Source organism: Photobacterium sp. GB-210 (assembly GCF_003026075.1).
Taxonomy (GTDB): Bacteria; Pseudomonadota; Gammaproteobacteria; order Enterobacterales; family Vibrionaceae; genus Photobacterium.
In genome coordinates this window covers 1-57,671 of the sequence record NZ_PYNU01000011.1, presented here as the reverse complement: position 1 = coordinate 57,671, position 57,671 = coordinate 1, and the positions used below count along the sequence as shown (strand labels likewise).

The window sequence follows — 57,671 nt, the reverse complement described above, 5'->3', positions numbered from 1 at the left end:
ATCAACTTAGAACAATACGATGATGGCTTGCTTAATATAATAATTGAAAAATTAACTTAACGGCTTATTACAATGACTACATTTCTGCGGCGGCTTCATAAAAAATGGTGAGCGAGTTGCCTGCCCACAGCTATCACAAAACTTGGTAGAACGAATAGTCAACAATGTTAATGGCACCAATAACACTAGAATCGCAACTAACCATACCGTTGGTGGTTGCATATAAATAATGAACCCGCCAATCACGACGTTACTAAACACGGTATAAATTGGCCATAATTTACGCTTTTTTGCTACATCCTTACCGCGTTGAAATATCATTACACTACCCACAACCAGTGCAACCCAAATAACGATAAAGCCAATTAATAGATTTTCCTGCATTACTTACTATCCCTACGATTAAACACTATAAAATTTCACATTGAACAAACTTCAAACAACAAAAGTAACTTATCCCCCTCATTGAAAGCATAATTAACCTCTCAATAAGTATGGTTTTATGACCCTTCTCACAATGTTGGATTATCGTTAAAAAAAATAAACATTTTTATTACCACTTTTCAAAATAAAGTATTATCTTTAGCGCCAGAACAGGACGTTCAGGAATAAATCACAGACTTAGCTGCCATTTGCTAGTGCGCTGTGCTAAAGGAGTAAAAAATGGTTGTTCACACTGTCGCTCGTACTCATCGTCTACTACCTTCTGCGGTTAGCAATGACACAATTGCTGATGCGATGTTTCAACATTCAAAAAATAGTCATAATTTTAAGCTCATTAATAAAACGAGTGTATTATTCAATTCACCGCATTCTATCAAAGAGCTACAGCAAATTCCTAGCTGGCGTCAGCATAATATTACACAGCCTTATAATCAGTTAGAGAAGTTATACCAGCACGCGTACCCAGCTCAACAAGAGCTAAATATGCTATTAGAATCCGCCGCACTCGCTAGCCATTCTCAGGCTTTTTTACCAGGAATTAAAAACCAAAAACGTGCTGAGAAGAAAATAGCCACAGAGTTACTCGGTAACGTAAATAAGCTAACCGATGTTGTACGAGGAAGTGTTGTCGCAACAAACATTAGCGATTTAGTGAAAGCTTATTACTACCTAGCTCAATATAGCGATATTGTTAGAGTGAAGAACCGTTTTGATTCCCCTGCAGTATCTGGCTATCGCGATATCAAAGTGTTAATTCGGTTAAGCAATAGTGGGCTTATCGCTGAAATTCAACTACACCTTGAAGCCATTGCAGAAATTAAAAATGGTGAAGAGCATGATATCTATGAAGCCATTCAAAACATCGAGCGTATTTCGATAATTAAACGTCGAGCGCTAGATGATATTGAAAAAATGCAAATCAAACGCTTACAGGAAAAATCCCAGGCACTATATGCAAAAGCGTGGCAAGCTTATACTCAGCATTTCAATCTAGCCAGCTAATAAAACAACATACAACAATGTGATCAGAACCGCATTTTTATGCGGTTTTTTTATCGTTTTATGAATATTGACACAGAGTTTACCTCCCATTCAGGCTATATTGCTAACATCAGATCAGAAAGTAAAACCAAGCGCCGACAAACTACACAACACTTTTAAATACTCTTTTTGTGTGTTTGATATTGAAGGACAATATCGTTGGGAGTTGCTTAATGGATGTAAAATCTGTTCTACGTACAAGCTTTATTCTGTTCTGTATGCTTAGCCGTTCTGTGGTTGCAGCACCCGCTGTTGCGCCTGCATACACAATCTCTGACCAACCATCACCAACCCGTTTATCTCAAGCAAGCCGGAAGTCATTTCAACGTGATTTAAGTGGTTTATATAGCATTCAATCTTGGAAAAATAATAACATTGCACAACCGTATGATGACTTTACTACCTTGTACCAAGCATCAACTCAAGCACAAGTTGAATTAGCACATCTTATGCGTAGCATTAGCCTAGTTTCATCAACTGAAGCATTAGTTCCTGCCGTTAAGTCAATGGCACGCGCACAACATAAAATTGAAACAGAGCTAAATGGTCAAACGAATAAAATTACGGATATCGCGCGTGCTTCTCTCGTTGCTAACGATGTTTCATCGTTAGTGCAATCTTTTGAACTACTAAGCAAAGAAGCGACCATTGTAGGTGTTAAAAACCGCTTTAAAAAACCAACAGCTTCTGGTTACCGTGATTTGAATGTATTAGTTGAACTGCCACAAAGTAAAATCATTGCCGAAGTACAACTTCACTTAAAAGATATTTCTGATGTGAAAAATGGTAAAGAGCATGATATTTACGAACAAATTCAGAAAATTGAACGTTTAGCTCTGCATCAAAAACGCCCTCTGACAGAGTTTGAAGAGAAGAAAATTAAAAAACTACGTCAAGAGTCATTACATTTATACCAAACCGCTTGGCAGCAATACTTACAACCAAACAGCGTTGCCGTTTAATTCACTTTCTATTCACTTCAACGCCCTACTCACTAGGGCGTTTTTATATTTGTCACTTGAATCGCAGATTTTTAATCATTCAAAAGCGCTACCTTTAAAAACAAACAGCAACACATAACTCTATGTGTGTAATTTGTCATTGGTTAACCGATAACAATAAGTAAAGCCCGTAGTGAGTGATCGTTACGGGATTTTTGTATGTTTATTAGAAATAAAGCATTAAGAATTTGAATTTATAACATTTTTAAGCAATACCTATAAAAACCTATTGTTTCAACGCAGGTAGACTTATGACTATCAAAAAGACAATTACACTTCTTATCACTCACTTACTTGCCTGTGCATTCGGTGTTGCCCTAGGGATCTATTTGCTGCCTATTTTGACTGCGCCAACGGCACCAACACAATCTGAAGTCTCTCGCAATTCAAAGCAAGCCCAGTATTCTGGTGAGTTCACAAAAGGATTAGCTGGTAGCGACTTTCTCCATTGGGGCGAAGGTAAAGTTTCAATCTCACCAACAAAAATAACCTTAATGGGAAAACTCGCACCAGGGCCTGATTATAAACTATACCTATCACCTAAATTTGTAGAAACCGAAACAGAATTTAACCAAGAAAAAGCCAATATGGTGTTGGTAGGAAACGTGAAAACCTTTGATAATTTCGTTGTCAATGTGCCTCAGAACATTAATATCACTGAATACGATACAGTGATCGTGTGGTGTGAATCTTTTGGTCAATTTATTACTTCAGCTAAATACCAATAAGATTGAACACAGCTACACTTTAGACGCGAATAACCTCTTATGGGTTGAATACAATAGTCTTAATATCCTCCACTCCAAATATTATTTTTAACTAACACTTGCTGAGCTTTTATTTTTACTATCAATAAATCATAAGATTAATTAGAGCTAGATAAAGCAACCTTCGCGCCTAATGCCATTAACACCACACCCATGACTTTTTCAATATACTGCTGAGCTGATAAGAAAGCATTTTTAATGTAACTGCGGTTTAAGAAAATTGCGACCATAGAAAACCAAACAAAACAGGTAAATGACACAATCGCACCATAGGTAATTTGAATAGCGATAGGTGTCGACGCACTAACTAACTGAGTGAATAAACTCAAGAAGAATAACGTTGCTTTAGGGTTTAACATATTGTTTAAAAAACCCATTTTAAAAGCTGCAATAGCACTAACATCCTTCTTTTTAAGATCACTATTCTCTAATGTTGTCTTCGCTGTGCTTTTTAGACTTTTATAACCAATATAAAGCAGATAGGCCGCACCAAGGTATTTAACGATAGAAAAGAGAACAATAGATTGAGAAAGCAATACGCCAATCCCTGCTAAGGTATAAAAAGTATGTACCCAAATCGCAGCAGCAACACCTAATGCAGTGAGAATACCAGAACGCGTTGAATGAACGAGACTATTTCTAACCACAATCAGAAAGTCAGGTCCCGGTGTAATAATGGTTAAAACCGTGATAGTAACAACGGCTATTAATTCTGTTAGGTAGGTCGTAAATAATTCCATTTCAGTCTCCTTTTCTTTTCACTCTCCACAATAGTTAAAAACAATTAAAAAACAAACAATTTATTAACAACCTAATATACAGATCAAAATCAAAATACCTTACTTCCCTTTGTGCTACCTTGCGCTTTCAATAAATAGAGACAACACCATGACCAAACCAGATATTCTCACAACTATTAAAGATTTCACTGCTATAGAGCAGGCACTTGATTACTTTGAGATTAGCTACGACAGCCAATTTATCAATGCCAATCGTGAGGCGTTAGTAAAGCGCTTTGGTGGTTATTTGATCATGGAAAAGCCTGATGATTGGTTTTCAGGCCGCCGAGCATTGAAAAATGCCTACTGTCGTGTACAACGTTCATTATTAGATAAATCAACAAGACAAGCTTGTCGCGGATGTACCAGTTGTCAACGTCGATAATAAACAAAAAGCCCATCACGTTTGTAATGGGCTTCATATGCAATATATTATTTTAATATGATGATACCTAGCCGGTTGGGATTCATCCTTTCACTATTGCTATCTTACTTTTTCTTCTTTACCTTGCCCTGTACTGCTTTAAATCTTGGATTTGATTTACAAATAACATAAAGGCGACCACGACGTTTAACGACTTGGCAATCCTTACTACGCTTCTTTGCACTTTTTAATGAGCTTAATACCTGCATTGTTATTCCCCTTTTAGCCCTGTCATCGCAAACTGTTTATTAAATCGAGCAACACGTCCATCACGTTTCGTCATCTTCTGCTTACCGGTGTAAAACGGGTGAGAATGCATAGAAACATCTAACGTAACATAAGGATATGTTTCTCCCTCTAGTTCAACCGTTCTTGACGTTTGTATTGTTGAACCAACCATTATGTACTTGTCTGCACCAGTGTCATGAAAAGCCACCGTTCGATATTCTGGGTGTATACCTTCTTTCATTATTACTCTCCCTTGCTGCCTTTGGTTATGTTATAACATAACAACAAGCAAGATCAACAAAGATGATAATAGTTATCAGTAAGATTCATATCGAGATGCGGATAATGACTGAAACCACTTTTTTATACCGATCATTTTATAAAGCAGAAGATCTCTTTCTTATTCATCAAAATGAGAATGGGTTAGAACATGATCTTGTTGCTAATTACATTCAATCAAGTTTAAGCCTCGCGACTTGGTATAGGAAAGAATCTGATTTTTCGAATCCATTATTAGAAGAACTTTTTCTTCGCCGCCTCTTTTACAACCTTTTGAATACCATTAATGACACACTTTAACAGCTTCATGATTAACATAAAAAACACAGAAAAAGAGAAACTTAAACATTAATCTGAATAACCAATGTAATAACGATTAATTTTCCAACCTGATATTGCAAAATTAGCTATAATTAGGGGTGTCACAAATTTTCTCTTTAGTTAAAATATCGAAATAATATGGCTGATTATCATGCCATTGTTGGGCTTTTTTGCCCTTTTAAACATCATCATTCAGGAATGTACATTCATGAACCAACCAGTAGACACTGTTGATAAAACTGAGCGAGATAATTCAACGAATGATATGCAACTTGCACAGTTTAATATTGCACGCATCTTTAGCATCATTCTTAATGTGGTATTAATCCTCGCACAAATTAAGTTATTAAAAACACACGACGTTACCATTAAAACATACGGACTTTTTCTACTATGTAACGTAAGTATTTTATTTAGTCTCTTTGCACCACGTTTAACAAGCTTTAAATTAAAACAAATTCTCAAATACGCTTATATGCCAACGGTTATTGCTGTATTTATTTTTATTGGTCAAGTCACTAACTAAATACTGATTAAGTACCGAGCATGAAGTGTTAAAAATAATGATTTCGATTATGCTAACACTTCATTAATTATTCTAATTCAGCTATCCCAATACTTCGTTACAAATAACCACTCAATAACAGAGTCATTCATTGTTTTATTAAAACATTCAAAAATGTATCACTCATCACAATCTTCTCTCTTACCTCCCATAATATTGCACGATATGATAGCTCTACTAAACGTTATATCTGTTCCTTTCTCCTTTAAGTTCGTTCATGCATGGAGCAAAAATGAATATCGGTATTTATATTTACGACAATGCAGAAGTTCTCGACTTTTCTGGGCCTTTCGAAGTCTTTAGTACCGCTAAGCGCTTACATGCAAAAGATTGGAATATATTCCTCATTGCTGAAACGTCCGCTCCAGTGGCAGCACGAGGCGGTTTCCAAGTTCTACCACATTACAGCTTTAATGATCACCCGCATATAGATGTCCTCATTGTTGTCGGTGGTATTCACACTGAAGAAATGAATAAAGCAGAAGTATTAGCATGGATAAAGCATGTTGATTCATCAGCAACACATGTTGTTTCTGTTTGTACTGGCGTATTTTTACTGGCGCAAGCCCAGTTGTTTACTCAGTTGTTTGTTACGACACATTGGGAAGACATCCCAATTTTAATCGAAACCTTCCCTGAACTAAATGTCATAGATAACAAGAGATGGGTTTGTGATGGAAAATATATAACATCCGGAGGTATATCAGCAGGAATAGACATGAGCTTATACCTCGTATCAAAATTACACAGCTTAGTGCTTGCAGAACAAGTGGCACATCAAATGGAATACCATTGGCAACAATACCCTTAAAATGATTTACAATAAATGCCAACAAGCAGGACGCCATGACGATCATATCAACCGTTAAAAATGCCCTTTCAGAAATAGGCTATCCCGCCAAAGCGATTAAAACCAGTCAGGTTCGGGCCCTTTCTGCTGCGCTTTTTAAACAATTAGAAATCCAAGATATTGATTCAACTTTATCAGTGTGTGAAACATTGCTAAAACAGCGTGATTGGGCTTGTAGTATTATTGCTTACGATTGGGCATTTAAAATGAAGAAGCAATATACTCCTGAAACCTTTACAACCTTCCAACATTGGTTATTTACTTACGTAACTGACTGGAACGATTGTGATGATTTTTGTACCCATGCTTTTGGTGAATTGCTACTGAAATATAAATCACTATTTCCTAAAATTTTGCCGTGGGTAAACCATGATAACTTTGCTGTTCGCCGCGCTACGGCAGTGATCCTGATTTATCCAATGAACAAAAAGGACTACAGCGACTTATTCCCATTAACCGTGGCGAATTTACTCCAGAATGATGAGCACTACTTGGTGCAAAAAGGATACGGTTGGATGCTAAAAGTACTGTCTAAACACGAACCTGAAACTGTGATTAAATACTTAACTCAGCACCGCAGCGCGATGACCCGTACGGCTTTTCGCTATGCATTAGAAAAACTGGATAAAACCACGCAACAAAAATTAATGGCACTATAAAACTACGAGCCTATTTGTTTTTTCAACGCTGCATAAGAGGTTTGCTGAGCATGAATGCGAGCCTGATTATGATGTACTAAGACCTCCCTTGCTCCAGCTCCCATCGCCAGTTCTTTTAACACTCGCTCTTCAATATCAGTGAGACCACCGTCTACTTTTTCCAATTGATGCATCACAATACGTGGGCTTAACACAAACTTGTTGTGACCTAATACTTCACGGACAGCATATTGCAGCACCTTTTCAGCGCATGCAAAATCACCGACAAACGAGCGTTTATGATCAAACGGATTAATTACTGTAATATTTGAACCTGATAAATGTTTTGCTTTATCACCAACAGCTAGTACGTTTTTTTTCGTATTTTCAATCGCAATATAAGGAGATAAATCCGCCCTTTCACCCGTTCCAAATACCTGAACAGATAACTGTTTAACACTCAATTCAACCAATAGATCGCATTTAAATTTTTGTAAAAACGACATTGCCTTGCTCTATCCTCAAATCAAAGCTGTTAAAAGTGATGCTTAATGGGAGTGTCTAATTCAGGTTTCATCACGACCATCGCATAATAGCCAAAGCTAAGATCTGTTTTTCTCCCCACTAAAATAACGCGATCATTTAATGATAATTTACTCCCAACTTCAGAGGGAATCTCACAAATACTATCATTCATGAACTGTGTAAACTCTTCAGGCTCAATACACCATTGCATGCTTCTATCTTGTGAAAGATCTTTAATAACGACAGTTTGATACGCAATATTATTAGGAAAGGCAGTTATTACACTAGGGATCAATTTTATATAAAAAATATAAATAAAGAGCGGTGTTATAATAAATAAAATGAATGCTGGTGCAATACTGAAAATTTTATTTCCTTTCTTTGTTATACGAGTAAAAACGTCGGTTCTAAAGCTATCATTTGTTACGAGAAAATAAACGAACAGCAAAAAAAGAATAATATAGGTACATATTGTCATCATTAACAACATGTTATGAGCATCTGCATACACCAATGTAGACGGCGTCAAAATCAGAAATAATAACCCACTAAAAATAAGAAATACGTAATAACCCAAAGATACGAATAACGACCACATTAGCTATTCACCATTTCTTTTCTAGGTGAACTCACATTCATTAAATTACCCACTAGCATAAAACTGGCACCTAAGAAAAGAGTCCAATCAATCCCTTCCTCATAAACATAAAACCCCACAATCGCGATTAAAGGCAAGCGCAAAAAGTCCATCATAACCACTAAGGTTACATCAGCAAATTGCATTGCTTTGGTCATACAGAAATGGGCTAATAGTGCTGAAACAGACACTAAAACAATCCAACCCCACGCAAAGATATTGGGTGATTGCCAACCTTGGTAAGCTAGTATTAACCCAAACGGAAGTTGTACTAAACACATGAAAAATAGAATAGTTAATGGCTTATCTGAAGTAGAAAGTGATTTAGTTGAAGCATGAGATACGGCATAACACATCGCCGCCCCTAGTACGATTAGCGAAGCACTATTAATGATTTTAATACCGGGCTGAACAATGATAAGTACGCCAATGAAACCCAGCACTAAGGAAAACAAACGCTTTGAGGTAAAGCGTTCGTTTAAGAACAACGTGGCAATAATTGCAGTCCAAATAGGTACGGTAAACTCAATCGCAAAAACTTCTGCCAAGGGTAATAATGTTAACCCTAATAACCAGCCATATTGACCAGCAAAGTGGAATACATTGCGAAATACGTGTAACCGCAAGCGTTGTGTCTGAAATAAACGCTTATCTTGATAATATAAGATAATAGCACTAATAATACCTAACCCAATTATACTACGCAGTGCCATTAACTGAGCTGTGGTGATATCACCAGATAACTCTCTAGCACCAATCGCTATTAAACAAAACGAGCAAAGTGCACCCATCATCCATAATATTGACAGCATCACTGCTAACCCTTTTTGAATACTTGTGATATTAATGATTTAAAGTCTAAACCAAGTCCATAAACCCAAACCAGATATAAATAATACCCACCAATTATAAAGCAATATAAAGTTCTTTAATTAATGTGGTTTATTATTAAAGACTCTAATTTTTCAACAACAGATGGAGATCTATTAATATCCAGTTCAAACCAACCATCAGTCCCCATCTGGTATAACTGACTTACCTTTAGCTCTTTACATTTTTTATTGTAAGTGCCTATAACGTTAAATATGCCAAAATCAGTGTTTATTCGACTTATATTAAATTTTTGCATTCGTTCAACTTAATAATAAATTACTCATATTATAACTTCTTATCTTGTCTTTCTTTTCGAATACAAATAAAGGCGAAGTACGACACATCTTCATGTAACAAAAATCCCCTTATCATTTACGTATAGACGATTATGCAATAGCAAAAGGTATGTTTGCATAACTCAATAAAGACAGAAGAAATAATCGAGAATATGCTTATTCTAATGCTTAAATATTGATTTTAAAGGGATGAGGTGATGTGATGAAAAAAGCGCTTAAAATAAATACTGTCTATATCAATATGGAAACGATTGTTGCTTTTGATCTTGACTATAAAATTGATGGTAATCGTGCTTTGTACCTAATGACCAATAGCAATGAACTACCTTTTCTTGAAATTGAAGTCGCAGAAGATGGGCAGGCAGAATCTACCGACTATCAAGCACAAAAAGTAACGAATCGAGAATATAATCGTATCAAGAGTGAACTCATGGCATACATGGGGTTATAAATCATTAGGTGCAATTATCTATGTAAGACTCGCAGCGCTTTATTCATCCAGATTTTATCGATAAAGCGTTGTTTCACTGTTTTCTTTCGTCAATAAAAGCCACTCAGAACTATGGGGAGTAGCGCTAAGTGGCAATCCTCTTCATAAAAAGAGGCAAGTGAAACCATTATATTTTTACTGGTATCTTTATTATTTTAAGATCGATTTAAGAAAACTATTCATTAAACGTAAGGATATGTTTTATAACGCACTCCCATCATCTGCTCCATGCAATGCACAACCTGACAGCTATAACCAAACTCATTGTCATACCAAATATACAAAACGGCACGATTATCTTGTGCAATGGTCGCAACACCATCAACCACTCCCGAATAACGCGAACCAACTAAATCTGTCGAGACAACTTCTGTCGAGTCAGTAAAATCAATTTGTGCAGATAACGTTGAAGAGAGCGCCATTTCTCGTAAATAAGCGTTCAACGCTTCTTTATCGGTACTTTGCTCTAATTGAAGATTCATTACCGCCATTGATACATTTGGGGTTGGAACACGAATCGCGTTGCCTGTTAATTTACCTGCCATTTCAGGCATGGCTTTTGCCACTGCTTTAGCAGCACCGGTTGATGTCAGCACCATGTTCAATGAAGCAGCACGGCCACGACGATCTCCGGTGTGGAAATTATCTATCAGATTTTGGTCATTAGTAAATGAATGTACTGTTTCAATATGACCAAACAATACACCAAACTTATCATGTACTGCCTTTAATACCGGAGTAATCGCATTTGTCGTGCAACTTGCAGCAGAAATTATCGTGTCTTCACGGTCAATAACATCTTCATTTACACCGAATACAACGTTCTTTATTTCTCCTTTACCTGGCGCGGTCAACAACACCTTTTTGGCACCTCTACATGCAAGGTGCTGGCTAAGCCCTTCAGTATCGCGCCACACACCTGTATTATCAACAACTAAGGCGTCCTTAATACCGAAAGTGGAGTAATCGACATCTTGCGGTTTATTGGCATAAATCACTTGAATGTAGTTACCATTCACAATGATGACTTTACGTTCATGATCGATGACTATACTGCCATTAAACTGACCATGCACAGAGTCTCGACGTAATAAACTGGCGCGTTTTTCTAAGTCACCGTCTTTTCCACCCCGCACCACAATAGCACGTAATCTTAATGGATAACCGGGCCCACTCTTTTCAACTAATAATCGAGTTAATAAACGACCTATACGACCAAAACCATACAGCACCACATCACGAGGCTCTGTCATTGGATCATCTTCAAGTGAATCTTTCAATGCTGTTTGCAAGAAATCATCCAGCCCATGTGTATCTACATTACTCTCCCAAAATGTATATGCGAGGCGCCCGACATCAATACGACAAGGTGACAAATCCATCTTAATAAGATGCTGAATAATTGGTTGCGTTTGTTCAACTGTAAGTGAACAACCAATGTAACGCTTGGCAACACGGTGAGCTTTGATGATGTCGATTGTTGTCGCATTAACTAATGTTTTACCAAAAAGTATAACTTCAACACCTTTTTGACGGTACAGTTGGCCTAAAACAGGAGCAATAGATTCGGCGTAAGTTTGACTCGTTTGCCATTCTCGGAAGTGCTTTTCTGGACTCATTTTTTCTCAGGACCTTTTCACGTTAAGTTTTTGCTTTCATGGCGATTGTAGGGAGCCACTTAGCATTAAGAGTGCATTTCAAGTCATGGTCTTTAGTGCCACTTTAAAGATTCGAAAGCACAGCATTTCAAGCTGTAGTTTTTATATGATTGCGTTTAAGATGAGATTAGCTGTTCAGCTAGGAAAAATAAGTGTCACTCATGATTGATAACGAGTAAAAGCAATGGAGAGCTTAAATCGTTACACATGGCGTCAATAAGGCTGCGACACATTAAAAATGGGAATGTTTCATCCCCCATTTTTAACTTATTTAATTTACAGATAATTAAATCGCAACCCAATCAAGTATCAATAACACGAAGACATTACTCATTGAAAAGTAAGGCCTCTCATTAAAAATTACTCAATCGTTAAAGTATCTGATCAAGGGCATTGAAAAAACGTTCGATTTCTTCTTCGGTATTATAATGCATTAAACCGACACGTAAGATCCCACCCTTTTTTGTTATTTTAAGTGCATCTGTCAACATATCAGCGTAAAGATGACCACTCCAGGTGTAAATCTCCTGCTCTCCTAAATGAGCGGCTACCTCTGTTGGGTTCAACTCACCAAAGCGCAGTGCAAACGTTGCCGTTCTATTATTAATACTAGGCTCGCCAAACAATTCAATTGAAGGGTAGTCTTTCAAACGTGTCAGGAACTTGCTCGCGAGAAAACTCTCGTAATTGCCAATGTTCTCATAACCACTCTCTAATTGTTCTCGTAAACACCTTCCGTGGCCTAAAGACGCTAAGTAATCAATTGTCGAAGAGAATGCCGATAACGCCTCAAAATTTAGCGTTCCTGTTTCCCAGCAATTCGGTGAGTATGAAGGAGCTGGCTCTACCTTATAAGGAGAGTAATACTCTAACGCCTGTTGGCGACCGTACAAGACACCAAGGTGAGGGCCGAAGAACTTGTAGGCAGAGCCTGCAACAAAGTCAGCGCCTAAAGAAGCAACGTTAATGATTTTATGGGGTAAAAGATGCACGGCATCAATATAAACGACACTGCCATTGGCTTTACCAAGACGGGTTATTTTTTCAATATCGACTAACGTACCCGAAAGATTACTCGCTGCAGTCACAGCAATAAGTCGGGTTTTATCATTTAGTAGGCGTTCAAACGCTTCAAGGTCAAGTTGGCAAGTATTATCCAAGATAGGAATATAATGAACTTTTACCCCTTTATCTTGAGCAGCCATCGCCCATGATGAGCGATTTGAACCATGATCTGCAGTACTCAGTATGATCTCATCACCTTCTTTCCAATCGTTACTTATCGCACGACTAAAATGGAAAGTCATCGAGGTCATATTAGCCCCAAAGATAATTTCTTCTTTTTTCTCTGCGCCAAAAAGTGCTGCCGCTTTCTCACGACATGTATCGACAAGCTCTACCGTTTTACGACTGACAGAAAAATGACCGCCGAGGTTAGTATTACCCTGCTTAAGATAATTACCATAACTCTCTATCACGCTAAGCGGTTGTTGTGCACCTCCTGGACCATCAAAATAGATAGCTTGACGACCATCAACCTCACAATTTAACGCTGGAAATTGTTTACGTAGAAGATCTACATGCTGACTAAGCGGTAAAGACGAAGACATCTCTTACTCCTTTTTGCCCTTCAATATTGGATAATGTTTCAGATATGTAATGATAAAAGCGTTCGTCATTGAGTATTACAAATTGGTTTTCTTCAAGCACTGTATTCATATGTGGATGCTGCTCTACTGGAGAAGCAAAGATTTGCGTATATCCGCCTGAGATATTTTTTCTTTGAACACAGAAAATACCAACATACCGAAAGCCATCTTGGTGTATTCCTTCTGGCGCAGGTGCACTTGCAGCATCATGGTCGCAAGTAACACGAATTTGGTGAACATCCACAACTGAGTGATCATCTATAGCCCCAGTGCGTTCCATAAATGATTTCAAAAGATGCTGAAATTCAACGGTATTTACCATGTCTTGTGATATATCAGAAAAGTCTCGCTCAACGTCACCGAGCACCCGGTTAACTTGAGATGACTGTTTAAATTTTGAATGGGGAAGTTTAATGATGCTTCCATTTTCAAACTGAAAACGCGCGTAAGCACGAAATCGATGATCGCTGTTGATGTACTTGTCAGGGGGGAGCAAGTCAAAGAATGGAGCAACTTTCGCTGCTACCTTTGACGGTACTTGGAAAGCTTCGATTAAGAATTTATTTTCTATCTCCATTAAACACCCTCGCCTCTATCCATGTTAATAACTCGTTAACTAACATTATAATATATTGCTAAAGTGTTTAATTTCAATCAAATAAGCCAAAAAGAACATAAATTCCAAAACCTAAATCCAGAAAAGAATAAAATTAAAACATTAATCTAATACAAGACAGAGAATCAGTGGTTTAATCCATTAATTATCAAAAAAAAAGAAGGCAGGTTACATTTATTCGGTTATGTCAATATTTTAATAAGCCGGAGAAAATATTCCATCATCAGCTGTGAATACATAAACCTATACGTAAAATAATCACAATAAAAAATTAAATTCAGAACTAAGCACAATATAATCAGTTGATAGGAAGGTTAACGCCTATTTATACATATTGCTCCTGCCGCTAAATGACAATGTGTTCTTTTCTAGTTAACAATCGTTTTCCTTTTTATTGCTCTAAAAATAACTTGACAGTTAAATAACACTTTTAATTTATATCTATTTAAAATTTAACCATTGTAATTATGAATTCTGCTATTCATAGTTGTCTTACTTAGATTCCTTTTTTCGATTTACACCGTTAGAGTATTACTATGAAAAAACGCTGGATTGTCGTTGCAACCCTAAGTGCTATTGCTGCCTTAGGTATTTATGCAGTTAAAGCTCCCTCTTCTGATGAACACCATTTCACCATGCTGACTGCTAAAAATGCGACGATTGAGAAACAAGCCATTGCGGTAGGACAAATCATGCCAGCTCAAGCGGTAAAGATTAAATCTCAAATAGAAGGGATAGTAGATAAAATTTATGTCAATCTAGGTGACAAAGTAGAGGCAGGCTCTCCCGTTATAAAGCTTCGTCCAAACCCTACACCGCAAGATCTGACTCGTGTTAATGCTGACTTATTAAAAAGCAAAGCCGATTTGGAATCAGCCAAAATAAAATTAGCGAATTTAAAACGTTTAGCGGCACAAAAAATTATTCCCGCTAATTTCGATGCCTATATTCAAGCACAAGCAGATGTGAAATCGAGAACCGCTGAGTTAAAACAAAAACAACAAGAATCTGATCTAATGAGTAAAGGCGAATCAGATGCAGGCTCCACCAAACTCACCTCTATTATTTATGCGCCGATTAACGGTACGGTATTAGATGTCAAAGTCGATGTCGGTGAACCGATCACTTCAACGGAATCAAACCAAGCAGCAACAGAAATTATGACCATGGCTGATATGAAAAATATCATCTTTAAAGGTTCGGTGAGTGAGCATGATGCAGCCCAACTAACAGAGGGAATGCCTGTTGAATTAACCCTTGCGCCTTATCCTGATCTAAAAATAGCGGGAAAACTCACGAAAGTTGCGGTGCAATCAGAAAAACTAAACAACGATAGTAATAATAATCAACAAGCACAAAGCTTTGACAATGGTTTTGCGGTTGAAGTCAGTGACATTCAGTTTCCTAAAGATATTACTTTACGCTCAGGCTTTACGGCTACTGCACATATCACATTGAAAAAAGCGACAGACGTAATGACGGTACCTGAACGCGCTCTGCATTTTAAAGGTAATGATCCTTTTGTACTTATCGCCGATGACTCAACGAAAGGCTATAAAGAGATTCCCGTGAAGCTAGGCTTATCAGACGGTATTAATGTTGAAGTCTTATCAGGCATTAAACCTAAACAAAGTATCATCGATGCTAGCATGGTCGAGGGCTTATAATGACAGCTTTATGGCGTAACACACTATTGAGTCTTTCACTGGGTTTGGTATGCACTCAAAGCTTCGCATTAACGATTGATCAAGCATGGAAAGCGGCAAAACAAACCAATCCTGATTACCGTATTAAACAGCTTGAAGAAACTCAGAGTCAATACGGTGTATCACTAAGCAAAAGTGCATTACTTCCTAGCCTTCAAGGGAGTGCAACAACGGGCTGGACTAAAGATGGTGGCAACAGTAATGGCTACAATATTTCACTTAATCAATCGATTTGGAATAGTCAAAACTGGGCTGCATTGGATCAATCACAAGTAGATGTAGTTATTGCAAAAATCGCGATTACGCAAGCGAAAAACACACTGGCAGAAGAGCTTATCCAAGCTTATTTCGCTTTAGCACAAGCTCAACGTTCGCTCACCATTGCAGAGCAACAACGTAAAGATAGTCAACAACTTCTCTCACTGACAGAACAGCGCTACAAATCCGGATTGATTATGTCAACAGGAATTGACGATGCTAAAGCGCATGTCATTGGCACTGAGACCACTGTATTGCAACGACAATCAGATCTCGTTGAAAAACAGTCTGAACTCGCTATCGTGATCAACCAAACACCTGATCGCGTCAATGAAATCGACAGCCAAAATCTTCACCAACCAGCACTGGCCGTCAATGATGAAAAAGCATGGTTAAACAAAGCAAAAGATAACAGCCCTGAATTATTGATTGCGAAACAAAATGTAAAACGTCAGCAACTCGCGGTAGATCAAGCACAAGCGGGATACTACCCTACTGTTAACGGCTCTGTTGGCTACAGTAATAACTTTGACAATAATAGCGAAGGGATGAGTGCAAACCTTGGTGTTTCAGTGCCGATTGATCTTAATGGCGCGATTAAAACCAAAGTTTCACAATCTAAGCTCGAGTTACAAATAGCTAAACAGCAATTAAGAAAAGTCGAACTTAATCTCGAAAATAATGTGAAAACACGCTTTAACCAACTTGATCTGGATTGGAAACGCGTTGAAATGGGCGTAGAAAAAGTCAAGTCCGATGAAAAGGCACTTAAAACTAAAGAAATTTTATTTAATTCTGGCGCTGATGGTACAACAGCATTAGACGTTATCAACGTTCAAGATACGGTATATCAAAGTAAAGAAGACTTACAGCAACTTCTCTATCAATACTGGTTAAACCGAATTGAATTGCTAAAGCTAACAGGTCAACTCAATGACCAAACAATTACTCAGCTTTCTCAGGCCTTAATGCCATGATCACACTGCTTAGCCAAACCGTTCAAACACTGCTTACCCATAGGTTGAGAAGTGCATTGGCCATTATTGCGATAGTCTGGGGGATTGTTTCAGTTTTAGTCTTAGTCGCATTAGGCGAAGGGTTTTATCGTGAAAACTTAAAATCTTTTTCTATGCTGATGAGCGATACACAGAAAGTCTCTTTTGCACAAACGAGCAAACCGTGGCAAGGATACCCTGCGAGAAGAAAGATCACGACAACGGAAAAGCAGCTAAGTGCGTTGTCTGAGGTGCCTCAAATAAAACAAGTCTCTATTTTATATTCGAATGCCAAAGCACAAGTCACCGATATTGACGGCACTCAATTAAAAGGGAATGTCTTTGGTATTGATAATCACTTCCTGGCGCTTAATAACACACGTTTAGTGCTAGGCTCTCGTAAAATATCACCGAGTGATTTAGCCAACCATACTCGTGTTGCCATTATAGGCTGGCGTCTCGCGAAACGCGGAAACATTCGTTTGAATGACAACATCAACATCAATGGTGTGCCGTTTCAAGTGATCGGTATTTCAAAAAAGACAGAAAGTAGCGGGCTTACCAGAATTAAACGTGCCGCCTTAATTCCAAGTACAACATTTAATGACTTATGGCTAAGTAATCCTACCGATCTGTTAGTGCAACCAGCGAAAGGCATTTCAGGCATGGCATTACGTACAGCAATGCAAAGCTTTTTCGCTAAACAGTACCAGTTTGATCCTAAAGACAAACAGGCTATACGAATGCCAGATTACAGCCGCTTTGCCGATTTCTACACCAGTCTGTTACGAGGTATCCAGCTATTTTTAGGCGCTAGCGGTGCAATGGCACTCGCGGTAGGTGCATTAGGTGTTGCTAATATCATGTTTTTATCTGTAGCAGAAAGAACCCGCGAAATAGGCGTAAGGCTTGCCATTGGTGCGACCCCTACTCATATTTTGATGCAGTTTATGGTCGAAGGTGCTGTATTGGTGACAGTGGGAGCTCTCACCGGTATTGCCGTTTCTGCCATCATCATTCAATGCTTAAATCTTCTCTCATTACCCGATTGGCTCGGTCACCCAGTAATGACGTCAACATCTATCGTTTTAACACTCATGATCACAGCAGTACTTGCCTTATTAGCTGCATTTTTTCCAGCACGTAGGGCTGCACACTTAACGCCAGTGATAGCATTAAGTGCGAGGGCCTAACAATGTTTCCTGTTAAACAAATTTTCCATGAAATGTCAGCCGAGAAACTTCGCTTAAGTCTTACTATTCTTGCCATTGTTTGGTCGACAGTCTGTATTAGTACCATGCTCGCAGCTGGTGAGGGTTTACGCCAAGGGTTAATTCGCAGTTCAACCAGTGGAAACGGCAATCTCATTTATGTATCAACCGGTGTCGCATCCATTAATTATGGTAATTTTTACAAAGGAAAATCACTTGATTTAGCCATTGAAGATCAAAAGCTTATTAAAGCATTACCAACAGTAAAAATGGTTTCAGCAACCGCAACATGGGAAGAAAGTGCGCATTACAAAGATCGCCAAGCCTTTATGTTTCCGCTTGCGGTTGAAAACAATTATAAAAAACTCAATGATTTAACATTAATGGCAGGTAGCCGCTGGTTTAACCCTCTTGATACAAAAGAACAGCGAAAAGTCGCTATTTTAGGGAAAACAACAGCAGCGCTATTATTTAACAAAGCTGCGTTTAGCTGGGATAAAGACGTAAAACTCGACAGCGATCCTGTTGGTAAACAATTTAAAATTGGTGATGAAGATTTCACCGTAATTGGTGTACTAAAAGATGATCGTAACATTGAGTCGGGGTCTTCCTCTGAATACAGCATATTGGTGCCGTTGGCGACATGGCAACGCTTTTATCCCAATTCTCCAATCCAAGGTATTAATGTAGAACCTCAACCCAACGCCAACCGTGAACAATTGGCCAAAACTATACGGCAAGTAATTGCACGAAAATACAACGCGGATATTGCTGATGAACAGTTAATTCAAACGGATGACATGCTGCTACAGCAAGAAACCATGCGTTCATTTTTACTCGGGCTACAGAGTTTCTTAGGCATTATTGGCTTTGTAACATTAGGCGTTGCGGGAATAGGTATTGCAAATGTCATGTACGCCAGTGTAAAACGCGCAACACGTGATATTGGAGTTCGGATGGCAGTAGGAGCAACGCCTAGCCATATTCGTTTACATTATATTGTGCAAGCTATGATGACGATGGCTATGGGTGGTTTTATCGGGTTATTAATGACACTTGGCCTTGTCAGCATCATTGACGCAATCCCTATTTCAGATTCGGGTTTTTATGCTCGTTTGGGCAGCCCTAAACCTGAGTTGTCACTGTCCGTTATGTTAATCGTAATTTCTGCATTAATTCTGGTTGGTATTCTTGCAGCTTGGTTCCCAGCGAATAAAGCCGCAAGTATTACGCCATTAGAGGCATTACAAAGTGAATAAAATGACAAATACATTGGGTACCTCCCCGGCACACACAGCTTTAGTTGAGCTTAATCATATTTGTAAGTTCTATGGCGAAGAAAATAATTTAGTTAAAGCATTAGATAATGTCTCTCTCACTATTCATTCTGGTGAGTTTTTATCAATACTTGGCCCTTCAGGCTCTGGTAAATCTACCCTGATGAACATGCTAGGTTGTTTAGATAAGCCGACATCTGGCGAATATTTGCTGGATAATAACGATGTATCATCAATGACAAGCCACCAACTTGCAAAAATCAGAAACCACAAAATTGGTTTTGTTTTTCAAAGTTTTAACTTATTAGAATATGCCACTGCATTAGATAATGTTGCGCTACCTCTCGTGTACCGAGGCGTAAAAACAAAAGAACGTCGAGCAAAAGCGGCAGATTTATTAGCCCAAGTAGGACTCGCCGATCGTATTCACCATAAACCGAATCAATTATCGGGTGGTCAAAAGCAGCGTGTGGCAATTGCGAGAGCTTTAGTTAACGATCCACAAATTATCCTTGCGGATGAACCAACGGGGGCATTGGACTCTAAATCAGGCGCAGAGATTGAAGCACTTTTTAATGACTTGCACCAACAAGGAAGAACCTTAATTGTCGTCACTCACGATGTCAGCCTAGCGGAAAGAACGCCACGCATTATCACTATCAAAGATGGACAAATAGTTTCTGATAAAAAGACAGGCTATAAACCGCATTTAGCATCGGCAGTTATTTAATCTTAAATATAAAATAGCGGGCATTTTGCTCGCTATTTTATAATTTTCGTTCTAAACCGTATTTTCTTATTTTTCAATAGTACATTGATATTGATAATCACCATTTGTTTCACCTGAACTGTTTTGTACTGATTTCTTTAAACATTTAGCATTTTTAATAGAAAGCTGTTTTAGTTTTTTATTATCAATATCATCGAGACCAATGAAAGGCTGTAGCGTATCCACTAACTGTTGGGCTAATTCTTCTTTAATCATGCGTTGCTCTGTCACTTCTTTATAATCACACTGCATTTCGTGCTGATGAGTATCGCAATGTATATCATCAACAATAACCCACGCTTTACCCATGCCATGCTCTACATATACGATTTTCGCCAATACGTTAAACAAAGCCTGATCATTTGCCATTGCATGTGAACTAACTAATAACCCCACCAGCAACAGAGTTTTTCTCATGTATCTTTCCTCTTTTAATGTGGGTTAACTTTACCACATCAAAAAAGCGAAACTTTATATCCAGTAAAATTTAACACTACTCAAACATTTATCGCTAAACTCATGTTCACTTTTGCTTAGTTGTTTGTAAGAGATCTCTTACAAACAACTAAGACAATCACACTTAAATTTGAATATAGTGTCCATGTGATTTTTATAATCATTTGTTTTTAAACAAATAAGATCAATACATACAAATAATTAATCGATACAACAAAGAAAATTTCCCTCTCTATATCTATATTCTATTCCTACTTTTACCTATTATTAATGGTGTCAGAGGGAACTGGCGACAGGAACAGGATTGGAACCAAGGACGTTGGTGATCTCAGGATGAGATGTGATGAACTAGGATGGTTTATCAAACAAGGACTGTGATGGAGACTACTGGAAGTAGTAAAGGTAAATAGGATATTTACCGGTCAGGATGACACAAGGACACTTCAAGAAGAAGTAAAGGACACCTCTAAGGAAAGAGATGAGAGTTATAACAGGATGTTATGACGGGTTATGGAAGCCATAGGAACAACTTCAGGAAGAAGAAAAAAGGATTATGCTGAAGGATTACAGCAATCAAAGGAATGATGCAAGGAGCAAGATAGTAGCAGGATGGCTGCAAGTAAGACCTAAGGGCGCAACGAAAGTTGCGCCCTCTCTTTTTTAATACTATGTAAAATAATGCTGCCTAAACCACTATTCGGCAAGTGTGTCTATGTTGAGCTGATTAAACTCAGTGATACGCCCTTTTCCTTGCATCTTTGATTGATACATCGCCATATCCGCACAATGTAAGACGCTATCAATCCCCGTCACATCTTGAGGTTCAATATAGTAACAACCGATACTCGCACCAATATTAATACTATAGCCTTTGATATTAATTGACTGGGAAATATTGTTAATAATACGCTCTCCTATATTTAAAATAGGTTCACGACTATTAACCGGATTGAGTACAGCTACAAATTCATCTCCAGCTAAGCGCGTAACAATATCGTTTTGACGAACACTCATCATTAATTTCTTAGCGACAATTTGAAGTACTTTATCGCCAATATCATGGCCGTAAGAGTCATTTACAAATTTAAAGCCGTCTAAATCAATAAACAGTACAGCCATTACATCGCTACGAGGTAAAGTAAGCGCTTCTACTAGATAATGGTGTAAGAATTCACGATTAGGTAAATGTGTTAATGCATCATGCTGAGCAATATACGCTAAACGTTGTGCTTCTTTTACTGAGCTGATATCGGAAGCCAACACAATAATTTGGCTCTCATTACTTTCAGTATCAATCAGTTGATTTATTTTTAAATGTAAAGATGTCGTAACACCTCTCTTACGATTAAAGAACGAACATTCTCCTTGCCATTGCTGATCTAAAGACAACGACATTAGAATTTCTTTTCTCATCAGTAGTGTTTCGGTTTCAATTAATACCGAACGGTAATATTTACCAATAATGGTTCCGTGCTCTTGACCTATCAATTCACAAAAAGCGAGATTCACCATCTCAATATAACCTTGGCCATTGAGTAATAAAATCGCTTCACGGCTATTTTCAAAAATCTTAGCCGCTAACTGTTGTTGCCGCTCTGCAACACTCCGTTCCGTCACATCTTCTAGCGCAAATAAAGTCTGGTTTTTATGCTGTAGCGGATGGCTCACTACTTGATATATTGCCGTTCCCTTTATGCCAACCGTTTTAACTAAATCATGACTAAACTGCTTATTGCCCTTTAGTGTTTGATCTAATTGATCTTGAAATTTTTCAAGATCAACCGGTTTAATCACATCACAAATATGTTGGGATTGCAGAACTTGTGGTGAATCGTGAAATAGTTTCGAGCTGCTATCATTGGCTAATATTATATGTCCAGAATGATCAACAACTAACAGCGCATGCTGTACTGTACTAATCACATCATCGGCAAATTCTTTCTCATATTCTAATTGAGAAATAGTCTGTTTAATTTTTAATTCACGCTGATTCAGTTTTATGATCATCGTATTAAAGCAATCGATCAATTCACTTAGCTCATCTTTCGAACTTGTAGGATGCTGTACAACTTCAGTTTGATTAAAGTGAATCACATTAATCATCGCATCATTTAATTGACGGATAGGACTGATCATCCAATGCCGTAATCGACGGATAACGAAACTACTAAATAAAATTAAAATCACTAATAAATACAAGCTAATTTCTATCTGAGATGATTTAAGGGCATGTAATCTATCAAGAGACACAACAATGCGCATTTTTGCAAGCTCTGTGTTCTCTATATAGATAGGGATCTGCATATATAAATACTGTTTACTAAAAACATGCCCCTGCGCTTTAACTATGACCTCTTCTGCATCATTTGCTGGTAAATGCCTATTATCGGTATTGTTAAATCCAGCAAAAACGACATCGTTCGCAGTTAACACAGAAACAGATACGATCATTGGATCGGCTGAAAATGCCGATAAAATCTCTTGCCCGGTTGTCGCGTCGTCAAACTGAATAGCGGCAGTTAAATTCGTACCAATACCCGTACTTAATATCGTAATTCGATTTACTAAATTTTGCTTTTCACTCTCTATATATTTATAAGAGCTTAACGTTTGAAATACGATAAAAAGTACAACAACAAAAAAGACTAACGGCAAATATAGACGTTGATTAAGAGAGAGAGAATTCATCCAATTATTGCGCATGATTTTCCCCTCCCTGCTGCTGGCTATTGAGAGAAGGAAGTATAGCTATTTTCAATAATTTTGAACTTATTGTTAACTCAGCTTTTTTGGCACTCGATATAGCAATAACAGGGCGGATTTTATTATTGACTGAACGTAATTCAATCATCCCTCCTTTTGCTAAAAAGGAATTACCAGTACCAATCGTCAGCACCCCTTCTTTAATTGGTATTTGAGTTAAACCCAGTTCTTTTTGCCTAGAAATATAAGCAATTTGGCACTGCGCAAGCTGACTAATGCTCGTTAACGTAACAATCTTGTTATTTTTAGCTTTCAGCAATCGGCTTAATGTTAACGCGATATTATCAGTACCTAAAGTGCAATAAGTTAATGTTCTGTCGTCTTGAGGCCAAGTAACAAACTGAGAAAAACGGTAAATATAGACAGCAGATATTTCATAGTCAGCAACGCTATCTGCATTGGCTTTATTTGCAAAAGTATAGATACAAATAAGTACAACAGCAGTAAAACACAGAAAGTACAAACGGCAGAAATGGTAAGGCTTTGCAAGCAGCCCTACCATCTTATTCAACACAACTTTACCTGGAGTGAAATAGTTACTCTGCATTCCGCCTCATTACAATTTTGTCCATGAAAAACGTAAAAACGCTGTTTCTTCTAATGGTACTTTATTCGGTAAATCTTCATATGTTGAACTACCTAAACCATCAACCACAAACTCAACCAGTGGCCAATCTTGATTGTATTGCCACGCAACACGTACATCCATTGTCGTTATTGCAGGCGGCTGATAAAAATCAAGAGATGATGATACCGAGCTCTTATGTTTTAGCCAGCCATCTATTTGCCATTGTGAGTTAATCGTCCACATCATTTGTAACGAAACGTAATGTTTTGGCTGAAGATTATACAAAACTTTGTAACCGCCATTATCATAGCTATTACATGTCATATATTCTGTACTGCATTCAGCCTGAGTATCAATATAACTGTATGATGTATTGATATTTATATCATTTGCTGGCTGCCAAAACAGTGACAATTCAGCACCGTAACTTTGTGCATCAATAGCATCAACTAATTTAAACTCGTGAACGGCTAATTGACCAGGTTGTGTCGAACCATCAACACATTCACCGTAGCGACAATACCATGACCCATTATCAAGCATCCGCAAATTTTCATAGTGACTTAGGAAAATCGTTGTATCGATCGATAATGTATCTGAGAGTTTCCCTCTATATCCTGCATCCCATGTAACAACCGATTCATTATCCATATCAGAATTACCCGCCGTCAACGCAAGCATAGGATATTGGGCATAACAATTTTGCTGTGAAACATCACAATTAGGCAAGGGTGCAACTACATATCCTAATCGATATAAATCAGTCGTCGAATCAACCGAGGAAGGTGTTACAACAGCTCGACCAACGCCCGCCCAGAATTGATGATCATCAGAAGCGCGATACAACAATCTCGCTTGAGGCTGAATCTCAGTCGTATTATTTCGAGTGAAATGTTCAACTTTTCCTCCTATGCTAGAGGTGAACTTATCTGTTAGCCGAGTTTCTAATTGCGAGAAAACATTATAAATTTGCTCGCGTTCTATTTGCTTCGAACTAGTACGACGATATGGCTCCATACCAAGGTAAAAGTCTGCTTTTTTCTCAGGAACTTTTATTTTGGTATAACGCGCACCTAAGCCTAATGTCAGCTCATTATTTTGATTTATTTGCTTGATTGCTAACACATCTGTATTAAATGTATCGTATTCACCATTCGCGGAGGGTTCTGTTCTTGAGTTACTATCAACCCACAATGTTGCTTCATACTGCGTATCATCAACCGTTTTACCTAGGTTTAAATTAGTATAAAAACCACGAGAATAATCTTCTAGCCCTACTTTATAGCCAACGACAGCACTCATTGGATCATTAGGGTAAAAGGGGGTCTCTAAAATTTCATAACGATACCAATCAGAATGTTCAGACTTGGTATGATAACCGCCTAACTGAAATGTTAAAAATCGATCATCTTCAACATAATCCGTACGAAATGAAATATCATAACTATTCCATTCATCATCATTGAAAGTGTAATAGTCAGATTGAACACCTTTCATTGATAATCTTGCTGTTGTCACATCATTAATTTGAAAACCGTTACGATAACTAACTTCTTTATAATTATATTCACCTACAGCGACTTCAAGAAATTGTCCCAACGTTTCATTACTATTTTTAGTAATGATATTAATGACGCCGTTAGTTGCATTCCCCCCCCACATTGTCCCGGCAGAACCGCGTAATATTTCAATGCGATCAATGTCATCTAAAATAGCATCAATAGTGTGCCAAAAAGTCCCTGACATTAAAGGACTAAATACACTACGACCATCAACCATGACTAATAATTTGTTAAATAATGCCTCGTTTAAACCACGTAAGGATACTTGCCAATTAAATTCACTGATTTTAGTTACCTGTACTCCTGGCGCTAAAGTTAAGGCTTCAGCTATAGAACGAACACCACTGCGCTTAATTTGCTCATTGGTAATAACATAAATAGCAGCAGGCACATCACTTAACGATTGCTCTTTCTTTGCAGCCGTAGTAACTGTCACACTTTGCGTTGTGAGGTCATCTAAATCCATCGACATCAAGTCATCAATTTCAGATGCTAATGAAACATTGCCGTAGCTAGAAAAACAAAGTACTGAAAATAAAATAGATGGTTTGATTAAGTAATTTTTCATAATTATTAGAAAGTAAAAATCTCAAACTAATTCTAGCAAAGTAGTTCTGTTTTTTAATAATTACAATTTATAAACTTCAAATAGCCAGCAAAATACCCCAATGGAATAATTGATGGTAAAAAATATTCTTTTTCATTTATAATGTAACAATTAGATAAATATATAGCTAACATAGCGATATCCAAGAAGTTAAATATACATTTATTATCATAACAATTAATAATTCACTATTAATTTGATTCCAAAAAGGAATTATTTTTTTCTTAACGAAATGTAAATAATCCGATCAAGTTAACACTAAGTTCATGATTTATTAACAGTACTAACATTGGTGAAACCGGATTATCTCTAAGATTATTTTTTATTCGCCATTATCCGCAATAAATAAAGGTGATATCTAGAAATTCGACACTGATTCAATATTCTAATTAATAATTCACTCAATTAAAAAGGAGCTTTGCAGCTCCTTTTCTATGGCTTAGAAATGATAGTCATCAGCTATTAGTGATCATGCTTTTCAACTAAATCTTGTTCTACTTCATCATTAAACACTTTAGGTGGTGGCGTCCAACCACGTTCTGACTTCGTATGCTTGTCAGTCCGCTCTTGTTTCATTACATCACTTAATGTTGACTCTAATTGGTTAAACAATTCCACATAAGAGGTATTAAAACGATCTTCTTCTGTACTTTCTAACCATGTTTGATAAAGCTTCTCTTTACTTCGGGCTTCAGTTTCAACAAATGTAGCCTTTTGCTGCTCAGCTCTGAATGGATGCACCCCTAAATTTTTCAACGCTTCTGTGCCCAAGGCTAGTGCAGAGCGGTATGTTTCACTGATCACGTAATCAGCACCAGCGCAACGTAACGAATAATGATGGCCTCGATCATAAGCACGTGCTAATACCCGTACTTGAGGATATGTTTGCTTAATATAATGAACAAGCTCTGTGGCTCGTTCTTTATCATCAATGGCAACAATAAACAGTTTTGCATCTTCAATACCTGCGGTATGAAGCAAATCATGTCGCGTCGCATCACCAAAGAAACTCTTAATATTAATTTGGCGCATGTTGTCAATTTGCGTTACAGAGTGGTCAAGCACGACTGTTTGCACCCCATTAGATGCCAATAGTCGGTTTACAATCTGACCAAAACGGCCAATACCCGCAATGATGACTTTCCCTTGCTCATCTATTTCATCAGCTTCACGCTCGTTTTTAGCCTCGCAGAAACGAGGTAAAATCACACGATCATATAAAATAAATAGACCTGGTGTTAAAAACATAGATAGCGCAACCACCAGTGAGAGTGTTTGGCTCATTGACTCAGGTAGAACGTTGTTTTGTACGGTATAGCTTAATAATACAAAACCAAATTCACCCGCTTGCGCCAAACTTAACGCAAAGAGCCAACGGTCGCTGCCTTTTACCTTGAAAATAAAAGAAAGTACCAACAGAACAATAAACTTAACCAACATCGCACCAATGGTTAAGCCAATTACTGTGCCAAATTGATCAAACAGTACGTTGAAATCAATACCCGCACCAACAGTAATAAAGAAAAGCCCTAATAGTAACCCTTTGAAAGGCTCGATATTAGATTCAAGTTCATGTCTAAATTCACTATTGGCAAGTACCACGCCAGCAAGGAAAGTACCGAGTGCTGGCGATAAACCAATTAGACTCATTAAGGCTGCAATACCAATAACTAACATCAATGCTGTTGCGGTAAAAATTTCACGCAAGCCCGATGAAGCAACAAAACGGAATAACGGACGGCTTAAATAATGACCACCAACTACAACACCAGCGATCGCTAAAATAATTACAATCGCATAAGCCCAACCGGGAAGACTCGCTACTAGGCTAAGATCATCATGATGTTCAGCAGCTTTTGTCACAACGGCTTGTGACTTTGCCACTAATTCAGGTACTGCCAGTAAAGGGATCAAAGCTAACATTGGGATGACGGCAATATCTTGAAACAGCAATACTGAAAATGCGCTTTTTCCACCTTCTGTTTTACTTAGCCCTTTTTCACTGAATGTTTGCAGTACAATCGCAGTAGAAGAAAGTGAAAAGATAAGACCAATAGCAAGGGCGTAAGACCAAGCAATATCAAATAAATGTGCAATACCCATCACGGTTAAAGCGGTAACAACCACTTGTAAACCACCTAAGCCTAATAAGCGATGACGCATACCCCACAACATTTTAGGCTCAAGTTCTAAACCGACAACAAACAGCATCATAACGACACCAAACTCAGCAAAATGCTGAATCGTCGTGGTTTCGCTACCAACTAAACCAATAACGGGTCCAATAACCACACCTGCGATTAAATAACCCAGTACTGAACCTAGCCCTAATCGCTTAGCAAGCGGAACAGCAATAACGGCGGCCACCAAATAGATGAAAGCCTGCAAAAAATATCCAGTCATAGTCGTCTCTTCTATTTAATGACTAATTCTAGGCTGTGATTCATTTTTGATAATTTACTCGCAACCTCATAGTTGAATTTATTATCTTGAATCGCAATCAGAACACGTTTCCAATCTTTAATGTGCTGTTCAATACGGTTTTCTTCATTCGCCATGCCCGCACCAAAAAGTGCAAATGGCGCTAGAAAATCCATACCCGTTAGCTCTGCCATTTGCTCTAGAGGTTGTAATAACTCACGAATGGTATAATGGTTAAAACCTTCTTTACGATAACTTGATTCAGGGCCTCCGGCTGTCAAAGCACAAACAAATTTTTTACCAACCAGTTCATTCCCTTCACTGCCATATGCAAACCCGTACTCAAGCACTAAATCTTGCCATTCTTTTAATAACGATGGGGTGGAATACCAATAGAGTGGAAACATAAACACAACAACGTCATGTTCACGAAGGCGCTGTTGTTCTTTATCTATATCAATACGATAGGTTGGATATTCGGCATATAAGTCAACGCACGTTACATTGGCTATAGTTTTAGATGCATTAAATAAGGGTACATTGATCTCTGAACGATTTGGCGAAGGATGGGCAAATAGGATCAGAATTTTAGGTTGAGACTCAGGCATGATTTTCCTGTTTTAATAATATTTCGTTCCACGACGACGATGTGACAGCTAACCGCTTCTAAAGTTCCGCACTATGTATACAAACAACAAGTTACATCCCTAAAAAGAATAACGATTATACCTGAAATTACACAATCAACTTTAGTTAAATATTTATTGATATCTATAGATTATTTTCGTGAATAATCTGAAATTTCATCAATACGGCTAGGTGGTACACCAAAATATCGCTTAAATTCTCGGCTAAATTGAGCAGCACTTTCATATCCTACTCGTTGAGACGCAAGGCTGGCTGAAAGACCTTCTTGTAAAATATAGTTTTTAGCATGATTCAGCCGAATTTTTTTGATGTACTGTAAAGGAGGATCCGTGACAACTTGTTTAAAAACTTTGTGAAAAACTGAGACGCTCATCCCAGCCATTGCAGCTAGTTCATTAACATGTAATTTTTGCGCAAAATTCTTTTGCACATGGCCGATCACGGCCGAAATTTTAGCTAAAGAACTGTCTTGCTCGCAGTAGTGTGCCAATAAATAGCCTTTCTCACTTTGCAATAAGTAATAGAAAAACTGGCGGAGAATTGAGGGGCCAAGTACCTTAGCATCAAGAGGATTATGCAAAACATTAAGCAACTCCAACATACAAAGATACATTGACTCAGTCATTGGTGCAGGAGAAACACCACAGCGTGTGTCTAACTCTCCCCAATTTTTAGATTCTAATTCCATATCAGAAACTAACTGGCTGATCGCATTAATATCAATATCAATATTGATCCCCATTAATGGTTCTTGCTGAGAGGCAAATGTTTCACATGTTATAGGATAAGATGTCGACACAATAAGACATTGTTCAACGTCATAACCAAACTGATGTTGATTTAAATGCCCTATTTTACTTCCCTGAAAAATAACAACTATTCCTTGTTCATACATTTGTGGCGTCAGCTTATGGTAACGATCAATGCGAAATAATCGCACACCAGTTAGCAACGTATGCACCCGATTAGTTTGGTCTGATATTTTGTAATATTCACATAATTGACTAGCAACTATAGCTAGCTCTCTTTTAAGCTCAGCTCTCATTGTACATCCATCAAACCTGTTCATTAACGATCGACATAACAGTCATTGTTTTGCCATTCTACACCTATTTACCTTATAACTAACATATCAAGCAAGGTGGCTAAAATAGAAATAGGCAAGAAATAAAGAGAATTATGTATTTAGTTTATCCTACGTTCGCTTCTACACTAGAGATCTCAACACAATAATTAGAATATCAATATCACAACGATATAACGGAGCCTACAATGGATAAGTTTACCTACCAAAACCCTACAAGCATTCATTTTGGTCAAGGTCAAATCGCGGCAATTAGCCAAGCTATTCCTAAAGATAAAAAAGTATTGGTTATTTACGGTGGCGGTTCTATCAAATCAAATGGTGTTTATGACCAAGTAACAGCAGCGTTGGACGGATTTAACTGGGGAGAATTCTCAGGCGTTGAGCCTAATCCACAATATGACACACTGATGAAGGCCGTCGAACTGGTTAAAACAGAAGGTTATGATTACCTATTAGCGGTAGGTGGTGGCTCAGTTGTTGATGGTACTAAATTTGTTGCCGCTGCTGCCTGTTATCAGGGAGAAGATCCTTGGAACATTTTACTTAAGCAAGAGCCTGTCACTAAGGTTGTTCCTCTTGGTTGTGTATTAACTTTACCTGCAACGGGTTCTGAAAGTAATGGTGGTTCTGTAGTTTCGCGTGGTAAAGACAAGTTATTCTTTGGCTCGCCACTCGTAAAACCTGCATTTGCTATTTTAGATCCACAAACAACATTGAGTTTATCTTCTCGCCAAGTAGCAAACGGGGTTGTTGATGCCTTTGTTCATACAATGGAGCAGTACTTAACTTATCCGGTGAATGCAAAAGTCCAAGATCGTTTTGCTGAAGGTTTACTGCATACCTTAGTTGAAGAAGGGCCAAAAGCATTAGCCACACCCGATGATCTTGCCGTTCGAGCCAATATTATGTGGTCTGCCACTCAAGCACTCAATGGTTTAATTGGTGTTGGCGCTCCATCGGATTGGACAACACATATGATTGGCCATGAATTAACAGGTAATTACGGTATTGATCATGCTCGTACGCTAAGCATTGTATTACCTGCTGTTATGAAAGTACGTCGTAAAGAAAAAGAAGCAAAATTATTGCAATATGCTGAGCGTATCTTTGGTTTAACAACAGGTACAGCAGATCAACGTATTGACGCTGCGATTGAAAAAACCATCGCCTTTTTCAAACAAATGGGTGTCCCAACAACACTTACTGACGTTGATTTAGGAGAAAAAGATATCGATGTTCTTATCGAAAGCCTTAAAAAACATGGCATGATCGCATTAAGTGAACATCACGATATTACGCCAGAGATAAGTCGTAAAATCTTAATGACGGCATTATAAGTTTATATTGTAATACGCTAACAATTTGAAAAAAGGGAGCATTAGCTCCCTTTATTATTTTTGTAATCACTAAACCGAAATAGTAAAACGCTGGCGAGTAACATCACCCCAGTAGCTATCGTGATAAATATCTTCAACATACTGTTCATTTGTGTACGCACCGATAGCACGACGCCAAAAAGCAATCGCATGTACTGCGCCTTCAATTTGCTTACTTTCCCATTCACCTGGCATCATTGAAAACAAGCTATGTGCGAAACGTTGACCTGCTTTATTTTTACGAAAGACAGGCACAACATAGAAATCACATACCTCATAATGACTGTTACCATGGTCAGCAATCGCTGCTAATCCCGCTGGCACACCATCAAAATATAAAAGAAAGCCAAGTACATTACCTTCTATTGGTGTATCAAGCGCAAATTTACCATCATTATCAGGCACTTTTTTCGTCAGTGGTGAAAACTCAGCTTCATATGCCTGAGTTAAGTTTAAATAAATGGTTATGTTTGAAGCATTAACTTGTACTAATTCCACTGCAGCGACCTTCTTTCTCTATTTTATTAGTATTTCTATAAGATCATTGATCAGTTTTTGAACAACGTGCAAAATCTATGTCAATTTGACCAAATATAAGCAAAAGCAATAAAGACTTCTGCTTATTTTGCTCATCGGTTATTTAAATTTTCAGGCAGTAAAACAGTATTCACTTGGCGTGACTTAGAGCCTTTTGCTTGCATCACCTGAGAAGCCAAGTTATAGCTTATTTCAGCCGCTTGGATCGTACTGCCATTTTGAGTTATTTTAGCCTTATCTTTTAACACCATCATGTTATTTGTTGGTGTATAAATGCCGTAAAGCGACTCTCCATCCACCACCTTTCCATCTTCCATTACACGATGAAAGTAAGCGGGTTTACCATAAACTTCCACACTCTTTAGTGCTTTTGTTTTGCTGTCCAGCTTTATCACGGCCTTGTCCGCTTTAATCTGAACGCCACCCTGTGTGATATCAACCTTTCCAGTTAAGGTTGTGATATTATTGATAACATCAACATCTTGTGTAATTGCTGCCAAATGGATAGGGAGTTGTGTATCTGCTTTTTCAGCCCATGTCGATGAACTCAGTAACAACATACATCCAGCCACAAATAGCTTTAATTTCATACTTAGTTTCTTCTACTCTATTATTTACGTCTTCTTTGCTTATTATACCTTGAAAATCAGCAAATAGCGGCAAAGCGATGAATAATTTGAAATGGCGTTTTTTATTTCATCAAAACGGTCACTAATACCAAGTTTAGCCTTACCTGTATCACATAGTTCAAAATTAGTACTATCTACAGGCTAAATACCAGTTTATAGATTATCTTACTGCACATATTTATATTGAAGAACTATACAACTTCAAACTCTAAACGATATAAAACATTTATCAATCAGTTAATTAAACTACGTATCTTCTAACAACTAAGATTTGACATGTCGTTAACACACCTACCGCGATGCGTGTTATTAATAAAGAAATACATCGTATTGGAGTGCTAAATGATCATCAGACAGAAGCTATATATCGCATTGGGCATAGTGTTAACGCTGATTGCAGGCTTTGACCATAACCAACCACTCGCCATCTTTGCTGGTATCATTATTGCGACTTCTGCATTTTTACTCGCAGAATTAAAACCCTAGTCTTAATTACCATATATCCTCAAGATTATTTGCACTGAATTCACTTTGTGCAAACAAAGGGCACTGTTATAATATAACATTACTTTAGTCTTCTTTGATGCTTAAACATAGTGCCAAGCTTGTAAATATGGAGATTGCATTTTCTATGCGTTGGATTTCTTTTCCTGCAATATTACTTTCGTCTTTAACCTTGTTTTCAACCGCTAGCCAAGCACATCCACACTCATGGATTGATATGAAAACCTATATCCAAGGTGATAAAAAACAAATCACAGGATTTAAAATGGTATGGACTTTTGATGCTATGACAACAGCATATATGCTGGACGGTGAAGATATGTCGCCGGAAAGCAAAACAGAAACACTTGCTCGTGTTGGTGATTCTGTAATGAAAAATATGATGAATGAGCATTATTTTACTTACTTTTATAATGACCAAGAACCAATCAAATATAAAATTGCTACCGATGGAGTATTAACAAAAGATCGCGCTAAAGCGACACTCACATTTGAACTTCCACTGTCTAAACCTCAGCCACTAACCAAAGATTCATTACGACTACTTATTTTTGAACCAAGTTACTATGTTGATATGTCTTGGAAAGCAAAAAACGACATCATCTTATCGCCAGAGTTAAGCAAAGTCTGTACTTTTGACCTCGTTGAGCCTAACCCAAGTCCAGAGCAAATGCTTTATGCCCAATCATTACCACCTGATGCCGATCCCGATAATGCACTTGGTCAACTATTTACTCAAACAGTAAAACTGCATTGCCAATCAGCCGACTAACTCTTATTAAAGGATTTCCATGGAGCACCATCATTCCGAGCAACATGCTCATACGAACAAAGGAAACTATTGGTTAGGCGCAACCCTTGTAGCCACTTTTTTAATTATTGTCGGTTATTTACTTTGGCACAATTGGCCAACGTTAATGCTTAGCACCATAAAATGGCAACGTGAAATAAACGGTCAATTGAGTGACTTGCTTTATGATGCAAAAGAAAACCCCGCTGCTATCTATTCGCTGGCTGGCGTCAGCTTTTTATATGGTGTATTTCATTCATTAGGCCCTGGACACGGCAAAATGATTGTAACGACCTATCTAGCAACAAACCCAGCTAAAGTAAAAGCAAGCTTAATCATGACGGTTATCTCTGCTTTTTTACAAGCCTTAGTTGCTATAGTGCTAGTTACCGTTCTACTGGTGTTTTTTAATTCATCGATGCGTGAAATTAATAGCGCAGCAGACCGATTCATCACACTTAGCTTCGTGGCCATGTTATTACTGGGTGTAATTGTTGCTTACCGAGCTTTAAAACAAAGCTGGCAATTATACAAACAGAAAACCCATAAACATGACCATACTCATCATAACCATAGCCATAGCCATAGCCATAGCCATAGCAGTGATTGTGGTTGTGGGCATAAACACTTTGCTGATGCTGATAGTATTAATCAAGCAACCAATATGCGTGAATATATTGCAATTATCGCCAGTATTGGTATTCGTCCATGTACAGGTGCGATATTAGCACTACTTTTTGCCAATATGGTTGATATGTACTGGTTAGGTGTAGTGAGCGCTTTACTGATGGCTGTGGGAACGGCGCTGACGACTTCAACGATCGCTACAATGACACTTTCGGGTAAAAAGCTGGTAACAAAATATCTTGCGTACTCTGATCACCAGCATTCATTTGCCCCATTAGTATTTAAGCTATTTGGGGGCTTATTGCTCATCGGACTTGGTTTACTGCTACTTAATAGTCAAAGCTATGGGATGTCGCCTGTACTCTAAATAAATCTTTTCTATGCTAGCGTTGCGATAATTCAGTTAACGCTAGCATAGCTTGCTCGGCATGATTTTCATTGACGAAAATATGATCATGATAAAACCCTGCCATCACATTGGCACTAATTCCATGCTTCGCAAGCTCTGATGCTACAGTAGCCGTTAAACCAACAGCTTCCAAACTGGAATGTACTTTTAATGTAATACAGCGATACACATTATTGATTTCAATATTATGCTGGACTGCACTTTCATAACTTAAAATGAATGTCATTCCTTCTTCTTCACAAAATGTCGCTAATGGTGACATAGAAGCAATAGCATCTAGATTAGTATTTTCTGTGCAACAAAAAATATAACGCGTAAGGCTTAATTCTGGTTGTAAATTCATCAGAAGCTCAGTTAAATCAGTGATACCAGCCATTTTTCTTTTTCCCTAAAATCAATCCAAGACAATATTAAGTACAAGCTAACTATTGGATAAAGCCAGCTTATACCCGTTTAATATTTTACGTTCAGCAATCGTTGATAGAATGAACATCATTACATAACCTAAACATAATGCGACAATAATAGCGACAACATTTGCAGTAAATATCGATAATAAATAATAACTTGCTATTAGCGTGATGATACCACTAAGACGAATGAGTAAGCTTAATGTGAATTTCCCATGGGCTTTTATATAGGCTAATTGGTAAGCATTTAGCATCATAAAAATAAAGAACATAGAAAAATGAAATAATACAATAACGGCACCATGATACTGAGGGGGAAAAACAAAACCTATAATTTCACGCCCACCGATAAGCATAATGAGGAAAAATGTCACACTCACCATTGCTGCGAGACGAAAAATCCAACGCCTTATTGCTTTGACTTGTTGGTGATCACCTTGCTTAATACATAAGGTTAACTCAGGCAAAACAAAACGATAAATAGGAAAGACAAATAACATCGTCATATAAGTGAATATCGGACGAACAACGACTTGGAAATCGCCAAGTTCATCTAAGCTAAAATGCGTGATCGTCAATAAAACCGTAATATAAATCATCAATATACTCGCCCCTGCTTCTAATGAGGCAGTGAAGCTTTTGCGAACATAGTTACGCATATTAGGATCAAGTTGAACCGATTTTATTGGTTTCGTCGCAATTTGTTTACGTCGCTTCCAATACATAAAATGGGCAGCAACAAGCGATGAAAATGCCATGCTATAAAACAATGAGGCAAGTGGTGTAAAGTGCAATACGTAGTAACAAATAACAAAGCCCGCTACATTCGTAACAGGCTCTATCCAAGTCACTTTATTAGACACATCATACAAACGGTACATGGCTATCAAGTTGGTAAAATAAACCTTCATTCCCATGCTAAAAATCACACCAACCATTTCGAAATAGCCAACGTTGATGTGTAATTCGTGTTTAATGTATGGAAGTACAACTCCCCATGTTAAGAGAACAATCGTGATCAAGCAAAACCGGAAAATATTGATAATGTCACGATCATTATTCGTTTGGCTGTAAGTCACAACCATAGAAGAGCGAAAACCCGTCATTAATATTAATGATAGAGATACAATATCTATCACACTATTAAACAGCGCTAAGTCGTCTTTATTAACCCACTGAGCGAGCCAAATCTTGAATAAAAAACCAATAGAAATACTGGCTAGTGTCGCGGCAGCGCCTGCTTTAAAAGCCGTTTTCAATCGAGATAAAGCATCTTCACTTGATGGCGGGGCAATATTTTGCTTTTCCATATATATAAACAATAAATCATCAGACTGATTATAATACGTTATTTATCTTTAAATATCTCTCGTAAATATAATAATCCATTAATCCTTTATTGGTTATATTTCTTTAGGTGATGAGTATAATGACTCAAAAATATTTAATTCTGATTCAAGTTCTGACAACAATAATGAAACATTTGCAACATCACCATTATTAACACAGATTTTAATTTTATCACGAATAGTTTTAATTTTATTTCTACTAATAGTAATTAACGACATTTCTTGAAGTCCAACGTAAGATAATACAATTGTAATATGTAAAAGACATTGTCCACCCCAACGATATTTGTTTGTTAGGACAATGACATTTCTTTATTTGAGCTTGAATAATACCTTAAAATGTGACGCATGTCACACTTATTGCAGGGGATGGGTCACATATTAGCCGAGTAAACTATTAACGCTTAGAAAAGACAGTTATTGATTACTTCACTTTCTGCTTATATACGGCTTAAACGTCAAAAAAGCAGTATCTAAACGGTTTAAAAGGCGATTTTCCATATTATTAAATATGTAATGGGAATTGGTAGAGATTTATAATAACCCAATATTACATGTGGTATACGTACCAGAAATCGAAATAATACAGATACAAATTGCTATAAGTTACAGTCATTCTTTATTAAAGTCATTTTGTTAATAATTAACTCTCTTCATCATTTTTTAATTGACTCATCACATAGCAAAACTTATGGTAAAACAACAGAGCGGATATCGTATAATGGTATTACCTGAGCTTCCCAAGCTCAAGACACGGGTTCGATTCCCGTTATCCGCTCCAGTCTTTATCAAGGCCTGCATTCTAATTTTAGCGAACTGATTCTCTTATCTATAACGTCAATATTTTGATTAATATTAATCCTCTGACTTTCCTCATGATACACACAAAATTCTGCCCACTTGAATCTCTTTATTTAACTGCGTAAAGTTGCCTCCCTTACTACGACTAACTGAGATAAATAATGAATAATTGGATTATATTAGCCTTTCTTAGCATATTCATTATCGGCTGTGCTCACTCACTATCAGAAGGCACATCGATTCAAGCTCATGGCAATGTTGAAATGAGCCGCAGTATTAAGTAATTATAAAAATAAAGACCAACATGTTTTGTTGGTCTTTATGTTTAATCTCCCAACACCACACCAAAATGTTCGTCACAGGATACGTTGCTTGGGTTACTACCCGAATCATAACCACAATAATCAAGCTCTAATATATTGTATTCTTGGCGTGTTTCTTCTAATAACTGCACAAACTCTTCTTTTGTCACCTTACGCTCTCGATAGTAACTCGCATATGTTGATGATCCCATAAAGAAACCTTGAGCAGTACGCACTCGCGTATCGTTCGGTGGTAGTGTCGTTAGCTGATTTTGGGTAAAACTCCCATCGGGTAAACGCACTTGATACAGTACAGTATCATCACCGATCAATGTTGTTGTGGTACTTAGCGTCATACCAAAAGCTTCAAATGGTCCAGATAAATTACCATCACAATCTGACGCGCTTTGATCAGCACTAAAGACTTTTTCATTACCGTTATCACCGCATATACCAGAGCCAACAACATCTTCAACAGAATCACATTCAGATGAATTTTTAGCTGGGTACAAAAATACGTTACGCTGCTTAATACTGTTGCCAATGACTTCTAAATGGATAAATCCACGATAATGATCGTAACGATATGGCCAACTCGCAGAAACATTGGGATCACCATCTGCCCCTAAAAAGGTATATTCGCCAACCCACCAGCCTTCTTCACGTTGCCAAGGAACAAAATCGAGTAAATTAACACTTTCTAAGTCGCATTCAGGTTCTGGAGCCGATTGAGTCAAGAACTCAGACTCAGACTCAGACTCAGACAAGTTATCATCTACCGCTTGCACTTCAACTGATTCTGATTGTACTGGTTCTGGCGTTGTATTAACTTTTACCGCATTTTCATTATCACTGTTACAAGCCATCATTGAACCACACGCTATCAACGTTAAAAATATTCGCCAAGCCATAAACTACAACCTATTAATCATCTCTTAATAGAACAATGTAGTTTGCAAATGTATGGTGCTATTACTCAGTTATAAGATTTCATCAATTTTGCTAAAAACCTCGCCAATAAGCTCATTTTTTATTTATCAAAAACTTCCTTTATATGACTATTTTTCAATCAGTTAAACGATTTAAAGTAGGCACTCTTACTTTGAACGTCTAATATTGAATATGTTGTAAATTGCATGGAAGCGATAGATGAAAACATCATTATTAACTAACGAATTAATTGTAGCGGGATTACAATTTCAACCGACCTATAAAAATGGGATCAGTAATCATTTACCAATGACTTTAGTTGCACTTGATCAAATGGGTGCTAACGACGAGCGTATATTACTTTTTTATCATCAATATATATCACAGCTTGAAAACGTCGCTCGTAATGAGCCCTTTATTAAACAAGCGGATAAAATTGAGCAACGTATTAAAAATGATGGCGTTGAAGCAACACTCATCGCCTATATGCCAAGGTTAATTGCTAGTTTTAATGCACAAGCTTTCCAATGCATGATACGGTTATCTTATGCGATAAAAAGCCAGCAGCAACGTGAGATCGCTTATGCATTAACCTATTGGGAACAAAGCTATCAACTTATTACTCCATTATCGATAACAGAGAAATACAACGCAGAGCAGCAGTTAGAGCAACTGGTGTATGCTTTTTCAAATAGCTCATTCCAAACCAATAATGCTAGTCAGCGTATTTTTGAGGTGGCACAGCATCCTAACTATCTAAAGCTTGCTCCCGTCCCTGTTGATATAACAATAGAAAAAGTATTGCAGCTAGTTGTTGAGTATTACCGTAAAACAAGTGACTCCACCTTCTTATATGGTATTACTGCCGTTCACGCTTTTATCGAGTTGTTACAATATTTTCCAGATCAACAAACAGCATTACAATGGTTTTGGCAAAGTTATACAGCCGCTTTTGCGACGGTAGGAAAAAACCTTCCGCAATCTCGTGATGTATTACCGCCTCCCCCTCACCTTAGTTGGCTTGAAACGATCACACGTGGAGCTTTAAGTAACAATGATCACACGATAACGTTGATATACAGCTGTAGTGAGCTTTATAAGCGCTATCCATTGGCAGAATTAAAGTATATTGCGAATCAATGTATAGCCAATGAAAGCCTTTAATATTAAGTAATATCCAGCCATATGATGATGTTTATATGGCTATTTTCTATGCAGTCCGTTTGTGAAACTTTCATTTATTTAACGTAATCTTATACGATACAAAGCTAGCCATTTCAAAAATAAAGCATCAGAGGTAGAGTATTACCCTGTAGAGTTAAATTTAGATCTACGTTATTTTATAAACAGCTTACGCTTTTTTACTATGTGGTAATTAACAAATGAAAATTGAACAAGACGTTATTGAAACGCTAGAAGAGTTAAAAACCTTTATTATCTCAATTGAAAATGGTGGTTTAGGCTTAAAAGATGTAGAAGGCATTGGCTTAGCTAAAAATAACGCTGATGGTCGCCCTTTCATCGCTGTTTTTGATAAGAATCAGCAGTTGATTTATGGACGCTGGTTAAGCCAAGATGTTTATGATAATGGTAAAGATATTGTTCGTAACGGTGTGAAACATCACTAATTAAATACTTTAGGATCTGATCTTTATCATATTGTTATTGCGTTAGATCCTAAATACTGACCATAAGACATCTTAACTATCGTTTTAGTATTTTCGGTTTAGATCTATATTGAAAATAATTAGGCATAAATAGTTTAGGCTCTGTGGTTTTGTCGAGTACTTTTACAATGTAAGCAGTAAGGATATGCCGACCAATCTTTAACGTATCTTCTGTTAACGATAATGGGATTTTTGAATGTATTTTTACTCGCTGCAGATCTGAACGATATTGAGCATTCACTGCAACAATACTTGCTTCATGCCTTGTTTTACAAATAATACAAACATAACAATCAAACTTACCTGCACGCCCCCAGCCACTTAGAAATATATTCTTGGCGGTCACATAATACATATATAGGTATGCTCACACAGCCGTAATAATAAGCACACATTAATGCAATCAGGTGCTTATGTCATATGCTATTTTGTTACTACTTAGAACCTATATTGAATTACTTTTTTGTTTATATTATCAATTTGTTAGTATCGATAATTACAGAAATAATCAAGCCCCTATATATTTGACAAAATCATCTTAATACAGAGGCTCAGTTGATACTTATTCCGGTTTTCTTTCACCGGTCATAAATGCATGAAGAATTTCTGGTGTTAGCTCACCCGCCTCTTCTAATCGCTTTAATTCAGCAACAATTTTCTTCTGCTCATCAAGCTCGGGAATAGGGAGCTCTGGCTCTTTTTCGTAATCATCAGGTATAGATAAATTTAAATCATGCATAGGAAAACCCTAACTTTTAAATAGTATATTATTTGCTGATTATACACGTAAATGTTTCACGATAGCATCTTGTTTACCGTTTCACATGCATAGCCAAATGACCTTTAATCTGCATAACTACTTCCACGTTGTTTGCCGCAGTCACCGGCATAAAAGATGCGGCAAAATAGATCATTGGTGATCGATTAATGCCGCACTCATCATCGTTCTATTAAATCAATTTACTTACAATGACTGTTGGTGCTTTTCAATCAACATATCCATCGCTTCTTGAGCACGTTGCTGGGCATGAATCATGGTATCTTCATGTAACATTGGCTCTACTACTTCGTAGTAACATTTTATCTTTGGCTCCGTCCCTGAAGGCCTAACAATAACGCGAGCCCCACCTTGTAAGTGATAGATCAATACATCGCTAACGGGTAATTCAATACCTTCAACTGTACCATCACTAAATGTTCTCAACGATTGCTTATAATCTTCTGTGCATACAATCGGTAACCCTGCAATCTCTGTTGGTGGTTGATGGCGTAATGTATCACCGATAGGCGCAGCGGTTGGATCCAATGCAATGCTACGTTGCGCATTAATATACAAACCATGCTCACGATAGATAGCTTCTAATTGATCCCAAATAGTCTGCCCTTTAGCATGCAACTCTGCGGTTAATTGTGCAAACGCAACTAATGCAGATAAACCATCTTTGTCCCACACCTTACTACCAATGGTGTAGCCCAATGCTTCTTCGTATGCGAACAGGAATTGATGCTCTTCTGTTTGTTGTGCCATCGCTACATTAGTTAGCCACTTAAAGCCCGTTAACGTTTGGTAATAACGCGCTCCAAGAGTCGTCGCAATCTTGCCAAGTAAGCTTGAAGATACAATTGTATTCCCCACTAGGTTTTGATTAGCATGTGCATGGCTTAATAAGTAATAGCCGAATAATGTACCAACCTGATCCCCTGTTAGCATTTGGTATTCACCGTCGTCACGACGTACAGCAACAGCAAAGCGATCTGCATCTGGATCATTGGCACAAGCTAATACTGCATCGTGTTTTTTTGCTTCCGCAATAACAAGATCCATCGCGCCAGTTTCTTCAGGGTTAGGGAATTTGACCGTAGGGAAAGTACCATCAGGCTCTCTTTGCGCTGCAACACTGTAAACATGGTCAAACCCAGCATCAGCTAATAATGTTTCTGCCATTTCGGCACCAACACCATGCATTGCCGTATAAGCGATGTTAATTGATTGCGGATTGGTGTGATTTATCAGTAACGGATTGGTATTCATCGTTTGGCGATAAGCTTGGTAGTAGTCTTCATCTAGCCAAACGAGTAGCCCTTTATCTTCAGCCTCTTCTAGCGGTAAATACGACAATTCATGTTTTGTCGCTTTATCAATTTCATCGGCGATTCCAGCATCTTGCGGCGGAATAATCTGTGCACCATTTTCCCAGTAAACTTTAAAGCCATTGTATTGCGGAGGATTATGGCTGGCAGTAACAACAACAGCAGCAGCGGTATGAAGATGTTTCACGCCAAATGCAACAACTGGCGTTGGTGCCACTTTTACCGTTAAATAGACTTTAATGCCTTGTGCGGTTAATACTGATGCTGTGTCATGTGCAAATTGTTGTGAATCAGGACGCCCATCATAACCAATAACAACACCTTTACTGGCCGCTTCAGGGACTGAACGTAACAGATATTGCCCCAATCCTGCCGCTGTTTCTTGAATGACTAAGCGGTTCATTCGATTAGGCCCAGCACCAACAACTCCGCGTAATCCTGCTGTACCAAAAGCTAATCGACCGTTAAAACGATCCGTTAACTCTGCTTGATTATTGTCTTGGATAAGCTGTTCTAATTCATTTCGTGTTTTTGGGTCAGGATCGCGTTCCAACCAACGAGCGATATCACTATTCATTATTATTGTCCTGCTATGTTGATGATTTTCTGAATCACAATCGAATTGATATGTTCAAGAACTTGCATCATTAAGTACTACATCATGCTATCAATAAACCACAAATGATAAACATTCGCATTATATACCATGCTATTTTTATCATATTTACATCTGTGTGTTTAATTATTGCACACGCAAACGATAGCGTGAATATTGCGCAGTACTCTATGATTTAGCGATAAAAATAATATGCTGATGCGCTGCAATTACGAAGGTTAAAAAACGCGTATAAAAAAACCGATAACGCTAAGAGCCTACTTGCTTTAGCTATATCGGTTTTTAATCTCTGAACCTATTTAATCAGTAAGATATTCTTACCACATCAAATCATCTGGAATAACGAAGTCTGCGTACGGATCATCTTCATCTGCAATACTGTCAGCCACGGTATTATTTAATACAATAGATTCTTCATCACGTTGTGCAATCTTATCTGCGACAGAAGCGGGGATTACTTCATAGCCATCAAGGTAACGTGCAATCGCTAAACGACCATTTACTAGCTGATTTTGCATTACTTTATCAACATAGATCTTTTTAACCGTTGAACCATCAGTAAAATTGTAACCGATATCACCACTCTGACGATCCAAGCGATTCATTTCAATAAGCTGTTTAATTTGAGCAGCCAGCTCTTTCGCTTTGATCTCTTCATCACGAACGCGATTAAGCTCTTTATCTTTTTCTAGCTGTGCTATGCGATTTGCTTCAACAGCAGCTTTTGCTTCTTTCGCTTGAGTACGAGATTTTTTAGTGGTTTTACCCGCCTTTTTAAGCTTCTTCTTATCTATAAGCCCTGCTTTTAGCATCTGCTCTTGTAGACTTAGCTTTGCCATTGAAACTCCGTAACATTCATTATTATTTATCAGTGTAGACACACTAATTTATAGCCGTATTATCACGTTTAGCGCTAAAACAGGTCAAGCTTAAACAATAAAATTACTTGCAGACTTTAAATCCATTCTTAATGGCTAAAGAATCGATTATTCATCTAACAAATCACAGTTAACAATTTAATAAAAAAGTAGAGTTCAGCATTATTTCCCGCTTTGTCTCTTCCTTAGTCATTAAACTCGCGATACCTCACCATCATCTAATTAATTGAGTTATTCTCAAAATTTCGTCTCGCGTCGTTTAAAGATGCCTTACAATTTTTTCATTCATCATAAAAAATACTTACACTCAACTTATCGCCTTTTGTTTATGTAAAGATCACTGTTGAAAGTTATACACCGAGCCTAAATTAAGTATCTGAGTCAGTTCATCTAATGCGGTGCGAGATTCCACCAGTAAATTGGGATCAGCTAAATCAGCTTCAACTAAACGATCACGATAATGCTTATCAACCCACTGGTTTAAAACAGAAAATTTATCATCTGACATTAACACCTCAGGATTTACAGCTTGCAGTTCTTGTTCATTAAGCACGACACGTAGTCGTAAGCATGCTGGTCCTCCACCATTTGCCATACTCTGCTTCAAATCAAAGATCATCACTTTATCAATGCCTTGCTGACTCGTTACTAATTGCTCAACATAGCGTTTAACTTGGCTATTTTCTTCACACTCTTGCGGTAAAACCAGTACGGTTTCTCCATTAGGTAACGATAATAATTGTGAGTTAAATAGATAGCTTGAGATCGCACTATCAATCGACACACTCGAAGTAGGCACTTCAATGATCTTAAAGTCCTCACCCATTTTTTGTTTTAACTCTGCATACACTTTCGTTTGATCAACATACGCTTGCTCGTGACAAAACAATAAATCTCTATTACCAACAGCAATCACATCATTATGGAATACACCTTGGTCAATCACAGCAGGATTTTGCTGAGCAATCACAACTTGCTGCTCATCTAATTGGTGTAACCGTGCTATAGCTTCACAAGCCTCAAAGGTTTGCCTTGCTGGATATTTCTTTGGTTGAATAAAACGACTATCAAAAGCATGACGACCGTGAACAAAAAACTCAACGCCAGCTTCACCATATTCACGACAAAAGCGGGTGTGATTGGCCGCCCCTTCATCGCCAAAATGATTCACTGAAGGTAAAGCGCTATGGTGATGGAAATGTTGTTCACTCGAAAACATCGCTTTTAAAATCTTACCTGTTGTCACATGCTCGATTGAACGGTGAAACTGATTAACTAAATTAGCTGGGGTGAAATGTACTCGCTTATCAACAGTATCAGCAGATGGCGATACTGTGGCTGCATTGGCTGTCCACATACTGGAAGCTGAATAGCAAGATGCTAGTAACTTGGGATTATGTTTTGCTACCTGCTGGATAATATTTTTATCTGAGCCAGAAAAGCCCAAACTACGGAGCGTAGCAATATCTGGTCTTTCTTGTGGTGCAATGATCCCTTGTACTAAGCCTAGATCAGCAAGGGTTTTCATTTTTGCCAGCCCTTGTTTCGCTGCTTGCTTAGGATTAGACGCTTTGGCGCTGTTCTTAGCTGACGCAAGATTACCGTAAGCTAAACCGCTGTAATTATGCGTCGGGCCCACTAAACCATCAAAATTCGCTTCAAATGCTTTCATTTTCCATCCATGTCATCCGCTAAATACATAGCAATTAACATAACAAAATTTTTACATTTACCGCAACAAAACACGTTTATGTCTAATTAGTCATTATTTATAGATTATTATTTTATATCGTTCGTAAGTTTCCTTTGAATAGGCTTGTTTTCTGCACTTATTGTAAATTAAATGAATAACTACGCAGTTTTAGGTAAAAAAAAGCAGCCACTAAGGGCTGCTTTTATATTCTATTTTTCTATTTAGTGACCGCTATCTATCTTAAATGCATTGTGATCAAACAGTGAATTCATAATATCAACAGAAGAAGCCCCATCCACTAACCCAAGATCATGGGCCGGATGAATATTATCTAAGACAATATTTTGCGTCTTACCGTCATCTGTTGTGATATCAAGATTAACATTACCTTTATCATCAACACCTGCACTTACATGATCCAATAAGTTATCCATATCTGACTTACCACTATCATCATTGCCAAGCAATTCTCGGATATCAATCTTATCTTTACCAAGCTCAAAATCAGCAATAGTATCGGTATTATTGCTATTAGATAGCGATGTTTCATGCCAAGTAAAGAGATCATCACCAGCACCGCCAGTTAAGATGTCATTTCCAGTACCCGCGAGTAAATTGTCGTCACCATCGAAACCAAATAAAGACTCACCTTGGCTATCTGCGATTAAGTCATTGCTCTCTTCATTACCAAAGTTCTTACTAAGCTCAAGGCTGCCGTTATTCAATAACGTTGTCACTTTATCCGTTGCAGTCATCTCACTAGATGTACTACCAAATAAGTCATGGTTAGACACACCATCTAGAATGATATTCTGCACTACCTTATCTTGATCGTTAGAGATCTGAATTAAGGTACTCCCATCTTGCTCAGTGATATTCAGACGATTATTCAAATCCGCTAATGAGTGAATATCTTTCGTGTCTAATGCATCACCTAGGCTGATAGTATCGATACCAACTTCAAAGTCCATGATCTTATCTGTCGCAGGGGCATCTGCCGTACCGAAATCACTTTCTGACCATAGGAAGGTATCTTTCACCCCATCACCATGACCGCCTAGCTCCCCACCCCATAGAATGTCATCACCAGCACCACCAACAAGGATATCAGAGCCTAAACCACCAACCAGTACATCATCACCATCACCACCGTAAAGCGTTGCTGCTGCAGTACTGTCGATGATCAGATTATCGCCACTCACATTTGAATTGTGACCAATAACGTTATTTGTTTGCGATAAATCATCTACAACGATATTGATATTTACAGGTGCAGATTCTGCATAAGAGCCATCAGATTCAGTCGAAACCGCGACAACATTAATTGAGTGCGTACCTTGGTCAAGATCTTTGATATACAAGCCATTAACCTTGTCAGCTGGCACTTCCCAATTACCATTGCCTAAATCGGTACCAATAACGTTACCATCTCTATCAACAACCTGACCTGAACCTAAATTCGTTAACTTAACGGTTAAGGTTTCAGATGCATCCGCGGATGCCGCAGCAATTAAGCCAATCAGTGGCAACATGGTACCAACAGAGCTTCTTATCGCTGCTGTTTGTAAATGTTCCGGACTGATACTTAATGATGGCGCATCTGCTTTAGGAGCTACATTAATTTCAACTTTATTAGTTGCAGCTTGGTTACCGCCAGAGCCTGTATTGCCGCCATCGTTAGTCGTAATGGTTAACTCATCTTTACCACTGTAATTTTCATCGCCGGTATAACTTACCCCACTATTAAGTACGGCATTAATATCATCCATTGAACCTTCAAGCGTGACATTACCGACTCCATTTTGAACCACTTTCACTGGGCTGTTATCTGGCAATGTAATCGTTAATGAACCATGAGCCACACTTAGCTGTACCGACATACCAGTATTATTGGCTAGTTCATTAAAGTCGACGTCTGATACTTGTAATCCAGTGATAACAGTAGCAACGTCTTCATCTGCCGCAATACTGGTTGGTACATGGTTAACAGGCGCATCGTTAACCGGTGTCACCGTGATATCAACCGTATCGATATCCGTTAATACGCCACCTGCACCAGCGTTACCGTTATCGCTGGTAGTCATGGTTAACTGATCTTTACCTGCATAATTCTCATCACCGGTATATTTAATACCGTCAGCAAGTAATGTGTTGATCTTATTGATATCACCACTGATAACTAACTTACCGTCACCATTATCAACAATATTCAAACCTTGCGTATCAGTTGCAATAATCGCTAACTGGCCATGACCTACTGCTAACGTCACCGTCATGTCACCTGATGCGCCATTTTCCTTCGCATCTACATCACTGATCTTAAGACCACTGATCACATGGCTGCTGTCTTCATCAACAGTAAATGCATCAGGTACCGTGTTCACTGGCGCATCGTTAACAGGCGTCACCGTGATATCCACGCTATCAGTATCGGTTAGAGCACCACCTGCACCAGAATTGCCGTTATCGTTGGTTGTCATGGTTAAGCTATCAGTACCGTTAAAGTCTTTATCACCAACGTAATTGATGCCTTTATCCAATAGCTGATTGATCTTAGTAATATCACCTTCAATGGTTAATGTGCCATCACCATTACCTTTGATCACCAGACCTGTTGTATCGACACCATCAGCAATACTTAATTGACCATGCTGTACACTTAACGTCACCGTCATGTTCATTACTGCATCATGATCATGACTATCTACATCAGTCACTTGCAGGTTCTTGATCACGAGTATTGCATCTTCTTCAACTGTTAGCGGATCCGTTGGCATATGGTTTACAGGTGCATCGTTATCAGGCGTCACATCAATGTGGATTGTTTTATCCACCGCAACGCTATCTGTACCAACAACACCGTTATCCACCGCACGAATATCGAAATCTAGATCACCCGTCCAAACTTTACCGTCAATCACAGTTTGGTTGTTCGCATCACCTGGGTGGAAGGTCAATGTATCAAGCTCAGAGCCATCAACTTTAATGACCCATGAACCATCTGCTTGTTTTTCACAGCTGCCTTTTACACCATCCGGTAATGTAAATGAACTTGAATCAGGCACATTAGTAATGGTGATTTGTAGTGATTCCGCCCCATTTTCATGCACATTTGAATTTGGGTTCTTAACGGTGTTTTCGTCATCATAAGCTTTAATGCCTAAATCCAACGTGATTGAACCATTTTCATCACCAGATGCATTTGGGTTTACATCTGTATCGACTTTATCAGCAACTGGCTGAACATCAATAGTGATGGTTTTACGGTTTTCAGCTGGCTTGTCTAAGGTTTCTTCTTTTGAATACACCACAATATCGATATTAACTGTACCGCTGAAATCTTTCGGTGGCACAATTTTCACGCTACTTAAATCAAATGATTCCCCCGAACCGCTAAGTGTCCAAACACCACTACCATTATTGGTTGCGCCTTGAACAATAAAGCCATCCGGTACATTTTCTAACTTAATAGAAACAATATGCTCAGAGCCATCGCTGTCTTGTAGTGTTCCACCAACACCACTTAATGAAATAGCGGTATCTTCATTACCGACAATCGGTGTCTCAGTACCATGCCATTTAACTTCGTCATTAACAGCAACGACATCAAAACTCACTGTGTTATCAAATGTCTTTGATGCTGATACTTCTTTGCCACCAGCCGTTTCATCATAAACAGTGGTATCAACAACCGTGGTTTTCACATCAATATCAACCTTGCCGCTAAAATCAGGCGCTGGACGGAAATGAATATTCCCCATCAGGCTAGCATCAATGGTGATAGATGAACCTAACACGTTACCGTGTTCATCAATGAACACGCCGTCAGTGCTGTCTTTAAGCGTTAATGTCACAGACTCAACGCTCTCTTTACCGTCAGTTAGCTCTGTGCTGACATCTTTTAGTGCTACAGATAGATCGAGCTTGATATCTCCATCTTCATAAGCAACATCTTTATAAACTTGCTCTGTTTTATCATCAGAAGACGAGATCGGCTGCTTATCACCGTTTAAGCCTTCAGTTTCAACCACGTTGATTTCAACCGATTTAGGTCCATCCACTTCAGGTGCAATTTGCACTGAAATCGTGTCAGTTTGTGTTTTGTAATCACCACTTTCGGTATCGGTAGTCACAAACTTCACATCTAGCTTAAAGTCACCGGCAAAATCTTTCGGCAAGTTAATGTGAATGCTAGATAAGTCCACTTCACCATTCGCAGATACCGGTACTTTCAGTACATACTCACCTGTTACGTGATTATAATCAGCTCCAGAAATCGAAGCCCCATCTGGTAGATTTTTAGCATCAATAACAATGGTTAACTCATCATTCAATTGATGACCGTCAGCGGTACTCACTTTTAGGATGTGATCGGTAATTTGTTTACCTAAATCTACCGTGTGATCTTCTGTACCCGTTACAACGTGATCTTCAATGATGATGTCTGCAGCTTTTTCATCATGACTTTCAGTATTCTTACTAAAATCAAGCGTAATAGTGTCTTTCTTAACCACTAATGCACTTGGATCACCATCGTCACTTAAATCTTGAACCATAGCGCTAATTTGTAGCACTAGAGTCTCTTTAAAGCCTTCTGGTGCTTTGATCTGCAAGTTGCCTAATTGCGACTGAGGAATCGTCCAACTACCATCACCATTGTTAATACCACCAACAATCACAAAACCTTCAGGAATAGGTTCTAGTACGACTTGCTGAATAACTTCAGAGCTGGAATTATCGTCATTAACCCAAGTGATTTTGCCATCTGAGTCAGCACCATTAGAGAGATCAATTACACCATCACTGTCACAGCTAATATTGGTAACAGTTTTGCCGTCATCACTTACAACTAACTGACCATCGCTTTCCACAACAGCTTCAATATCAACGGTTAAAGTACCTGTAATATCTTTCGTTACCGTCTCTTTATCACCATCAACATCCGTCTCTGATACCGTTACTGTTGAAGTTAACGTGATATCTTTATCCGAATCTTCTGGCGCATGCAGTGTTAACTTAGTGCCATTCAATAACTGTTGTAATTGGCTATCAGTAAAGGTGATTTTTCCTGATGCATCGGCAACTAATAACGTATCACCCAAGAACAACTGGTAACCTTGTGGTAAACCGTTTAATGCAACAGCCGTAATATGTTCTTTCGGATCGGTAAACTCAGGTGGTAACCAATCAATTTGAATCGGTTGATCTTCAAAACCCTTAGAAACCGTACCGTAATCTGTCGCATCAATCTCAGGCGTAACATGAATAACCAATTCGCCATTAAACGCCTTACTCGCACCATCGTTTTCAGTCACCACGACTCGTACATCAAGCGTAATGTCTTCTGTGCTATTTTCAGGTGGTACGATTTTTACATCATTTAACGTTGTCAGATTAACCTGATAAATAGGCTGACCGTTTTTATCTTCACCAGCATAAACCAGTGTTTGAAGGTTACCGTTCTGATCGTACAGTTTTGCCCCTTCTGGAATACCAGAAACCACAATACTTAAGGTTTCAGAACCATCAGTTTTACCATCAACCGTGTGCTCACCTGATACCACTTTAAAATCAAACTTCGCGCTACCGTCTTCTTTGATCGTGGTTTGTAAGCCAATTTTACCGTTATCTAAACGGGTCCAATCAGAATTTTCTGATTCAATTCTCGCCTGATCAACCACACCGGTTAATGCAATATCAATCGATTGTGGGCCAACAACTTTCTCGCTAGTTTCCGTTGTCACATTACCATTAGCATCAGTAATGGTTGCAACATCTCGGATCACACCGTTGACTGAGATACTAAAGTCAACGTTGCTATCTAATGGCGGCTGAAGTGATAAACCGTTCAAGTCTTCATATTTAATTTCATACACACCATCAGCATTTGGCGTCAGAAGTTGATCATTTAAGTACAATACCGCACCTTCAGGAAGTGCTGAGATTTGTAGGAATAAATGCTCAGAGTTATCGGTATTATCATCTAACGACACAAAGTTAATGTGCGTTGATAGATCAATGCGCTCATCTTCTTTCGATTCAACACGCGTTACTTTTAACGTGCCATCATCAGCTTGAGGATTTACATTGATAACAATTTCTTTCGCAGTCGATTCTGCTGTCTGATGGCCATTAACAAAGTTATCAAGCTCTTTACTTTCAGCTGTGATAGACAGTTTAATATCACCACTAAAGTTATCAGCAGGGTTCACCTCAACAGATTTCATTTGCTCAGCATCTACTTTGTAAATACCTGACCCTGGTGATGTTTCAACTAGTGTTTGACCATCAATTTCTAATGTACATTTATCTTGGTACTCTTTTGGTACCGTAATGTAGTAGAACAGTGCTTCAGAGCCATCGGTATCTTGCAGATCAGCAACAACACTTAGCTGAACATTAGAACCATCTTCATCAACAACATAATGTTCAACAGAGCTTGCACTCCATGTTGGCGTATCTGCAATACCCTGAACATCAATCGAGAACTCACCATTCATTACTGGGTGGTTACCACCATCAGTGGTATTCACTTGTGCACTAACATCAAATTTAATACCGTTTGCAGAGGTCGAGAAATCTTCTGCAGGAACAAAAGTCACGCCTTGTAGGGTGTAATTCTCACCGCTAGCATCTGCTGTAAATGCACTTGCAGGAATAGTGATTGAACCATCGCTATTAACAGCTAAAGGCTGACCGTTAAACATAAAGACGCCATGCGCTTCGCCTTGCGGGTGAATAGTCACAGTGCCAATGTGCTCACCACGATCATTATCACCAACATTGATGCTCATATTGATCGCAATACCATCACGATTTACATCAACATTATCGTTGGGATCGGTTGAGTGACGACCGTCTTCTTCCTGACCAATGCTGTTTTGCAAGCTTAAGGTTGCATCTTTATCCGACACTTCAAGCGTGATCGTACCTTGTGCCTTATCACCGTCGCCATCGGTTACTTCAAAGCCAATATTTTTAAGGATCTCTTCTTGGTTATGATCCAAATTATCGTTCGCAGCAAAGTAAGTATCACCATTAGGTTTGATCATAAGATCACCTAACTTTTGACCATTCTCTGTTACTTCATAAATACGATAACCGCCAGACTCTGGCAATGTTGATAAATCAATATGCTGCCCATCAACAATCAATGCTGTGACTTGTGCACCATCCGCACCGGTACTCACAATCACATTTTCCAGTGTCGTCGTGCTGTGCTCAACCGTATTTAGCGTTACATCATGTACAGATGGAATATCATCTTTAATTGATACATCAATATTGACTGTACCGCTGGTATCACCATCTTTATCAACGGCATAAACAGGAAATTCAATCTTAAACTCATCTTCACCTTGAGTGGGATGATCTATTGTCCCTTCCAGCTTAAATATATAACGACCATTAGGTAACAAGGCATAGGTGAAGACAACTTGTCCATCCGCTATCCCTTGATAAGTACCCACACCTGTCTGCTCAAGAACAACGTCGTGGCCTTCTGACTTAATGGTATTTTGAGCATTAAACGCTTCTACATCGACCTTAAAGTTAGACACATAGTCACTGCCTTGATCGACTTGAATATCACCCAGTGCTGTTACGCCATCTTTTGATGTATTTGAACCACCCGCTAATGCATCTTCATCAACACTGATAGCTGGAGCAGAAATAATGATAGGTGCGGCACCATCATTAATGGTGATTTGCGCATTTACATTATTGGCAAGGTTATCACCGTCAGTGTCTTTGACTTGGACCGGCACATCGATAACAATCTTATCGCCATCAACACTTACAAAACCTGAGGTTTCACTACCATGATGATCTAAAGGCGCATGTTGAGTAATGGAAACTTTCACGTCTACATCATGACCATTAGCTGCCTGTACTGCTGAAACCGCAACCGTTAGAACGACTTGACCATTAGCAGTACCGATTAGCTGACCATCGTGATAGCTAAAGCTAATTTTTGAACCAGATGCTGTTAACTCTGACTGCAACTCATCAATTAATGCCGAAAGATGTGTACTATCGATTGAAACCTTAGTTGGATCTAAACGGTCAACGCCAGCTTTCACCGCAATGTCAACATCACCTGAAACAGGGTAACCTTGTTCACCTGCTGTCGGTTGTAAATCGCCTTCAGTAATAACGATAGAGCCAGTTTCGCCACCTTTTGCATCCTCACCATCATGAATATTGATCGTGATCTGACCCGGCTTGCTGTTATCACCGTCATAGTCTTGAGCAACGACATCTAGCTTAATAATTTCATTATCAGCATTCTTGTCATCGACCTGATCAATCGGTTGTTTTTGTTCAACAACGTAATGACCATTAACATCAATCTTGATTTCCATCACAACTTGAGATGGATTGTCTTTTAATACTACGGTGATTGTAGAGCCGTCAGCACTTAACGAATACGTCGTTTCATGACCATTACTGGTTAAACCATCCAACGATGATTGGTTACCTTTAAAGTACACTTTCGCGACTTGGTCACTGCCCGTATCAATATCAATAGTGCCAGATGCTGTTGCTGTGCCTGATACCCCTTCTTCCAAGGTTGCTGTTGAATCATGACCAAACGAAGGCTTCTGACCATCTTTAATCGTAATATTCACATCAACGGGTTTGTCTAACGCGTCACCATCGGTATCTTGCATTTGAACAGGTACATCAATGGTGATCTTACCGCCGGTAACATCAACATAGGTGCCGTTTGATTTTATGTGATCAAGAGGCAAAGCCTGATGAATGGCCAAATCAACAGTCACATCACCATTCGCTGATGAGGACGGCGTCATGCTAATACTTACCGCTTCTTGACCGCTTGTTGTCACACCCGTAATAGTGATTACACCATTAGCATCAGTGTGAACAGTGAAAGTCAGTGCTTCACCATTTGACGTTAAGCTATTGAGCTCTTTTACTAAATCTACTTGTGCGCTATCAGCAATCTTCAAGCTATTAGCAACTAATGCATCATCTGTGGCATTAACTGTAAAATGCGTATCTGCTGAAACAGGGTAACCCTTGCCAGCTTTAGGATCTTCAAGATCACCTTCTGTAATCGTGATGTTTGCTACAACACCCTCACCGGTAGGGTTTAGACCATCTTTAATATGGATCTCTAATTGACCCGTATTACTGATATCACCGTCTTTATCTGTTGCAGTAACAGCCAGATTAATATCAACGGTATCGCCTTTGCTGTTGTCTTGCTCAATTGGCAGATGTTGATGAACCGTGTAACTACCATCGACATTGATTTCAATCGTCATTACCGCTGCGCCATCATTCGCGCCACCGTTAATCACAACTTTAATTTCATTACCATCAACCACATAACGGGTTGCTTGGTTATTAGATACAATCCCTTCAAGTGACGGCTGAGACTGTGCAAAATCAATATGTGCAATATCATCAGAGCCCACATTTAGCGGGATTTTACCTGTTGCGGTTGCACCATTTTCTGTTTCAGTGATCGTTGTACCTTTATCGGTACCAAATTCAGGGTTCTCCCCATCAACAATCGTGATATCCACATTGGCTGGTTTGTCTAACCAATCGCCATCGGTATCTTTCGCCTGTACGGGGACTTTAATCGAGATGTCATCACCATCGACAGTGACAAAACCTGAACTGTTACCTGAAGCCTGATGATCCAGTGGTTGTTCTTGGATGATTTTAACTTCGACGTTAACGTTTTGACCCGCTTGCGTTGGGGTTAATTCAACACGTACGGCAACCGTATCAGTACCTGCGATAGTACCGACCAAGTTACCATTGGCATCAATCGTAAAGGTTAATGGTTTGCCGCTGGATGTAAGCTCAGCGTTGAGCTCTTTAATTAAATCCGCTTGCTGCGTCGCATCAATGGCAACGGTGGTTGGATCGAGGCGATCTTCACCCGCAACCAGCGTAAGCTCACCGGTTTTCTCTACCGGATAAGTGGTATCTGCGCCACCTGTGCTTGTGCCGCTACCATCCACATCGCGGTCACCTTCGGTGATTGTGATATCAATGTTTTCACCACCTGCCGCATCTGTACCATCTTTTATCGTGATGTTGAGTTCACCACTAGCCGTATCACCGTCTTTATCTGTCGCGGTAACATCAAGCTTAATATCAGCAATATCGACACTGTTTTGGTCAACAGGCCCGGTTACTTTAACGGTATAGGTACCGTCATTAGCGATCGTCACTACCATCACAGGATTAGAGTCTGCATCAACCACGGTTAATACATTGCCATTAACAGTAAACGTGGTTTGCTGACCGTTGCTGGTAATGTTGGCTAGGCCCTCTTGGGTCGCATTAAAGTGGATGGTCTGAATATCATCAGAGCCGACATTTAACGGGATCTGACCCTGCATCACTTTATCAGCGTCGGTGGTTTCATTGATGATGATACCTTTATCGGTACCAAATTCAGGGTTCGCCCCATCAACAATCGTGATATCCACATTGGCTGGTTTATCTAACCAATCGCCATCGGTATCTTTCGCCTGTACGGGGACTTTAATCGAGATGTCATCACCATCGACAGTGACAAAACCTGAACTGTTACCTGAAGCCTGATGATCCAGTGGTTGTTCTTGGATGATTTTGACTTCGACATTAACGTTTTGACCCGCTTGCGTTGGGGTTAATTCAACACGTACGGCAACCGTATCAGTACCTTCAATGGTACCAATTAAATTGCCATTAGCATCAACAGTGAAGACCAACGCTTTACCGCCAGAAGTTAGCTCTGAGCTTAACTCTTTAATTAAATCCGCTTGCTGCGTCGCATCAATGGCAACGGTGGTTGGATCGAGGCGATCTTCACCCGCAACCAGCGTAAGCTCACCGGTTTTCTCTACCGGATAAGTGGTATCTGCGCCACCTGTGCTTGTGCCGCTACCATCCACATCACGGTCACCTTCGGTGATTGTGATATCAATGTTTTCACCACCTGCCGCATCTGTACCATCTTTTATCGTGATGTTGAGTTCACCACTAGCCGTATCGCCGTCTTTATCTGTCGCGGTAACATCAAGCTTAATATCAGCAATATCGACACTGTTTTGGTCAACAGGCCCGGTTACTTTAACGGTATAGGTACCGTCATTAGCGATCGTCACTACCATCACAGGATTAGAATCTGCATCAACCACAGTTAATACATTGCCATTAACAGTAAACGTGGTTTGCTGACCGTTGCTGGTAATGTTGGCTAGGCCCTCTTGGGTCGCATTAAAGTGAATGGTTTGGATATCATCAGAGCCGACATTTAACGGGATCTGACCCTGCATCACTTTATCAGCGTCGGTGGTTTCATTGATGGTGATACCTTTATCAGTACCAAACTCAGGGTTCGCCCCATCAACAATTGTGATATCAACATTGGCTGGTTTATCTAACCAATCACCATCGGTATCTTTCGCCTGTACAGGGACTTTAATCGAGATGTCATCACCATCGACAGTGACAAAACCTGAACTGTTACCTGAAGCCTGATGATCAAGTGGCAGCTCTTGGATGATTTTGACTTCGACATTAACGTTTTGACCCGCTTGCGTTGGGGTTAATTCAACACGTACGGCAACCGTATCAGTACCTGCGATGGTACCGACCAAATTACCATTGGCATCAATCGTAA

Annotated in this window: 48 protein-coding genes and 1 tRNA gene; 22 read left to right on the top strand and 27 right to left on the bottom strand. The window is 38.6% G+C overall.

Features of this window, described 5'->3' with window-relative positions; translation table 11 throughout:
• Nucleotides 1-51: 51 nt before the first annotated feature.
• A complete protein-coding gene (locus C9J38_RS13605; protein WP_107207562.1) occupies nucleotides 52-384 on the bottom strand; it encodes a hypothetical protein in 333 nt (110 codons plus the stop codon).
• A 279-nt stretch (nucleotides 385-663) separates the two neighbouring features.
• Between C9J38_RS13605 and C9J38_RS13600 the strand changes: the two genes are divergently transcribed.
• The 3 genes from C9J38_RS13600 (at nucleotide 664) to C9J38_RS13590 (ending at nucleotide 3,214) form a co-directional block, all read left to right on the top strand.
• The gene (locus C9J38_RS13600) at nucleotides 664-1,446 is read left to right on the top strand and encodes a phosphoribosylglycinamide formyltransferase (RefSeq protein ID WP_107207561.1); all 783 of its coding nucleotides are present in this window, start codon (nucleotides 664-666) and stop codon (nucleotides 1,444-1,446) included.
• A gap of 212 nt (nucleotides 1,447-1,658) precedes the next feature.
• On the top strand, nucleotides 1,659-2,447 hold the full coding sequence (locus C9J38_RS13595) for a phosphoribosylglycinamide formyltransferase (RefSeq protein WP_107207560.1): 789 nt from the start codon (nucleotides 1,659-1,661) through the stop codon (nucleotides 2,445-2,447).
• A 290-nt stretch (nucleotides 2,448-2,737) separates the two neighbouring features.
• Entirely contained in the window at nucleotides 2,738-3,214 is a 477-nt protein-coding gene (locus C9J38_RS13590) for a DM13 domain-containing protein (protein ID WP_107207559.1), read from the top strand.
• A gap of 137 nt (nucleotides 3,215-3,351) precedes the next feature.
• Here the strand turns inward: C9J38_RS13590 and C9J38_RS13585 are convergent, their stop codons facing one another.
• Nucleotides 3,352-3,993, bottom strand: a complete 642-nt coding sequence (locus C9J38_RS13585; protein ID WP_107207558.1) for a LysE family translocator — start codon at nucleotides 3,991-3,993, stop codon at nucleotides 3,352-3,354.
• A 148-nt stretch (nucleotides 3,994-4,141) separates the two neighbouring features.
• On the opposite strand from C9J38_RS13585, the gene C9J38_RS13580 reads away from it, so the two are divergent.
• Nucleotides 4,142-4,417 (top strand): nitrogenase-stabilizing/protective protein NifW, encoded by a 276-nt coding sequence (locus tag C9J38_RS13580; RefSeq protein ID WP_107207557.1) that lies wholly within the window; start codon nucleotides 4,142-4,144, stop codon nucleotides 4,415-4,417.
• 104 nt (nucleotides 4,418-4,521) lie between these two features.
• Here the strand turns inward: C9J38_RS13580 and ykgO are convergent, their stop codons facing one another.
• Together ykgO and C9J38_RS13570 are read right to left on the bottom strand one after the other, a co-directional pair.
• Nucleotides 4,522-4,665: a type B 50S ribosomal protein L36 gene (gene ykgO, locus C9J38_RS13575; RefSeq protein ID WP_005365863.1), complete on the bottom strand. Its 144-nt coding sequence runs from the start codon at nucleotides 4,663-4,665 to the stop codon at nucleotides 4,522-4,524.
• 2 nt (nucleotides 4,666-4,667) lie between these two features.
• Entirely contained in the window at nucleotides 4,668-4,925 is a 258-nt protein-coding gene (locus tag C9J38_RS13570) for a type B 50S ribosomal protein L31 (protein ID WP_005365865.1), read from the bottom strand.
• 104 nt (nucleotides 4,926-5,029) lie between these two features.
• Here C9J38_RS13570 and C9J38_RS13565 point away from each other — a divergent pair, with 104 nt between their 5' ends.
• The 4 genes from C9J38_RS13565 to C9J38_RS13550 all read left to right on the top strand — a co-directional run bounded on the left by C9J38_RS13565 (nucleotide 5,030) and on the right by C9J38_RS13550 (nucleotide 7,358).
• Complete coding sequence (locus C9J38_RS13565; RefSeq protein ID WP_233218509.1) at nucleotides 5,030-5,263, top strand: hypothetical protein; 234 nt, start codon at nucleotides 5,030-5,032, stop codon at nucleotides 5,261-5,263.
• Nucleotides 5,264-5,492: 229 nt separating this feature from the next.
• Nucleotides 5,493-5,810 carry a fumarate hydratase gene (locus C9J38_RS13560; protein ID WP_107207556.1) on the top strand — a complete coding sequence of 106 codons (318 nt, stop codon included), beginning with the start codon at nucleotides 5,493-5,495 and terminating at the stop codon, nucleotides 5,808-5,810.
• Nucleotides 5,811-6,081: 271 nt separating this feature from the next.
• Nucleotides 6,082-6,660 carry a DJ-1/PfpI family protein gene (locus C9J38_RS13555; protein WP_107207555.1) on the top strand — a complete coding sequence of 193 codons (579 nt, stop codon included), beginning with the start codon at nucleotides 6,082-6,084 and terminating at the stop codon, nucleotides 6,658-6,660.
• Nucleotides 6,661-6,671: 11 nt separating this feature from the next.
• Entirely contained in the window at nucleotides 6,672-7,358 is a 687-nt protein-coding gene (locus tag C9J38_RS13550; protein ID WP_304589404.1) for a DNA alkylation repair protein, read from the top strand.
• 2 nt (nucleotides 7,359-7,360) lie between these two features.
• Here the strand turns inward: C9J38_RS13550 and C9J38_RS13545 are convergent, their stop codons facing one another.
• The 3 genes from C9J38_RS13545 to C9J38_RS13535 all read right to left on the bottom strand — a co-directional run bounded on the left by C9J38_RS13545 (nucleotide 7,361) and on the right by C9J38_RS13535 (nucleotide 9,311).
• Entirely contained in the window at nucleotides 7,361-7,843 is a 483-nt protein-coding gene (locus C9J38_RS13545; RefSeq protein WP_107207553.1) for a rod shape-determining protein, read from the bottom strand.
• Nucleotides 7,844-7,872: 29 nt separating this feature from the next.
• Nucleotides 7,873-8,073 (bottom strand): hypothetical protein, encoded by a 201-nt coding sequence (locus C9J38_RS22045; RefSeq protein WP_233218508.1) that lies wholly within the window; start codon nucleotides 8,071-8,073, stop codon nucleotides 7,873-7,875.
• Between the two features lie 386 nt (nucleotides 8,074-8,459).
• Nucleotides 8,460-9,311, bottom strand: a complete 852-nt coding sequence (locus tag C9J38_RS13535) for a DMT family transporter (protein WP_107207551.1) — start codon at nucleotides 9,309-9,311, stop codon at nucleotides 8,460-8,462.
• Between the two features lie 559 nt (nucleotides 9,312-9,870).
• On the opposite strand from C9J38_RS13535, the gene C9J38_RS13525 reads away from it, so the two are divergent.
• On the top strand, nucleotides 9,871-10,119 hold the full coding sequence (locus C9J38_RS13525; protein WP_105061985.1) for a hypothetical protein: 249 nt from the start codon (nucleotides 9,871-9,873) through the stop codon (nucleotides 10,117-10,119).
• A gap of 221 nt (nucleotides 10,120-10,340) precedes the next feature.
• Here C9J38_RS13525 and C9J38_RS13520 read toward each other — a convergent pair whose 3' ends face one another.
• From C9J38_RS13520 to C9J38_RS13510, 3 genes are all read right to left on the bottom strand, one after another.
• On the bottom strand, nucleotides 10,341-11,777 hold the full coding sequence (locus tag C9J38_RS13520) for a glyceraldehyde-3-phosphate dehydrogenase (RefSeq protein WP_107207549.1): 1,437 nt from the start codon (nucleotides 11,775-11,777) through the stop codon (nucleotides 10,341-10,343).
• Nucleotides 11,778-12,187: 410 nt separating this feature from the next.
• Complete coding sequence (locus tag C9J38_RS13515) at nucleotides 12,188-13,426, bottom strand: cysteine desulfurase-like protein (protein ID WP_107207548.1); 1,239 nt, start codon at nucleotides 13,424-13,426, stop codon at nucleotides 12,188-12,190.
• A complete protein-coding gene (locus C9J38_RS13510) occupies nucleotides 13,404-14,042 on the bottom strand; it encodes a 2OG-Fe dioxygenase family protein (RefSeq protein WP_107207547.1) in 639 nt (212 codons plus the stop codon). Before C9J38_RS13510 ends, C9J38_RS13515 begins: the two co-directional genes overlap by 23 nt.
• Nucleotides 14,043-14,617: 575 nt before the next feature.
• Between C9J38_RS13510 and C9J38_RS13505 the strand changes: the two genes are divergently transcribed.
• The 5 genes from C9J38_RS13505 to C9J38_RS13485 are packed head-to-tail and all read left to right on the top strand — an operon-like array spanning nucleotide 14,618 to nucleotide 20,258.
• Complete coding sequence (locus C9J38_RS13505; protein WP_107207546.1) at nucleotides 14,618-15,748, top strand: efflux RND transporter periplasmic adaptor subunit; 1,131 nt, start codon at nucleotides 14,618-14,620, stop codon at nucleotides 15,746-15,748.
• Nucleotides 15,748-17,022: a TolC family protein gene (locus C9J38_RS13500; protein WP_107207545.1), complete on the top strand. Its 1,275-nt coding sequence runs from the start codon at nucleotides 15,748-15,750 to the stop codon at nucleotides 17,020-17,022. The genes C9J38_RS13505 and C9J38_RS13500 overlap by 1 nt, the downstream gene beginning before the upstream one ends.
• A complete protein-coding gene (locus C9J38_RS13495; protein ID WP_107207544.1) occupies nucleotides 17,019-18,233 on the top strand; it encodes an ABC transporter permease in 1,215 nt (404 codons plus the stop codon). Before C9J38_RS13500 ends, C9J38_RS13495 begins: the two co-directional genes overlap by 4 nt.
• A 2-nt stretch (nucleotides 18,234-18,235) precedes the next feature.
• Nucleotides 18,236-19,510 (top strand): ABC transporter permease, encoded by a 1,275-nt coding sequence (locus C9J38_RS13490; protein ID WP_107207543.1) that lies wholly within the window; start codon nucleotides 18,236-18,238, stop codon nucleotides 19,508-19,510.
• 1 nt (nucleotide 19,511) lies between these two features.
• Entirely contained in the window at nucleotides 19,512-20,258 is a 747-nt protein-coding gene (locus C9J38_RS13485; RefSeq protein ID WP_233217764.1) for an ABC transporter ATP-binding protein, read from the top strand.
• Nucleotides 20,259-20,324: 66 nt separating this feature from the next.
• Here C9J38_RS13485 and C9J38_RS13480 read toward each other — a convergent pair whose 3' ends face one another.
• The 7 genes from C9J38_RS13480 to C9J38_RS13445 all read right to left on the bottom strand — a co-directional run bounded on the left by C9J38_RS13480 (nucleotide 20,325) and on the right by C9J38_RS13445 (nucleotide 30,367).
• Entirely contained in the window at nucleotides 20,325-20,714 is a 390-nt protein-coding gene (locus tag C9J38_RS13480; protein ID WP_107207541.1) for a hypothetical protein, read from the bottom strand.
• A gap of 732 nt (nucleotides 20,715-21,446) precedes the next feature.
• The gene (locus C9J38_RS13470) at nucleotides 21,447-23,456 is read right to left on the bottom strand and encodes a diguanylate cyclase domain-containing protein (protein ID WP_107207540.1); all 2,010 of its coding nucleotides are present in this window, start codon (nucleotides 23,454-23,456) and stop codon (nucleotides 21,447-21,449) included.
• The gene (locus tag C9J38_RS13465) at nucleotides 23,446-24,018 is read right to left on the bottom strand and encodes a YfiR family protein (protein WP_233217780.1); all 573 of its coding nucleotides are present in this window, start codon (nucleotides 24,016-24,018) and stop codon (nucleotides 23,446-23,448) included. The genes C9J38_RS13470 and C9J38_RS13465 overlap by 11 nt, the downstream gene beginning before the upstream one ends.
• A gap of 54 nt (nucleotides 24,019-24,072) precedes the next feature.
• Nucleotides 24,073-26,214, bottom strand: coding sequence for a TonB-dependent siderophore receptor (locus C9J38_RS13460; protein ID WP_233218507.1), 2,142 nt, complete (start codon nucleotides 26,212-26,214; stop codon nucleotides 24,073-24,075).
• Between the two features lie 501 nt (nucleotides 26,215-26,715).
• Nucleotides 26,716-28,656: a monovalent cation:proton antiporter-2 (CPA2) family protein gene (locus tag C9J38_RS13455; protein ID WP_107207538.1), complete on the bottom strand. Its 1,941-nt coding sequence runs from the start codon at nucleotides 28,654-28,656 to the stop codon at nucleotides 26,716-26,718.
• 11 nt (nucleotides 28,657-28,667) lie between these two features.
• Nucleotides 28,668-29,282 carry an NAD(P)H-dependent oxidoreductase gene (locus tag C9J38_RS13450; RefSeq protein ID WP_107207537.1) on the bottom strand — a complete coding sequence of 205 codons (615 nt, stop codon included), beginning with the start codon at nucleotides 29,280-29,282 and terminating at the stop codon, nucleotides 28,668-28,670.
• A gap of 170 nt (nucleotides 29,283-29,452) precedes the next feature.
• Entirely contained in the window at nucleotides 29,453-30,367 is a 915-nt protein-coding gene (locus tag C9J38_RS13445) for an AraC family transcriptional regulator (protein WP_107207536.1), read from the bottom strand.
• Between the two features lie 227 nt (nucleotides 30,368-30,594).
• Between C9J38_RS13445 and C9J38_RS13440 the strand changes: the two genes are divergently transcribed.
• A complete protein-coding gene (locus C9J38_RS13440; RefSeq protein ID WP_107207535.1) occupies nucleotides 30,595-31,746 on the top strand; it encodes an iron-containing alcohol dehydrogenase in 1,152 nt (383 codons plus the stop codon).
• Nucleotides 31,747-31,815: 69 nt separating this feature from the next.
• On the opposite strand, the gene C9J38_RS13435 is transcribed toward C9J38_RS13440, so the two are convergent.
• The gene (locus C9J38_RS13435; protein ID WP_107207534.1) at nucleotides 31,816-32,283 is read right to left on the bottom strand and encodes a GNAT family N-acetyltransferase; all 468 of its coding nucleotides are present in this window, start codon (nucleotides 32,281-32,283) and stop codon (nucleotides 31,816-31,818) included.
• A gap of 131 nt (nucleotides 32,284-32,414) precedes the next feature.
• Entirely contained in the window at nucleotides 32,415-32,912 is a 498-nt protein-coding gene (lptA, locus tag C9J38_RS13430) for a lipopolysaccharide transport periplasmic protein LptA (protein WP_107207533.1), read from the bottom strand.
• A gap of 381 nt (nucleotides 32,913-33,293) precedes the next feature.
• Between lptA and C9J38_RS21910 the strand changes: the two genes are divergently transcribed.
• The 3 genes from C9J38_RS21910 to C9J38_RS13420 all read left to right on the top strand — a co-directional run bounded on the left by C9J38_RS21910 (nucleotide 33,294) and on the right by C9J38_RS13420 (nucleotide 35,239).
• A complete protein-coding gene (locus C9J38_RS21910) occupies nucleotides 33,294-33,437 on the top strand; it encodes a hypothetical protein (protein ID WP_199187177.1) in 144 nt (47 codons plus the stop codon).
• Nucleotides 33,438-33,582: 145 nt separating this feature from the next.
• On the top strand, nucleotides 33,583-34,227 hold the full coding sequence (locus tag C9J38_RS13425; protein WP_233217767.1) for a DUF1007 family protein: 645 nt from the start codon (nucleotides 33,583-33,585) through the stop codon (nucleotides 34,225-34,227).
• 19 nt (nucleotides 34,228-34,246) lie between these two features.
• Entirely contained in the window at nucleotides 34,247-35,239 is a 993-nt protein-coding gene (locus tag C9J38_RS13420) for a nickel/cobalt transporter (RefSeq protein WP_107207532.1), read from the top strand.
• A 16-nt stretch (nucleotides 35,240-35,255) separates the two neighbouring features.
• Here C9J38_RS13420 and C9J38_RS13415 read toward each other — a convergent pair whose 3' ends face one another.
• Both C9J38_RS13415 and C9J38_RS13410 read right to left on the bottom strand, forming a co-directional pair.
• Nucleotides 35,256-35,657, bottom strand: coding sequence for an ACT domain-containing protein (locus C9J38_RS13415; RefSeq protein WP_107207531.1), 402 nt, complete (start codon nucleotides 35,655-35,657; stop codon nucleotides 35,256-35,258).
• Between the two features lie 45 nt (nucleotides 35,658-35,702).
• Entirely contained in the window at nucleotides 35,703-37,001 is a 1,299-nt protein-coding gene (locus tag C9J38_RS13410) for a lipopolysaccharide biosynthesis protein (protein ID WP_107207530.1), read from the bottom strand.
• 746 nt (nucleotides 37,002-37,747) lie between these two features.
• Between C9J38_RS13410 and C9J38_RS13405 the strand changes: the two genes are divergently transcribed.
• Together C9J38_RS13405 and C9J38_RS22125 are read left to right on the top strand one after the other, a co-directional pair.
• Nucleotides 37,748-37,821, top strand: a tRNA-Gly gene (locus C9J38_RS13405).
• 181 nt (nucleotides 37,822-38,002) lie between these two features.
• Complete coding sequence (locus tag C9J38_RS22125) at nucleotides 38,003-38,125, top strand: hypothetical protein (protein ID WP_255418313.1); 123 nt, start codon at nucleotides 38,003-38,005, stop codon at nucleotides 38,123-38,125.
• 41 nt (nucleotides 38,126-38,166) lie between these two features.
• Here the strand turns inward: C9J38_RS22125 and C9J38_RS13400 are convergent, their stop codons facing one another.
• Complete coding sequence (locus C9J38_RS13400) at nucleotides 38,167-39,054, bottom strand: hypothetical protein (protein WP_107207529.1); 888 nt, start codon at nucleotides 39,052-39,054, stop codon at nucleotides 38,167-38,169.
• A gap of 238 nt (nucleotides 39,055-39,292) precedes the next feature.
• Here C9J38_RS13400 and C9J38_RS13395 point away from each other — a divergent pair, with 238 nt between their 5' ends.
• On the top strand, nucleotides 39,293-40,237 hold the full coding sequence (locus C9J38_RS13395; protein ID WP_107207528.1) for a questin oxidase family protein: 945 nt from the start codon (nucleotides 39,293-39,295) through the stop codon (nucleotides 40,235-40,237).
• A 218-nt stretch (nucleotides 40,238-40,455) separates the two neighbouring features.
• Complete coding sequence (locus tag C9J38_RS13390; protein ID WP_005365946.1) at nucleotides 40,456-40,701, top strand: hypothetical protein; 246 nt, start codon at nucleotides 40,456-40,458, stop codon at nucleotides 40,699-40,701.
• Between the two features lie 601 nt (nucleotides 40,702-41,302).
• Here the strand turns inward: C9J38_RS13390 and C9J38_RS13380 are convergent.
• From C9J38_RS13380 to C9J38_RS13360, 5 genes are all read right to left on the bottom strand, one after another.
• A complete protein-coding gene (locus C9J38_RS13380; protein WP_005365948.1) occupies nucleotides 41,303-41,479 on the bottom strand; it encodes an ATPase in 177 nt (58 codons plus the stop codon).
• A gap of 225 nt (nucleotides 41,480-41,704) precedes the next feature.
• Nucleotides 41,705-43,408: a phospho-sugar mutase gene (locus C9J38_RS13375; protein WP_107207526.1), complete on the bottom strand. Its 1,704-nt coding sequence runs from the start codon at nucleotides 43,406-43,408 to the stop codon at nucleotides 41,705-41,707.
• Between the two features lie 356 nt (nucleotides 43,409-43,764).
• Complete coding sequence (locus C9J38_RS13370) at nucleotides 43,765-44,286, bottom strand: DUF2058 domain-containing protein (protein ID WP_107207525.1); 522 nt, start codon at nucleotides 44,284-44,286, stop codon at nucleotides 43,765-43,767.
• A 376-nt stretch (nucleotides 44,287-44,662) separates the two neighbouring features.
• Nucleotides 44,663-45,997, bottom strand: a complete 1,335-nt coding sequence (gene astB, locus C9J38_RS13365) for an N-succinylarginine dihydrolase (protein ID WP_107207524.1) — start codon at nucleotides 45,995-45,997, stop codon at nucleotides 44,663-44,665.
• Nucleotides 45,998-46,239: 242 nt separating this feature from the next.
• Nucleotides 46,240-57,648 carry a type I secretion C-terminal target domain-containing protein gene (locus tag C9J38_RS13360; RefSeq protein WP_233218506.1) on the bottom strand — a complete coding sequence of 3,803 codons (11,409 nt, stop codon included), beginning with the start codon at nucleotides 57,646-57,648 and terminating at the stop codon, nucleotides 46,240-46,242.
• Nucleotides 57,649-57,671: the final 23 nt, after the last annotated feature.

What these genes read in the sequence shown, in the direction of transcription:
- C9J38_RS13545 (WP_107207553.1), bottom strand. Translation starts at nt 7,843, where the DNA reads ATGTCGTTTTTACAAAAATTTAAATGCGATCTATTGGTTGAATTGAGT.
- C9J38_RS13520 (WP_107207549.1), bottom strand. Translation starts at nt 11,777, where the DNA reads ATGAGTCCAGAAAAGCACTTCCGAGAATGGCAAACGAGTCAAACTTAC.
- C9J38_RS13570 (WP_005365865.1), bottom strand. Translation starts at nt 4,925, where the DNA reads ATGAAAGAAGGTATACACCCAGAATATCGAACGGTGGCTTTTCATGAC.
- astB (WP_107207524.1), bottom strand. Translation starts at nt 45,997, where the DNA reads ATGAAAGCATTTGAAGCGAATTTTGATGGTTTAGTGGGCCCGACGCAT.
- C9J38_RS13490 (WP_107207543.1), top strand. Translation starts at nt 18,236, where the DNA reads ATGTTTCCTGTTAAACAAATTTTCCATGAAATGTCAGCCGAGAAACTT.
- C9J38_RS13595 (WP_107207560.1), top strand. Translation starts at nt 1,659, where the DNA reads ATGGATGTAAAATCTGTTCTACGTACAAGCTTTATTCTGTTCTGTATG.
- C9J38_RS13600 (WP_107207561.1), top strand. Translation starts at nt 664, where the DNA reads ATGGTTGTTCACACTGTCGCTCGTACTCATCGTCTACTACCTTCTGCG.
- C9J38_RS13515 (WP_107207548.1), bottom strand. Translation starts at nt 13,426, where the DNA reads ATGTCTTCGTCTTTACCGCTTAGTCAGCATGTAGATCTTCTACGTAAA.
- C9J38_RS13525 (WP_105061985.1), top strand. Translation starts at nt 9,871, where the DNA reads ATGAAAAAAGCGCTTAAAATAAATACTGTCTATATCAATATGGAAACG.
- C9J38_RS13415 (WP_107207531.1), bottom strand. Translation starts at nt 35,657, where the DNA reads ATGGCTGGTATCACTGATTTAACTGAGCTTCTGATGAATTTACAACCA.
- C9J38_RS13580 (WP_107207557.1), top strand. Translation starts at nt 4,142, where the DNA reads ATGACCAAACCAGATATTCTCACAACTATTAAAGATTTCACTGCTATA.
- C9J38_RS13565 (WP_233218509.1), top strand. Translation starts at nt 5,030, where the DNA reads ATGACTGAAACCACTTTTTTATACCGATCATTTTATAAAGCAGAAGAT.
- C9J38_RS13480 (WP_107207541.1), bottom strand. Translation starts at nt 20,714, where the DNA reads ATGAGAAAAACTCTGTTGCTGGTGGGGTTATTAGTTAGTTCACATGCA.
- C9J38_RS13445 (WP_107207536.1), bottom strand. Translation starts at nt 30,367, where the DNA reads ATGAGAGCTGAGCTTAAAAGAGAGCTAGCTATAGTTGCTAGTCAATTA.
- C9J38_RS13505 (WP_107207546.1), top strand. Translation starts at nt 14,618, where the DNA reads ATGAAAAAACGCTGGATTGTCGTTGCAACCCTAAGTGCTATTGCTGCC.
- C9J38_RS13450 (WP_107207537.1), bottom strand. Translation starts at nt 29,282, where the DNA reads ATGCCTGAGTCTCAACCTAAAATTCTGATCCTATTTGCCCATCCTTCG.
- C9J38_RS13560 (WP_107207556.1), top strand. Translation starts at nt 5,493, where the DNA reads ATGAACCAACCAGTAGACACTGTTGATAAAACTGAGCGAGATAATTCA.
- C9J38_RS13460 (WP_233218507.1), bottom strand. Translation starts at nt 26,214, where the DNA reads ATGAAAAATTACTTAATCAAACCATCTATTTTATTTTCAGTACTTTGT.
- C9J38_RS13555 (WP_107207555.1), top strand. Translation starts at nt 6,082, where the DNA reads ATGAATATCGGTATTTATATTTACGACAATGCAGAAGTTCTCGACTTT.
- C9J38_RS13375 (WP_107207526.1), bottom strand. Translation starts at nt 43,408, where the DNA reads ATGAATAGTGATATCGCTCGTTGGTTGGAACGCGATCCTGACCCAAAA.
- C9J38_RS13465 (WP_233217780.1), bottom strand. Translation starts at nt 24,018, where the DNA reads ATGGTAGGGCTGCTTGCAAAGCCTTACCATTTCTGCCGTTTGTACTTT.
- C9J38_RS13500 (WP_107207545.1), top strand. Translation starts at nt 15,748, where the DNA reads ATGACAGCTTTATGGCGTAACACACTATTGAGTCTTTCACTGGGTTTG.
- C9J38_RS13395 (WP_107207528.1), top strand. Translation starts at nt 39,293, where the DNA reads ATGAAAACATCATTATTAACTAACGAATTAATTGTAGCGGGATTACAA.
- C9J38_RS13470 (WP_107207540.1), bottom strand. Translation starts at nt 23,456, where the DNA reads ATGCGCAATAATTGGATGAATTCTCTCTCTCTTAATCAACGTCTATAT.
- lptA (WP_107207533.1), bottom strand. Translation starts at nt 32,912, where the DNA reads ATGAAATTAAAGCTATTTGTGGCTGGATGTATGTTGTTACTGAGTTCA.
- C9J38_RS21910 (WP_199187177.1), top strand. Translation starts at nt 33,294, where the DNA reads ATGATCATCAGACAGAAGCTATATATCGCATTGGGCATAGTGTTAACG.
- C9J38_RS13440 (WP_107207535.1), top strand. Translation starts at nt 30,595, where the DNA reads ATGGATAAGTTTACCTACCAAAACCCTACAAGCATTCATTTTGGTCAA.
- C9J38_RS13455 (WP_107207538.1), bottom strand. Translation starts at nt 28,656, where the DNA reads ATGACTGGATATTTTTTGCAGGCTTTCATCTATTTGGTGGCCGCCGTT.
- C9J38_RS13380 (WP_005365948.1), bottom strand. Translation starts at nt 41,479, where the DNA reads ATGCATGATTTAAATTTATCTATACCTGATGATTACGAAAAAGAGCCA.
- C9J38_RS13485 (WP_233217764.1), top strand. Translation starts at nt 19,512, where the DNA reads ATGACAAATACATTGGGTACCTCCCCGGCACACACAGCTTTAGTTGAG.
- C9J38_RS13400 (WP_107207529.1), bottom strand. Translation starts at nt 39,054, where the DNA reads ATGGCTTGGCGAATATTTTTAACGTTGATAGCGTGTGGTTCAATGATG.
- C9J38_RS13370 (WP_107207525.1), bottom strand. Translation starts at nt 44,286, where the DNA reads ATGGCAAAGCTAAGTCTACAAGAGCAGATGCTAAAAGCAGGGCTTATA.
- C9J38_RS13590 (WP_107207559.1), top strand. Translation starts at nt 2,738, where the DNA reads ATGACTATCAAAAAGACAATTACACTTCTTATCACTCACTTACTTGCC.
- C9J38_RS13425 (WP_233217767.1), top strand. Translation starts at nt 33,583, where the DNA reads ATGCGTTGGATTTCTTTTCCTGCAATATTACTTTCGTCTTTAACCTTG.
- C9J38_RS13510 (WP_107207547.1), bottom strand. Translation starts at nt 14,042, where the DNA reads ATGGAGATAGAAAATAAATTCTTAATCGAAGCTTTCCAAGTACCGTCA.
- C9J38_RS13390 (WP_005365946.1), top strand. Translation starts at nt 40,456, where the DNA reads ATGAAAATTGAACAAGACGTTATTGAAACGCTAGAAGAGTTAAAAACC.
- C9J38_RS22125 (WP_255418313.1), top strand. Translation starts at nt 38,003, where the DNA reads ATGAATAATTGGATTATATTAGCCTTTCTTAGCATATTCATTATCGGC.
- ykgO (WP_005365863.1), bottom strand. Translation starts at nt 4,665, where the DNA reads ATGCAGGTATTAAGCTCATTAAAAAGTGCAAAGAAGCGTAGTAAGGAT.
- C9J38_RS13420 (WP_107207532.1), top strand. Translation starts at nt 34,247, where the DNA reads ATGGAGCACCATCATTCCGAGCAACATGCTCATACGAACAAAGGAAAC.
- C9J38_RS13495 (WP_107207544.1), top strand. Translation starts at nt 17,019, where the DNA reads ATGATCACACTGCTTAGCCAAACCGTTCAAACACTGCTTACCCATAGG.
- C9J38_RS13585 (WP_107207558.1), bottom strand. Translation starts at nt 3,993, where the DNA reads ATGGAATTATTTACGACCTACCTAACAGAATTAATAGCCGTTGTTACT.
- C9J38_RS13535 (WP_107207551.1), bottom strand. Translation starts at nt 9,311, where the DNA reads ATGCTGTCAATATTATGGATGATGGGTGCACTTTGCTCGTTTTGTTTA.
- C9J38_RS22045 (WP_233218508.1), bottom strand. Translation starts at nt 8,073, where the DNA reads ATGCAATGGTGTATTGAGCCTGAAGAGTTTACACAGTTCATGAATGAT.
- C9J38_RS13605 (WP_107207562.1), bottom strand. Translation starts at nt 384, where the DNA reads ATGCAGGAAAATCTATTAATTGGCTTTATCGTTATTTGGGTTGCACTG.
- C9J38_RS13410 (WP_107207530.1), bottom strand. Translation starts at nt 37,001, where the DNA reads ATGGAAAAGCAAAATATTGCCCCGCCATCAAGTGAAGATGCTTTATCT.